The organism is Natrinema sp. HArc-T2, assembly GCF_041821085.1.
In the GTDB taxonomy this organism is placed as follows: Archaea; Halobacteriota; Halobacteria; order Halobacteriales; family Natrialbaceae; genus Natrinema.
Genome location: NZ_JBGUAZ010000006.1, coordinates 1 through 57,671, shown reverse-complemented (window position 1 = coordinate 57,671; position 57,671 = coordinate 1). Strand labels below are relative to the sequence as shown.

Below are 57,671 nucleotides of genomic sequence, written 5' to 3'. Positions count from 1 at the left end.
ACCGACATCCGGTCACGCGGACGGCGGCGGACAGGGGTGACGAATGACCGAGGGCAGCGAACCGGATGAGCCCCGCGTCACCCTCGCAGATATCGAGGACGCCCAGGCGCGCATCGCGGACGTGGTCCACCGAACCCCACTCGATACCTCGCGGACATTCGCCGAGATGAGCGGTGCAGCCGCGGTCGGGCTCAAACTCGAGAACGTCCAGCGAACCGGCTCGTTCAAGATCCGCGGGGCGTACAACAAGATGGCCCAGCTCTCGGACGCAGAACGCGAGGCGGGGGTCATCGCCTCGAGCGCGGGCAACCACGCCCAGGGCGTCGCGCTGGCCGGCGACCTGCTCGATATCGAGACGACGATCGTGGTTCCCGAGGTCACCCCCGCGGCAAAGATCGAGGCCACCCGCGGCTACGGGGCCGAGGTCGTCGTCGAGGGCGACATCTACGAGCGCTCCTACGAGTACGCCACGGAACGGGCCGCCGAGACCGGCGAGACGTTCGTCCATCCTTTCGACGACGAGGCGATCGTCGCCGGGCAAGGGACGATCGGGCTCGAACTGAGTGAGCAGTTCCCCGAAATAGACACCGTGCTGGTCGCGATCGGCGGCGGCGGGCTGATTTCAGGGATCGGGACGGTCTTGAACGCCGCCGACAGTGAGACTCGGGTTATCGGGGTCCAGCCCGAGGGGGCCGCCCACGCGAAACCGTCGCTCGAAGCCGGCGAGATCCGCGAACTCCCCGACATCGACACCGTTGCGGAGGGAATTGCGGACACGCGTATGCTCGAGACGACTTTCGCGATCGCCCGCGAGGTCGTCGACGACGTGGTGAGCGTAAGCGATCGGGAGATCGCCGCCGCGGTGGCCCTGCTGGCCGAGCGCGCGAAGACCGTCGCGGAGAGCGCCGGAGCCGCGCCGCTGGCGGCTGCGCTCTCGGACGACGTAAATCTCGAGGGAGACCACGTCGGCGTCGTGATCTCCGGCGGCAACGTGAACCTCACCGAGCACGCCGAACTGACACGAACGGGACTATGTGAACTCGAGCGCTACGCCGAGGCTCGGCTGGCGCTCGCGGGATGGCCGGCGTCCGTCGGTGACGTGGTCGAGACCGTAGAATCACGAGGTGCTGAACTGGATGTGTTCGAGCGCGCGCGTCGCACCGGCGTCGACGAGCCGAACCGGACGCCCGTGACGATCGGCCTCGAGGGCAGCGGTCCGGCGCATTTGACCGGCGTGCTCGAGGCGCTGGCGCGACTCGAGGGTGTGTCGATCGTCGAGCGGTCGATCGAGTGACCGGGTTCAGGGCATCCTTAACAGAATTCGTTTATTCGACCGGGATGGAACGATCGATACCCGTCCTCGAGCCGGGTGGAAAAACGAAAATCGAACAGCCCGTTCGTCGACCGTCAGGCTACCGTCGCGCTCGGGCTGACGGCCTCGATCGCCTCGAGAAAGAGCCCAATTCCTAATTCGATCTCGCGTTCTGTTGAGTCGAGTGGTGGGAGCAACCGGATCGTTTTCGTGCCACAGCCAAGGGTCAACAGCCCTCGCTCGAGGGCAGCTTCGACCACGGCGTCCCGTCGTTCTGCCGTATCGAACTCGACGGCGAGCATCAAGCCCTTGCCGCGGACGTCCACGACGGAGTCGGGCGCATCGTCGCGAACGCGTTCTTTTGCCTGCTTGCCGCGCCGAGTCGCGTTGTCGAGCAGGTCATGTTCCTCGATGGCCTCGAGCGTAAACGCACCCATCATCGAGCCGAGCATGTCGCCGCCGCCGAACGTCGATCCGAGCCGGTTCTTCTGGTCGGGGAAGACCTCAGAGCGGGAGATCGTCGCGCCGACGCGCAGGGCCTTCGCGCTGGCGATGACGTCCGGCTCGATCGGGTAGTGGTCGGAGGCCCAGATCTCGCCGGTTCGACCGATCCCGGCCTGAATCTCGTCGACGACCAGCGGGATGTCGTAGGTGTCGGTGACGTCCGCAACCTCCTGCATGAACGCCTCGCTGGGGAACCGGTAGCCGCCGACGCCCTGGATTGGCTCGAGCGCCAAGAACGCGATCTCGTCGGGGTCGATGTGGCCGCCTTCGGGTGCGAGCATCCCTCGGAGCTGTGAGTTGCTGTCCGCGAAGAAGCCACAGTCACAGCTGTCAGCGTTACAGCCGCGATCGGCACAGAACGGCACCATTTCAATGCCGTCGATCTGGGGGTAATGGCGCGTGTAGACCGACTTGGACTTCGTGATCGACAGCGTCCCGAGGGTGCGACCGTGGAAACTGCCTGCAAAGGCGACGCCGTACTTCGCGGGCGCGCGGTAGTCGTTCGTGATCTTCATCGCGTTTTCCATGGCCTCCGCGCCGGAGTTCGACAGGAAGACCGTATCCATCCCGTACTGGCTCGAGACCTCGGTCAGCTTTTGCATGAGGTGACTCGAGCCCGGCACCGTCGATTCCTCGGGGGTCGGGCCGGCACCAAAGTACATGTCTTGCCCGGCGATCTTCATCGGCTCGACGAGATCGAACTCACGAATTTTCTCGAGGATCGTTTCGTTATTGTAGCCGAGCGGGGCCGCACCGATGTGGCAGGTGAAATCGAGCAGGACGTTGCCGTCGACATCGGTGACGAACGGGCCGTCGGCCTCCTGGGTCACGTCCCAGACGAACTCATGTGAGTACTCGCTCGGCGCGGAGTACTCCTGGTGGAAGTTCACCCACTGCTGGGCGTTCGGACCCGGTAGCGCGTCAGCGTCGGGTTCCGCCGTGTCCCTGTCCATACACAGTTTATGTGTACCGCATACATTAAAACTTGTTATGGGTTGGCAAGGAGAACGGAGCAGCGCGGTCGGCTCAGACGACCGATTGTACGCCACTCCAACGCACCCGTGAACGGTTGCGGGTGCGCCGGAACCCACGGACAGGAGTCCGTATGAACCGTTTTGTCCGGCAGTATCAGTCGTCGTCCGACTCGACGGGGCCGCTGGGACCGGACGGCGACTCCGATTCGGTCGGTCGGCTCGAGCCGACGAGCACGGTTTCGTCCTGTAGCAGCACGCGACCGTATTCCGAGCCGAAGTCCTTGATCAGCGCGAGCATCGAGAGGAAGCAGACGAACGCGAAGGGTGTGCCGGTGATGATCGCCGCCTGCTGGAGCGTGTTGGCGCTGCCAGTGCCGCCGAGGATCATCAAGATCGCGGCGGTCATGCCGAGGACGACGCCCCAGAAGATCCGGTTGATGGTCGAGGGGCGGGCCTTGCCGCCGGTGGTCATCATCGAGACGGCCAGCGTCGAGGAGTCAGCCGACGTGACGAAGAACGTCGTCACGAGGATCATAAACGCCAGCATGAAGAGCGACCCCATGGGGAACGTCTCGAAGAGGATGAATCCGGAGATCTCCGCGCCGGCCTCGCCGGCCATCACTGCGCTGAAGTCGGCGACGCCGTTGTGCTGAGCCCAGACGGAGGTGCCGCCGACGAACGTGAACCACGGGATAGTTGCCGCGGACGTCGCGACGATCCCCGTGAACGCGACCTCACGGACCGTCCGTCCCTTGGAGATGCGGGCGATGAACAGACCCGCAAAGGGCGACCACGAGAGCGCCCACGCCCAGTAGAAGACGGTCCAGGCGTTCATCCAGTTCGTCGCCTCCGGGTTCCCTGCACCGAATGCACCGGCACCGGTAAAGAGGCTCATCGAGACGAAATCACCAACCATTCCGCCGACGGCCTGTGTGCCGAGCAGGATCAAAAACAGTGTCGGGCCGACGATGAACGTCGCGAACATGAGGACGACGAACAGCACCATGTTGAAATTCGAGAGCCGGCGGATCCCCTTGTCGACCCCCAACACCATCGAGGTCGTAAACAGCAACGTCATAAACGTCACCACGAGGAGGATGCCGATGTTCCCCATGCTGATGCCCCACTGGTAGTCCAGCCCGGTAATGAACTGGCTGCCGATGAAGCCAAGCGAGGTCGCCACGCCCCCGATCGTCGCGAAGACGGCAAGGATGTCGACGACTTTCGCGAACGGCCCGTCGAGATTCTCAGCGCCGATGATCGGTGTCAGCGCAGACGATACCCGTAGCGGGACGTTATCGTAATTGTACGCGAAGTAGCCGATCGCGATCCCCATGATGGTAAACACGGCGAGCTGAGGCAAGGCCCAGTGGAACAGCGTCTGCTGGACGGCGACGGTCATCGCTGCGGCCGATCCGCCCTCGACGCCGCCGAACAGCGGCGAGGGATTGTCGTAGTAGAACAGCGCCTCTGTCGGCCCCCAGAACACGACGCCCGCCGCGAACCCAGCGGAGTACAGCATCGCGAAAAACGACAGGAAGCTGTACTCCGGATCCTCGTCCCCCATCTTGATTCTGCCCCACGGCCCGATGATCAGGAACAGCAGGAAGACGACGATGAGGAACACGATCAACAGCAGTGCCCAGTTGAACGCGCCGAGCAGTTGATCGTTCAACGTCGAGATCCCACTCTCGACGGTACTCGGACTGATGAAGAACGCCGCGATCACCCCGACGGTCAACAATGCGCCGAACAGGAAGACCGTCGTATCGATCTCCTCGAGGAACTCGTCGACCATCCCCTTCTCAGCGCCACTCATCTCGTCTCACCTCCGAAGTCGGACGACAGCGTGATGGTTGGGTGTGAGTCAACCGCCCGTCGGCCATGCTGTGTGACGCCATACCGTGATCATCAACAGCGTATACAATAAGTGTTTCTCATACCGCGAATACATCTACAGATTGCGTTTATTGAGAAGTTGCACGCGAGGACGAGCGCACAGTACGTGCCCAGCCGACCGCCGTTTTCGAAGCACCGTAGCCGATTCACCGCGTGCCACCGGACTACGCACCGCACATCGAGACGAGTTCGTCACGGCGGGTCGTCTCGCCAGTCGACTGTCGGGCAGGCGGCGTTGCCGCCATCCTCGAGCGGCGGTCAGCGCGACGGTAATCGCGACGGTGCGCCTCGAGACCGGTCTCAGGAGAAGCTCCGCACGGAGTCATGTTGGGCCGAACTGGATTCGAGCACGCGACGCCGAATTTCGGTGGCGGCAGGCGTGTCAGTTTGTCAGTTCCTCGAGCGATCGCTCGCGAGCCGCGGCGCTTTCGGCTACACGCTCGGCGAACTCGTCGACGCTGTCTTTGATCTCCTCGCGGGTGTCTGCCGGTGAGAAGGCGTCGGACATCGTCAGCAGGCGCACGAACGCGCGCAGTTCCTCGTCGGTGAGCTGGGCGAACTCCTCGTGCTCGAGTTTGTCGACGACCGCGTCGACGTCGATCTGGCCGACCGGTTCGACGTTGAACTCGACGTTGACCATCCGGTAGTTCGAGCCGGCCAGGCGCTGTTCGGCCTTGCCGACGCCCTCCGAGAGCATGTCTTTGAACGGGGTGTGATAGCCCATCGTCCCGAGATGCAGGAACGCGAGCATGTCGGTGATCCCCTGAGTGTAGGCGTCTCGGTCCTCGTCGTCAGGGTCGAAGACCGTCTCCCGATCGCGTTCTTCCAAGTACTCGAAGAGGATGCTGAAATCGAGAATCGCGTTGCGGACCCGGCGACGGATCCGATTTCGCTTCTGTTTTTTCGAGTGGTCGGTGTAATCGGTTTTCCGGCCGAGCAGGAAATCGCGGTCGGAGGGGGTCAAGATTCCGCGCGGGCGGTCCGAGTCCGCTGCCGCCTGCAGCGACTCCGGCACGTCGTCCTGGCTCATAGGGGATACACAGAGACCGCGCGGATTAACGTTTCCCATCCACCGAACGTGGCTGACAACTCGAATCGCGTGTACCCCGGTCGCACGCGCTACGGTCGCCGCCGGGAGAGTTCGAGGGCCGTCTCCGACAGCAGCGCGACCCCGGTCTCGAGGCTCGATTCGTCGATGTCGAACGTCGGCGTGTGGTGACTCGTCGGGTGGTCGGTGCCGATGAGAACGTACGAGGTGAGACCACCGTTGTCCTGGACGCGCTGCATGAGGTAGGTCACGTCTTCGCTGACGCCGAACTCCTCGGTCGGGATTACGCGCTCGACGCCGTCGACCTCCCACGCGACGTTGCCGACGAGGTCGCGAAGTGCGGGATGGCTGTCGACGCGTGGCGATTCGCTGATCACCCGCGGCGTGACGTCACAGTCGTGCATCTCGGCGGCGGCATAGAGGACCCGCTCGAGTTCCGTGCGCATATACTCCATCAGCGCGGTCGTCTCGCCGCGGACCTCGGCCTCGATGGTGACTTCCTCGGCGATGACGTTGCTCGCAGTGCCGCCCTCGATACAGCCGACGTTGACCCGGGTCATCCCGTCGCTGTGGCGAGGAATCGCGTAGGCGTTCTGGATCGCGGTCGCCGCCGCTTGCATGGCGTTTGCGCCCTCGTTCGGCGCTTTCCCGGCGTGGGCGCTTGCGCCTTCGAACGTCGCGGTCAGATGGGCCATAGCCAGCGGTTTTTCGATCCCCGCGACGATCTCGCCGGTCGGGTGGTCGAGGCCGATGTGTAACGCGAGGAGATAGTCGACATCGTCGAGATAGCCACTTTCGGCCATCGCCTTCCCGCCGCCGGAGATCTCCTCGGCGGGCTGGAAGAACACCTTCAGCGTGCCCGAAAAGTCGCTTTTCTTGACTGCCTCGAGCGTCCCCAGCGCCATCGCGAGGTGGGCATCGTGGCCGCAGGCGTGCATGTAGCCGTCGTGTTCGGAGCGAAAGCCCTCGGCGGCCGGTCGGTGGTCGTCCTCGTTGGATTCCCGCATCGAGATCGCATCCAAGTCGACGCGCAGTCCGATACACGGCCCGTCGCCGCACTCGAGCACGCCGATCACGCCCGTGTGACCGTCGGCGGTCCGCTCCAAGATGTCCGATCGAACCCCTGCTTCGCGAGCGCGTTCGAGCCACGGCTCGAGTTCGGCTTCGGCGGGGACGGCCATGCGCTCGTCAGTCGCCAGCGCCTCGCGACCGACGGCGATCTCGTCGACGCCGAGCCGCTCGAGTTCCTCGACCACTCGAGCGGTCGTTCGGAACTCGCGCCAGCCCGGTTCGGGAAGCCGATGGAAGTCCCGCCGGAGTTGCTGGAGCCTGTTTCGAACCTCGTATGACATGGTTTCTCGGAACAAGGTCGGGGAGCTACTTAATCGTGGCCAATGATCGTATACTGTTTCCGACGTTCGGTGGACAACGTCACCGTCGAGTCCGGATTCCGTTTCGATTTGGGCGACTGGCTCGGCGGCGACGAGGGAGCTGCGAGAAGGGACTCGAGGCGTCCGTCGACCGCGATTAGCCCAGGTACGCGGTCGCATCCATCTCGACGCGAACGTCCGCCGGCAGTCTCGAGACCTCGACGCAGACGCGTGCCGGCGGGTCGGCGCCGAATCGCGCGCCGTAGGCGTCGTTGACGCGGTCGTAGTCCGCGAGATCGGTCAGATAGACGGTCACTTTGACGACGTCGGCGAGCCCGTCGCCGCCGGCGTCGTCGACGACCGCGGCGATGTTCTCGAGGACCTGCTCAGTTTGGTCTTGAATGTCGCCGTCGACGACCTCGCCCGTTTCGGGATCGACGGGGCCGTAGCCGGAGACGTACAGCGTGTCACCGGCGCGGACGCCCTGTGAGTAGGGGTTGTCGTGGCTCGGTGCGTCGTCGGTTTCGATGGGAGCGATGCCGGACATGACGTGTGGATCTCAGGCTGCCTGTTTCGCCTCGGTAGTCACGTTCTCGATCGCTTCGACGACGATGTCGAGTGCGGTCTCGGCCAGATCGTGGGTGAGCACCAGCGGCGGCAGGAGTCGGAGCACGTTGCCGTGGCGACCGGCGGTCCAGACGAGGACGCCGCGCTCGAAGCAATACTGCTGGATGGCGTCGACGAGGTCGCCGTCGGGGGTCCCGTCACTGTCGACGAATTCGGCACCGATGAACAGCCCCTTGCCGCGGACGTCGGCCAGGCGGTCGTTCCCGTCGGCGGCGTCGCGGAGCCGTTCCCGGATGTACTCGCCGAGGTCGCGGGCGTGGGCGAGTAAGTCGTGCTCCTGGATATACTCGATCGCGCGGGTGCCGGCGCGCATGCCGACGACGTGGCCGCGGTAAGTGCCGGCGTGGTCGCCCGAGCCCCACGTGTCCAGGTCCTCGTGGTACATCGTCGCCGAGAGCGGAAAGCCCACACCACCGAGAGCCTTCGCGGAGGTCATCGCGTCCGGTGCGACGCCCTCCCAGTCGCTGGCCCACCACTGCCCGGTGCGACCGAAGCCGCTCTGGATCTCGTCGAAGACGAGCACGACGTCGTTGTCGTCGGCGATGTCGCGCAGCCCCTGCAGGAACCCCTCCGGAGGGGTGACGATGCCGCCCTCGCCCTGGATCGGCTCGACGATGATCCCCGCAGGGTTGGCCAGCCCGCCGTAGGGGTCCTCGACGATGGCCTGGACCTCCTCGAGCGCGTGGTCGACCGCCGCCTCAGGGGGCTTGTCCTGCCGGAACGGATCGGGGTACGGCGCGTGGACGACGTCGGAGAGCAAGGGCGTGTAGTGGCCCTTGAACTTCTTGTTCGACGTGACGCTCATCGCGCCGCTCGTCGCGCCGTGGTAGGCCCCGCGGAAGGCGATGAGGCCGTCGCCGCCGGTGTTGTACTTGGCGAGTTTGATCGAGGCCTCGATGGCGTCGCTGCCGGTCGGGCCCCCGAAGACGACCTTGTTCTGGCCCCGTAGACCCTCGGGCGCGATATCGTCTAGCTTCTCGATCAGTTCGAGCCGGGCCTCGGTCGGGAAATCGACCGTGTGAACGAACTTGTCGGCCTGCTCGTGGACGGCCTCGAGCACGTAGGGGTTCGAGTGGCCGACGTTCAACACGCCGATCCCCGCAAAGAGGTCGATGTAGGTGTTGCCGTCGGCGTCCCGGACCGTCGCGCCTTTGCCGTCCTCGAAGGCGATCGGGATGTCCTCCGGATAGGCGACCGCGTTACTGTCGATCTCGCGTTGTTTCTCGAGTAGCGCCTGCGTTTTGGGACCCGGAACGGAGTCGACGGACGGTGCATCCGCGAAGTGGAGTTCGTCGATCGGTGGTCCTGCCGTCATAGGTGTGGGAAGGTGGAACAATCATAAATAACTTGTCCACAGTATCTATGGAGAGTATACACAGTTACTGGCTACTCGTATCGGCTCCCCACCAGCTCCCAGCGACAGTGCGACCGAGCGTAGACGGAACTGTACCGTCCATTACGTCGGCGACGGAAGGAGCATTCGAGTGAGACTCGAGTTAGCGAGGTCTCGGCTCCGACTGAACCGAGTGACACACCGATCGCACAGCCCGCGGTTCTCGCTTGCGGTGCTCGCTCCGACCCGCACACCTGTCGGGCGATCGGGTCTGTAGTGAGGGTCAGTGGTTGCTCTATGCGCTGTCGGCACCGTCACGGAACGCCTCGAGCGTCGCGTCGTCGATGCCGTCACGCGAGAAGACCGTGACGATATCGTCGGCTCGGATTTCGGTATCGCCGTGTGGCGTCAGGACGGTGTCGTCGCGCTCGATCGCGATCACGAGCGCGTCGTCGTCGAGAACGTTCCGCCCAACGGCGCGTTTCAGGGTCGTCGCTGCGATCGGCGCGCCGGGATCGACGGTTACCTCGGCGACTTCCGCGTCACCCGAGAGGCTGACGAAGTCGGTGATCGACTCACACCGGGCGTTCTCGGCGGGACCGTACGGCGCGTACGGCTGCCAGATCTCGTTCTGGACGAGAACCTCGTCTTCGATCTCGACGCCGAGATCCGACAGCGAGCGGGCGATCCGCCGGAGATCGGCTGTGTCCTCGCCGACTGCCAACACGTGGAGGTTTCGGCGACCGGTCATCAGTTCGCGGACGTTGATCACACCGGAGATGGCCCGCGTCCGGCGAGCGATCAGTTCCCGCTCGGAGACCGGCGCGTTACACATAAACAGGTTCGTCAGCCGCCCGTCCGCTCGCTCGAAGTCGACGGTTGCGTGGTAGCCGGTGAGCACACCGTGGTCTTCCAGTCGTGAAATTCGGTTCCGAATCGTTCCCGGCGACACGTTCGTTTCCTCGGCGATCGTCGGTGCTGAGATGTTCCGTGCGTCGTCCATCAGCGCATTGATGATCCGCCGATCGATCTCGTCGAGCCGATGCTCCATGTCTCGAGGTCTCGAACCCGGTGTCATACAGTGTTCCGATCTCCGTCGAACCACTATTCATATATATGATCATTTTTGCGGAACGTCAATATACCCTCACGATTATACGGATTCGACAATATAATCACGGGATTTATCATCGGTTCCGCTACAACCCCGACACAATGAACGCTCGACACCGGGTACGCGGTCCACCGATCCGACCGGAAGCGAACGCGACCCGTCTGTCACGGTCGCCGACTGAGCGGGTGTGTCGACGGGGTGGCGCCACATGAGCACTGACGAGGAACTCGCGAAGGACCTCGGGCTCCTCTCGGCGATCACGATCGGGATCGGGACGATGATCGGCGCGGGGATCTTCGTGCTCCCGGGGACGGCCGTGGCGCGAGCGGGGCCGCTCGCTGCCGCGACCTTCGTGATCGGCGGCGTGACCGCGCTGTTTACCGCCCTGTCGGCCTCGGAATTGGGGACGGCGATGCCCAAATCCGGCGGTGCCTACTTCTACGTCAATCGCGCGCTCGGTCCCCTGTTCGGCTCGATCAGCGGCTGGGCCAACTGGCTCGGATTGGCGTTTGCCTCCGCGTTCTACATGTATGGCTTCGGCGAGTACGTCAACCAGCTTGTGGGCGCGCCGGCACTCGCGCTCGGTCCCGTCACGGTCTCGGCGGCGCAAACTATCGGCCTGATCGGCGCGGCGCTGTTTATCGCCATCAACTACGTCGGTGCCAAGGAGACCGGCGGCCTCCAGATCGCCATCGTATTGACGCTGCTCGGTATCCTCGGCCTGTTCACCATCATCGGCCTGTTCAACGCCGACCTCGAGTCGCTGCGACCGATCGCGCCCGAGGGAACGACCAGTGAGGTGCTTCCGGTGACGGCCATCGTCTTCGTCTCCTATCTCGGCTTCGTCCAGATTACGTCCGTCGCCGAGGAGATCAAAGACCCTGGCCGGAACCTCCCGCTTGCCGTCATCGGCTCGGTCGTCATCGTCACGGTCGTCTACGCGCTGTTCCTCGTCGTCTTGCTGGCGGCAGTGCCGAACGAACTGGTGGCGAACAACGAAACCGCCGTCGTCGACGCCGCCGAGTTACTGTTCGGTCAGTACAGCGTCTTCGGCATCGGGCTCGGCAGGCTCGGCTGGGGACTGTTGTTACTTGGCGGACTCTTGGCGACGGCCTCGAGTGCGAACGCGTCGATCCTCTCGTCATCGCGGATCAACTTCGCGATGGGCCGCGAGAAGATCCTCTCGCCGTCGGTCAACGATATCCACGAGCGTTTTGGCACGCCGTTTAAGTCGATCCTGATCACTGGCGCGCTCATAATCGGCTTTTTGTTGTTTGGCAACCTCAAGTTGCTGTCGACGGCTGGCTCGGTGTTGCACCTGATCGTCTACGGGCTGTTGAACATCGCGCTCATCGTCATGCGCGAGGCCGAACCCGCCGAGTACGATCCCGACTTCGAGGTGCCGCTGTATCCGTTCGTCCCGATCATCGGGACGGTGTCGTCGTTCGCGCTGATCGCGTACATCGAGCCGTTCGTTATCCTGCTCTCGGCGGCGCTCGTCGTCTTCGCGGGTATCTGGTATCTGCTCTATGCTCGCCAGCGCGTCGAAAGCGCCGGCGTGTTCGTCAACTGGATCCTCGAGCGCTCCGAGGAGATGCCCGACGCCGCAGTCACCGCCGCCGACTCGGTTCGACCCGATGCCGCCAGAGCCGCCACGGGCACGGACGGCGGCGACTTCCGCGTGATGGTCCCGCTTGCAAACCCCCGCACCGAGACCGAACTCATCACCCTCGCCGGTGCCATCGCGAAACAGCGCGACGGGACGGTTCACGCGGTCCACATCGTGCAGGTGCCCGACCAGACGCCGCTCGAGCGAGGAGCCGAACAAACCGAGCGAATCGACGCCGAGTCCCAGAAGTTACTCGAGCAGGCACGGGAAGACGCCGAGACGTTCGGCGCCGCCGTCGAGACCCACACGGTGCTCTCACACCGCTCGTTCGAGGAGATCTTCGACGCCGCGCGCACCTTCGAGGCCGATCAGGTCGTCATGGGCTGGGGGCCGACCACCCACGGGCGCGCCGAGTCGCGGATCGACGAACTGACCCACGATCTGCCCTGTGACTTCCTGGTGCTCAAAGATCGCGGGTTCGACCCCGAACACATCCTGCTGCCGACCGCCGGCGGCCCGGATTCGGTCCTCGGCGCGGACGTCGTCCGCTTGCTCCGCGAGGAGTTCGACTCCCGCGTGACGCTGTTGCACGCCGTCAGCGAGGACGAGTCCCCAGAAGAGGGCGAGCGGTTCCTCGAGGAGTGGGCCATCGAGAACGGCTTGGCCGACGCCGAGTTGCTCATCGACGATCGCGATGTCGAGACCGCTATCGAAGATGCAGCCACGGACGCGACGCTGCTGGTGATTGGCGCGACCGAGACGGGGCTGCTCTCGCGGCTCGTCCGCGGCTCGCTGGTGCTCGATGTCCTCAACGACGTCGAGTGTTCGGTGTTGCTCGCCGAACGCGCCCGCACGCGGACGCTTCGCGAACGCCTGCTGGGGCTCGAAAAAGACGAGTAATCCCCGTTTTCCTTCTTTCTGTCTCTCGATGCAGACGCGAGTAGCTGTGCGAGAAACGGAGGAACTGCCTTACGCGTCGCACCCCCTACGTTCGATATGCTCCCGCCGATCGCCGACCGGTTCGTTGCGGGTGAGTCTCCTGCGGAAGCGCTCGAGCACGTCCGCCGTCTGAACGACAACGACGTGAAGGCAATCATCAACTTGCTGGGCGAGCACTACGACGATCGCAACGCCGTCGCCGCTGACGCCGCCGAATACCGACGGCTCGTCGAAGACATCGCTGGCTCGGGACTCGAGGCCTGCATCTCCGTCAAACCCTCGCAGCTGGGACTGGACCTCGGCGAGGACGTTTTTCGATCAGAGCTGACAGATATCGTCGACGCAGCGGCCGAGCGCGACGTCTTCGTCTGGATCGACATGGAGGATCACACGACGACCGACGCGACCTTGGACGCCTTCGAAACCGTCGCCCGCGAGCACGGCGGTGGCGTCGGCGTCTGCGTACAGGCGAACCTCCGCCGGACGCGAGCGGACGTCAGACGGCTCGCGGACGTACCCGGCAAGGTCCGCTTCGTCAAGGGGGCCTACGAGCCGCCGGCAGACGTCGCCTACACGGACGGGGCGCGGGTCGATCAGGAGTATCGAACCCTGCTCGAGGATGCGTTCGAACACTACGACGGCGGCATCGCGGTTGGCAGTCACGATCCGGCGATGATCGAACACGCCATGGCCCTCCACGAGCGATACGGCACCGACTTCGAGATCCAGATGCTCATGGGCGTGCGCGAAGACGCCCAGTACGACCTGACCGACGAGTACGAGGTCTGGCAGTACGTTCCCTACGGCGACCGCTGGCTGTCGTACTTCTATCGGCGGGTCGCAGAACGGAAAGAGAACCTCGGATTCGCGCTTCGGGCCGTTTTGAGTGGATAAGATTCCGCGTTGGGGATGCGGTCCCGACTCTGCCGACGACGGCCCCGTATTTCGATTTGCCGGTTGTGAACGCCGCGAGAACAACAGATAGTATAAAGGCCAACGGGTTCAACGTCTGGGACATATGACGACGACGCTCGGAACGGCGAGCGCGGGGCCCGGCGAGATAGACACGGGCCGTCTCGAGGTCGGCGAAACCCGGGACGGGAGTTCGGTTGGACTACCCGTCGCAGTGGTAAACGGAGCCTCCTCGGGGAAGACGCTCTACATGCAGGCGGCCAGCGACGGTGACGAACTCAACGGCGTCGGCGTCATCCAGCGCGTCGTCCCGCGACTGGATCCCGCCGAGCTTTCGGGGACGATCCTGATCGTTGGGATCGTCAACTACCACGCGTTTCAGGTCGCCGAACACCGCAACCCGATCGACGATACGAAGATGAACCGCGCTTACCCGGGCAACGAAACCGGCACCTCGAGCGAGCGGATCGCCGCCGCAACTTTCGACGCCGCAACCCGGGCAGATCTGATCCTCGACCTCCATCAGGGGTCGACCAGCCAGATGTTAGACGAGGTTCGCGTCCGCTGTGGGAAACGCCACCGCCTCCACGACCAGTGTCTCGAGCTGGCGAAGGCCTTCGGCTGTGGCTACGTCTTGGATCAGAAGGGACCGGATGGCCAGCTCGCCCGGACAGGCCCAGATGAGGGTATCCCGACCGTCGACCCCGAACTCGGTGGGGCCGTCGGCTGGGACGAGGAGAGCATTCAGAAGGGCGTCGAGGGCGTCTTCAACGTCCTCCGGCACTACGGCTTCCTCGAGGGTAACCAGCCCCTCGAGACCCAGACCCGTGCCAGTGGCTTCGAACAGTACGGCGCGCCCGCAGGCGGGCTAGTCACGCTGGAAAAGGAACTCGGCGACCGGGTGCGCCCCGGCGAGACGATCTTTACGGTGACGACTCCCTTCGGCGAACCGAAAGCCGAGGTGACAGCCGACAGCGGCGGAATCTTCTGGCGTGCACGACGCCTCCCGCAGGTCGCGACCGGCGAGTACGTCTGCTCGGTCGGCACCGACATCGGCCAGTACTGAGATGGCCTCTGACCTCACCTGTCCCGACTGCGGGGCCGTCTACGCGGCCGGGCCGGACGAGCCATGGCGCTGTGGCTGTGGCCACGCCCTCGAGTTTACTGAACGACCCCATCCGCAAGGCGACCCGCTGCCGTTGCACAACCTCGACACCAGCCAAGGGCTGTGGACGTTCTTCGAATTCCTCCCGATCGAACAGCACGTCACCTTCTACGAGGGGTTTACGCCGCTGGTCGATGCCCCCGAGTGGGACGCGCAGTTCAAACTCGAGTACGTGTTCCCGACGGGTTCGTTCAAAGATCGCGGCGCGACGACGACGCTCTCGCGAGCAGTCGAACTCGGCGTCGAGAAGGTCATTGAAGATTCGTCGGGCAACGCCGGCGCGTCGATCGCGACCTACGCGGCCCGTGCCGGGCTCGCGGCGGATATCTACGTCCCGGCGGACGTCAAACAGTCCAAGCTGATGGCGATCCAGCGGGCCGACGCCCGTCCAGTTCGCATCGAGGGGACCCGCGAAGACGTCACGGCGGCCTGTCTCGAGGCTGTCGAAGGTGATGCGAGCGACACCGAGACCACGACCGACGAGCGCGACGCCCCACACCAGACCGGCGAGGGCTGGTACGCCAGCCACGCCTGGAACCCCGCGTTCTACGCCGGGACAATGACCTTCGCGTTCGAGGTGGCCGCCCAACAGGGCTGGACCGTCCCCGACGCCGTCGTCCTTCCGATCGGCCACGGGACGCTCTTTCTGGGCGCCTACCGGGGCTTTTCGCTGCTCAACGAGGCCGGCATCGTCGACGGGATGCCCCGCCTACTTGGCGCACAGGCCGCCGGCTACGCCCCGATCGTCGCCGCCCTCGGCGGCGAGACGACCGATGACGACGGCGACCGGGCGACCATCGCGGACGGCATCCAGATCACCGAACCCGCACGTGGCACCCAAATCCTCGAGGCGATCGAGGCGACCGACGGCGACGCGATCGCCCTCGGCGACGATCCGATCGAGTCCACGCTGGATCGCCTCCATCGCAACGGATTCTACGTCGAGCCGACCTGTGCGGTCGCGCCGGCTGCCCTCGAGCGCTACCGCGAGCGTGGCGTCATCGACGACGCCGACGACATCGTCGTCCCGCTGACCGGCAGCGGATTGAAAACCCTATGATCCGTCAGTGCTGACGGGTTCATAGATGGTCAGCCGACCGCCGACGTTCTGTCCCGACTGCGGAAGCCGCCTCGAGTCGACAGTAGCCGACGACCGCGAGCGCATGCGCTGCCCGCATTGTGAGGCGATCGTCTGGCACAATCCCGTGCCGTGTGCCGGCGTCGCGGTCGTCGACCGCGCCCGGTCCGACCCGGCGGTGCTCTGTGTCGAACGCGGGATTCCACCAGGCGTCGGCGAGTGGACGATCCCGGGCGGTCACATCGAGACCGGCGAAGAACCGCCCGAAGCAGCTGCCCGCGAACTCGAGGAGGAGACCGGTGTCGCCGTCGATCCCGGCGATCTCGAGATCTTGGCCGCGTCAGCGATGCCGCCGCGGACGGGCAAACACGTGGTGACAGTCCATTACGTGGCCGACCGGGTCGACGCCGACGGCGAGCCGATCGCTGGCAGCGACGCGACGGACGCCCGGTTCTGGACGCCAGCGGCGTTCGACGCCTCCGGCGAGACCTTTCGACCGGTCCATTACGAGCGGTTTCGGGAGGCTGCGGCGTTGCTCGAGTGACATCGGCGACGGTTCTTCGTTCGGCTAGGTTCGGAGACAGGCGAGGACAGAAATCGACGGGGAGACAATCTTACTCTGAACGCCGCGTATTGATCTCCTCGGAGACCCGTTCGCCAGGGCGGCGGAGGGCGTCGCTTTCGACTTCGTAGACATAGCCGTGGACGGTGACCTCGTCGGGAACGAGCGGGTGGGCCTCGAGATAGTCGATTTGGGCCTGACACGCCTCGTCGATATCGTCGGTCATAGAGACCCATTCGGCGATCGAGGCGTCGCCGATCGCTAAACTGGGGAGTGCAGGATTGAGATCGACATCGTCGAGGCTCCCGCCAGCGACGGCCTCGAGCCCGTCGACGATGGCCGCATCCGGTGCGCTCATCATCCCGCAATCCGTGTGATTGACGACGATAATTTCCGTCGTGTCGAAGAAGTTCGTACTCAACGCGGCGCTCCGGATGACGTCGTCGGTCACCTTGCCGCCGGCGTTTCGAAAGATGTGGGCGTCACCCAAGGAAATGTCGAGTGCGTCTTCGACGGGAATCCGTTCGTCCATACACGCGATGACGAGGAGCTGCTTGTCGGTTGAGATGTCTTTCCGGCGGCGGCGCGCCCAGTCATCTCGCTGCTCGACGTGTTCGTCGACCCGCTCGAACACTCGTCCAGCGTCAGGCTCGGATCGATCATGTGGTCCCGCCATACATGGTATGATATACCGCACCACTGTTCACAGTTGGCGTTACGGCAACCACCGCCAGCATCTATGACGGTCGAATCCGCTAGAGGTCACGAAAATAAATGGCAGAATCATCCGACCTGTCTCCGGAACTATCCCGACTCTCGTCCTCGAGACGAAACCCGACATTCCTTTACTCGAGCCCTGAATACGGGCGGGTATGTTCCTCTCCCTACGCGCGGAAGTCGAGGACGCCCTCGAGGGGGCGCTTGCCGCACTCGACTTCCCGACGGACGACCTAGGTCTCGAAGAACCGCCGGACGACGTTGCGAGCGTCCTCGCCTCGAGCGTGGCGTTCCGGCTGGCCGGCGAGGCCGGCGCAGCGCCGCCACAGGTCGCCGGCCAGATCGCCGACGAGATCGACGCTGACGACCTGACCTACGTGTCCGAGATCCAGACGCAGGGGCCGTATCTCAACTTCCTGCCGAGCGACGCATATCTCGCCGACACCCTCGCCGACGCGACCGACGACGACTACGGCACCCTGCCGGACCGCGAGGAGTCAGTCGTCGTCGAGCACACGAGCGCGAACCCGACCGGCCCGGTCCACGTCGGTCGCGCACGGAACCCGATCATCGGCGACGCCGTCTCGAATCTCCTTGATTTCGCCGGCTACGACGTCGATCGCCACTACTACGTCAACGACGCCGGTCGACAGATGGCCGTCTTCACCTGGGCCTACGAGACCTTCGACGAGGAGGAGCTCGAGGAAGAGCCCGAGCGCGACCGTATCGAGTACGATCTCGTCCGGTACTACCGCAAGGGCAACGCCTACCTCGAGAACGCGTCCGAAAGCGAGGTCGAGCAGGCTGAAGCCGAGATCGAGTCGATCATGCAGGGCCTCGAGGCCGGCGACGACGAGGCCTACGAGCGCGTCAGCGAGGTCGTCGATCAGGTACTCGGCGGCATGACGGAGTGTCTCGCGCGCCTGCCCGCGGAATTCGACGAGTTCGTCAAGGAAACGCGGTTCATGCGCAACGGCGACACCAACGACCTCGTCGCCCGCCTGAAAGAACTCGACGAGGCGGTCTACGAGGAAGACGCCTGGCAGCTGGAACTCGAGGACCACGGGATCGACAAGAACCTCGTCTTCCTGCGCTCGGACGGCACCTCGTTGTACGCGACCCGCGACCTGGCCCACCACGAGTGGAAGTTCGACAACTACGACAGCGCCGTGACGGTGCTCGGCGAGGACCACAAACTGCAGGCCAAACAGATCCGGACGACGCTCGAGTTGCTGGACAACGACACTGACGACCTCCAGCAGGTGCTGTACTCCTACGTCAACCTCCCCGAAGGGAAGATGAGCACCCGTCGCGGGACCGGCGTCGATCTCGACGACCTGCTCGATGAGGCGATCGACCGCGCCAGACAGGAGGTCGAGGACCGACTCGACGACCGCATCCGTGACGACGATCTCGACGAGGACGACATCGAGCGCATCGCCCATCAGGTCGGGATCGGTGCGGTCCGCTACGACATCGTCTCCAAGCAGCCGACGAAGGCGATCACCTTCGAGTGGGACCGCGCGCTCGACTTCGAGGCCCAGTCCGCGCCGTACGTCCAGTACGTCCACGCACGCTGCTGTGGCATCTTGGAGGAAGCCGGAATCGACCCCGAAACGGGCATGGACGACGTCGAGACCGCCGTCGACGCCGACCTGCTCGCGACCGAGGCCGAACGCGACCTCCTCGAGACGATCGCACGCTTCCCGGCGGTCGTCGACGAGGCCGCTGACGACTTAGAGCCCCACGGGATCGCAACCTACACGCGCGAATTCGCCGACCGGTTCAACGGCTTCTACCGGGAGTGTCCGGTGCTGGCTGACGATGTCGATCCCGACGTCCGTGAGGCGCGGCTGGCGCTGGTTGCGGCCTCGAAACACGTGGTCGCGAACGCCCTGTCGATTCTGGGCGTGGCCGCACCGCGGTCGATGTAACGAGTCTGCGATCGCGACCGCTATCGGTTCTCGGTTTCGTACCCGCGGGCGATCCACGGCAGATCGTCACTGCGTTCGAAAGAACAACGTGTCAGCGCCGCTAAACCCGTCGTTACGGCGTTTCGTCGGCGGTATCGAGAACGGTCTGAACGAACTCGTTCTCGCTCATCTCGCCGTTGATGTACGCGATCGCCCACTGGACGTCGACGTAGAACTGCATCACCATCGTGCCGTCCTTCTCGAGCACCCAGGTGACGCTGTTGATTTCCGCTTTGAACGCCTCCGGGTCGGTGATCGCCGCCGAGAGGGCGTTACCGAGTGACTCGAGCTCCGTGGCCAACGTCTCGGGATCGGTCGTGGTCGTCGTCGCGACGACGTCGATCTTGTCGTCGTCTTTGTTGACATCTTCGATCGTGATCTTGTCGCTCTCGAGTTTCAGCTTATCGCGGTCGAGGCCCGGGATGTCGGCTTTGTCATCGGAGCCAGTATCGTCACCGTTGCCGTTGCCGTTACCATCAGACGACCCGTTGCCGTTACCGCTCGAGTCAGTCTCGTTACTGGAACACCCCGCAAGTACGGTTGCGAGCGCTGCGCCACTGCCGAGGAGGATCTTTCGTCGCTCCATGGACTTCCCATCGAGAACAATCATGATTAGTAATCAGTTCGTTACCGTTTCTGTCGTCACAACCGAGAGTTGCAGCCGAGTACGAACAGTAAAACTGTGCTGTAAATGGGTGACAAACGGGCGTCTTCGGCCTCGAGTCGACCCAACTGCCGGGATAACTGTATCCGCAAACTGACCGTCACGAACGGGTGGTAATCACTGCTTTCGACAGCAACGGTTGCACCGAACGACGCCTCACCGAGCGAACGGATCACTTACCGTCCGCTCTCCCCACCCGTTCGAAGGCGGGGCTCGAAACGGAGTCGGAAGTATACGGATCTGTCAGTGGGTGCCGGCGGCCCCGCGATCCGCTATAGGCTGGCCAGGACATCGGTACCGCCGCCCGTCTCAGTGGTCGGACTCGGCTTCCGTGATCGCACTCGAGACGTCGTCGTGTGCTGCCTCCCGTCCGTCGTCGCTGTCGGTCGACTCGGTGTCGCTCGAGGTGGCGACGGCCTGTGTCTGTGTCGTGGACGAGTCGTCGGCTGTCTCTCCGCTTGTGTCCGGGGCCGCACCCTCGACGCCAGTTAGCTCCGCTGCAAGCTGTCGGTAAGCGACCGAAGCGGGGCCGTCGGGTTCGTAGACGACCAGCGGCGTCCCGGCATAGACGCTCTCGCGGGCTGCGGGGTCTTCGGGGATCGCCCCGAGGAGGGAGACCTCGAGGCGGTCGGCGAGGTCGTCGTGGGAAATATCGCTGTCCGGTCGGGTGCGGGTTAGAACCAGTCCGGCAACGTCGCCACCCGATCGCTCCGTCAACTCGATCGTCTTTTTCGTGTCGTGGATCGCCGCGGGTTCGGGCGTCGAGACGAGGACGACGGCGTCAGCCAGACCCAGTGGCAAGACGGTTTCGTGACTGATGCCCGCGCCGACATCGAGGAAGACATAGTCGAACTGGGATCGGAGGTCAGCGACCACGTCACGCAGTCGTTCGGGGGACGTTTCGGCGTAATCGTCGAGGTTCGTGCCACTCGGAATGGCGACGATATTGTCCGCCAGTTGGTAGGTAGCGTCGTCGGTCGATGCAACTCCGGCTAACACGTCGTGTAGGGTGGTCGAGTCGGGGGAGAGGCTAACGAACCCGGCGAGGTTCGCCATGCCGAGATCGGTGTCGACGATGGCGACGCGCTCGCCGGCCTCCGCGAGGGCCGTCCCGAGGTTCACCGTCGTCGTCGTCTTCCCGACACCGCCCTTTCCGCTCGCGATGGCATATACCGTCTCCTGAGACATAGTCGGATACTGTTCGGTTCCTAGAACGGCACCACCTTAAATCGTGACCACACTTCCGCCGTCTCACTACACAGCCGACATGTATACGACGGTGACAGTGACCGGCACTCGGTGCCAGTCGGCAGGTGTGTCAAAGGATTCTTACCCACAGCACTGTTTTATACGGGTAATGAGCCAGGAGGGCGAGCAGGAGCAATCCGACCGGAAGAAATACGAGTTCCGGAAGGTTCTCGAAGATCTCAAAGACTTCGACGGCTCCGGAACGCAGCTCGTGACGATCTACATTCCGGAGGACAGACAGATCAGTGATGTCGTACAGCACGTCACGCAAGAACACAGCGAAGCGGCCAACATCAAGTCAAAACAGACCCGCACAGCCGTCCAAGACGCGCTGACCAGCATCAAAGACCGGCTGCGCTACTACGACACCTATCCACCGGAAAACGGCATCGTGCTGTTTTCGGGGGCCGTCGACTCCGGCGGCGGTCGCACTGACATGGTCACCAAAGTCCTGGAGAGCCCACCCCAGCCCGTCGAGTCGTTCCGCTATCACTGCGACTCCGAATTCCTCACCGAACCGCTCGAGGAGATGCTCGCCGACAAGGGCCTGTACGGCCTCATCGTCCTCGACCGCCGCGAGGCCAACGTCGGCTGGCTGAAAGGCAAACGCATCGAACCGGTCAAGTCAGCCTCCTCGCTCGTCCCCGGCAAGCAGCGCAAAGGTGGCCAGTCCGCCCAGCGATTCGCCCGCCTGCGCCTCGAGGCCATCGACAACTTCTATCAGGAGGTCGCGGGGATGGCAAACGACCTGTTCGTCCCCAAACGCCACGAACTCGACGGGATTCTCGTTGGCGGTCCCTCACCGACCAAAGACGAGTTCTTGGATGGCGATTACCTCCACCACGAGATTCAGGATAACGTCATCGGGAAGTTCGACGTCGCCTACACCGACGAGTCGGGTCTGAAGGATCTGGTCGACAACGCCGAGGACGCCTTGGCCGACGCCGAGGTGATGAAGGACAAACAGGAGATGGAAGAGTTCTTCAAGGAACTCAACGCCGGCGAACTCGCGACCTACGGCTTCGAGCAGACCCGCCGAAATCTGATGATGGGCGCGGTCGACCGTCTCCTGATCAGCGAAGACCTCCGGAAGGACGTCGTCACCTACGAGTGTCCCGAGTGTGGCAACACCGACCGCGAGGTACTCGATCGGCGCAAGTCGACGCCCGCACACACCTGTAGCGAGTGTGGCACCGAGGTCGAGGCGACCGACGAGGACCGCGAGGACGCCATTGACCACCTCATCGAGATCGCTGAACAGCGCGGCACCGAGACGAAGTTCATTTCGACCGACTTCGAGAAGGGCGAACAGCTCTACAACGCCTTCGGCGGCTTCGCTGGCATTCTGCGGTACTCGACGGGCGTCTAAGGTTGCCGGTCAACATCTCACTGACGCTCTCCACTCCCTGTGGCGCTATCCACTGAACCACCTCGTAGCATGTGGCTGGCTCCATCAGGTCCGAAATCCTGACCCAAGAACCGATCAGACTGGCCGCTTCTTGCATCTGCAGAGACAGTTTTTGATACGTGCGAGGAACCACACTACGGAGCGCGGCTCTTGACCTCCTCCCCCGTGACCGAGGGAGCATCCGCGAAGTGGAGTTTTAGAGCGCGCATTTCCGCGGCCCGAAAGGGCGCTTTCGTGTGGGGTGTTCGACGGTGGCCGCTCGGAAGTCAATCCACACCTGATCGTACGATGGCTGCGCGATTGGGTGTGACCCGTTTCAGTTATCTCCATATTTTACCGTCTCTGAGCCAGTTCGATGGCCTCGGTCATGTCACCGGTCCACGGATCCCCGTGGCCCGGTAACAGGACGACCTCGCCGAGGAAGTCGAGGCGAGTAATTGACTCTCGCGCTTGCTCGTGGTCGACGTTTAGCCACGGTGGGAGGAGTTGCGGGGTGTTGCCCTGCAACGTCTCGAAGTCGACCGTGGCAAGTGCGTCCCCACAGAAGAGCACGTCGCGGTCAGGGAGATAGAACGCCAGCTCGCCGTCCGTGTGGCCGGGGACGTGAATCGCCCGCGGGTGTCCCGGCACGTCAAGTTCGCTCCCGTCAGCGATCGGTTCAACCGCCGTTACCGGCGGAATCGAGGTGCCATCTGATCGGACGATCTCGATGAAATATCGCACGATCGCTGGCCGCCAGAGATTCTTTGCGAATCCGCCGAGCGGTGGGTCGCCGCCGTCTCGAGCCCGCTGTCTCTCCGCCGGGTGAAGCAACACCGGTACGTCAGCCTGTTCGCGCAGCCGCTCAGCGAACCCGATGTGATCGGGATGAGCGTGGGTCAATAGACACGCCTCGATATCGGCGAGCCCATAGTTCATCGCGGCGAGCCGGTCGAACAACTGCTGCCAATGGGTGGGAAACCCCGTGTCGACCACGGTGAGTGCGTCGTCCTCCTCGATGAGGTACCAGTTAACGTGGGAGGTCCCGCATCGATGGACGCCCTCAGCGATCTCGGTCTCCGCTTTGCTGGTCGCCATAGTTCGGTCCCCTCTGGTGGCGTCCGTCGCGACCCATCATTGGCTAACGCCCGCTCTCTCTGTGTCGAACGCCCCTTATTCACTTCAACCAGTGGTGTGTTAAAGGCTGTCTCTGACGGGGCGAATCTGGACAGAACCACACCACAGACGGTGAATTTCCGCCCGTGTTCGAATCTGATGCCGACTCAGGCGAAACCCAACAGGATTAACATCGCGTCGGTAAACCATCGATCATGTCACTCTCGAGCCAACACGTACTCGTCACAGGCGGTGCCGGATTCATCGGGTCGCACCTGACCGAGCGGCTGCTCGCCGACGGTGCGGACGTCACCATCGTCGACGACCTCTCGAACGGCGACCGCGATCGCATCCCCGACGGGGCCGATTTTCTCGAGGCCGACCTCACTGATCCCGACGCCCTGGACGGCCAGCTCGCCGATATCGACCTCGTTTTCCACCTCGCGGCGTCGAAACACGTCGACACCGATCGGCCACACGGCCAGTTCGACGACAACACGCGGATGACCCGGAACATTCTCGAGGCGATGGCCGACGCCGGCGTGACCGAGATCGCCTACACCTCCTCCTCGACGGTCTACGGTGAAGCGCCGCGGCCGACGCCGGAGGACTACGCGCCACTCGAGCCGATCAGCGCCTACGGCGCGAGCAAACTGGCCGACGAGGGGCTGCTCTCGGCACGGGCCCACAGCCACGACCTGACTGTCTGGAACTTCCGCTTTGCGAACGTGGTCGGCCCGCGCCTGCGCGGGGCAGTGATTCCCGACTTCATCGAGAAGTTGCTCGACGATCCTGAGCGACTGACGATTCTGGGCAACGGTCGTCAGGAGAAGTCCTATCTGCACATCGAGGACTGTCTGGATGCGATGCTCCATGTCGTCGACAACGCCGACGATGCGATGAACACCTACAACCTCGGGACGCGGACGACGACTTCGGTCGACCGGATCGCCGCGATCGTCGCCGACGAGTTGGGTGTCGATCCCGAACACGAGTACACCGGCGGCGAGCGCGGCTGGACCGGCGATGTCCCGAAGATGCGCCTCTCGATCGAGAAACTCGCGGCGCTGGGCTGGGAGCCACGTTACTCGAGCGACGAGGCGGTACGCCAGTCGACGCGCGAACTCATCGACGAACTGCGCTGAGCAGGACAGTTTCCCGATTCCGGCTAGCGAAAGTCTCCTCGAGAACGGTCAGTATGCCGGTGTGGTCGAGTTTTAGGTGGGCTTAAATATCTGTGGTCGCGAGGGTTCGTACATGACCGACGAGGGCGACGAACCGGCATCGACTGGCGCTAGTGGCTCCGACAGTCGCGGGATCACAAACGTCCTGACCCGTCGCCGACTGACGATCGCCGGGACGGCACTGGTGGTGCTCGGTCTGCTCGTCACCCTTCGTGAACTCGACGTCTCGACCGTCGCTGCCGAGATCGCGAGCGCCGATCCACGCCTGCTCGGCGCGGCGATCGCCGTCTACGTCGTCTCGTGGCCGCTTCGGGGCCGACGGTACAGCGACGTACTCGCAGCGATGGATCACCGCAGCGGTACCGTCGTTGCGACGACTGCCGTTTTCGTCAGCCAAACGGCCAACCTCGCGATACCAGCCCGAGCAGGTGATGCGGTGCGTGCCTACGTGATGAACCGTCAGCGAGCGGTGCCCTACGCTGCCGGATTCGCATCGTTGACTGTCGAACGGCTGTTCGACCTGTCGACGATCGCGGCGATCGCGGTGCTCGCGGCGGCGTGGCTCGCGATCGGCGGCGAGACCGGCCCGCTCGAGCTCGTCGCCGAGGCCGACGGTGCACGGACCGCTCTGCTGGCCGCAGCAGCCGTGAGTACGGCGACCGTCGGTGTCGGTGCCGTCGTCGTTACGTCCGCACGGGCTGACCACGGGCTCGGCGCGTGGCTCCGGGTACAGGGACGAGAGTGGCCGTGGCTCGAGGGCGTTCTCGAGGCCGCCGTCCAGTTCGCAGGTGACGTGCAGGTCGTCGCGCGCCAGCCGCGAGCGCTGGCCACGATCGGTGCCGGGAGCCTGCTGGTGTGGTCGCTCGACGTGCTCACGGCGATCCTCGTGCTCGCGGCGCTTGGCAACGAACTCGCGTTCGGGACGCTGCTCTCGGTCGGGACGCTGGCGGTCAGCGTGGGCAACCTCGCGAAGGTGTTGCCCCTCTCCCAGGGTGGCGTCGGGCTCTACGAGGCGGCGTTTACGGCGCTCGTGGTCGGACTGACGCCGGTTGGCGCGAGCGTAGCCCTGGCCGCGGCGATCGTCGATCACGCGCTCAAAAACGGCGTGACGCTGCTCGGCGGTGTGGGCGCGGGTGCCTGGCTCGGCCTGTCGCTATCGGACGCGACGGCGGGGCCGGAGGCGACGCGAGAAACCGGTAGTGTTTTAGGCGAGCCTAAAAGATAGTGGAGCAATGAGTCAGGACATCTGTGTTATCGTCCCCACGATCAGGGAATACGAGTGCATGCGCTCGTACTTCGAAAACGCCCGCGAGCACGGGTTCGACCTCTCGCGGCTCCACGTCGTCCTCGTCACCGAGGACTTCTGTGAGACCGACGCGATGGAAGCGATGCTCGCCGAGGAAGGCGTCTCCGGCGAGGTCTTCGACGGCAGTCGGCGCGAGGAGTGGTACGAAGATCACGGCGTCGCCGAGTACGGCCATGTCGTCCCGGCAGCGAGTCACGCCGAGACGAGCTTCGGGCTGCTCTACATGTGGGTCCACGACGAGTTCGACTACGGCTTCTTCATCGACGACGACACCCTGCCCCACGACGACGAGGACTTCTTCGGCACGCACATGGAGAACCTCGCCTTTGCGGGCGAGATCGAGGAAGTCGCCTCCGACGAGCAGTGGGTCAACGTTCTCTATCAGAACGCCGACGAGCACGGCCTCTATCCGCGTGGCTATCCCTACTCGGCGATGGACGAGACCGTCGAGACCGACACGACCGAGATCGAGGGCGGCTCGGTCGTCGCCTCGCAGGGCCTGTGGACCAACGTCCCCGATCTGGATGCCGTTCGCATCCTCATGGACGGCGATCTCGAGGGCCAAGCACAGACTCGGACCACAGCCGAGGACTTCGGCGACGACTTCGTCGCCGCACGCGACAACTACCTCACCGTCTGCTCGATGAACCTTGCGTTCCGCCGGGAAGTGATCCCCGCGTTCTACCAGCTCCCGATGGACGACAACGAGTGGGACGTTGGCCGGTTCGACGACATCTGGTCGGGCGTCTTCCTCAAGCGCGCCTGCGACGTGCTCGGCAAGCGCATCTACAACGGCGCGCCGCTGTGTGAGCACAACAAGGCCCCGCGCAGCACCTTCGACGACCTCAACAACGAAGTACCGGGCCTCGAGCTGAACGAACACCTCTGGCAGGTAATTGACGAGGCGGGCGCGGACGCCGACACCTATGCCGAGGTCTTCGAGGCGATGGGCCACGAACTCGCCGACGGTGACTGGTCGTCGTACAACAACGGTGCGTTCTTCAACTACGTCGGCGAATACATGCTCGAGTGGCTCGAGTGTCTGTCGACGCTCCGGTCGGAAGTCGGCCTCGAGGCCGACAGCGCACACGTCGTTGCTGACGATTGAACCGTCAACTATAAGGATTTAGGTTAGCCTAAAACAAATATGAACAACGATAGGGACGATAGCGGAACACGCGTGCTGTCTCGCAGGAGCGCGTTGCAGGCTGGGTCTGCACTCGGCGTCGCCTCGCTTGCGGGCTGTTTGGGACTGTTCGACAACGGGCAAAACGTCGAGATCCCATCGCTGTCGGAGTTTCGGGGCTCGGGTGCACTGGTCGAAGGGCGTCCCGCACCGGGTGGGACGTCCATCGAGGAGCTTCCGGATCTCTCCGGAGACCTCGCCCTCTATATCGGTGGCGGCGAGGGTGGCATCTACTACGACTTCGTGGAGATGCTCCAGAACATCTATCCTGATTTCACCGTCCACTCCAACTCCAACTCGTCGTCGTCGCTGGCCCAAACCATCGTCGAAGAGGTCGATGCCGGTGCGACGCAGGCGGACGTGTTCTGGTCGATCGACGCCAGCTCGCTCGGGTTCGTCGCGGAAAACGACGCCTACGAACCGCTCTCCGATGCAGCGACCGGGCCGGTGGGGAACAGTCAGTTCGTCGGTGACGACAGCGCGTGGGCCGGCATCGCCGGGCGTGCACGCGCCGTCCCGTACAACACGAACGAGTTGAGCGCGTCGGACATTCCGTCGACCGTCCAAGAGTTCCCCGAGACCAGTGCCCTGCAGGGAACGATGGGCTGGGCACCGACCTACGGCGCGTTCAAATCGTTCGTGACGGCCATGCGGCTGATCGAGGGCGAAGATGCGGCCCGCCAGTGGCTCGTCGACATGCAAGAGGCCGGCACCGAGCGCCGCGGCAACGAGTTCGCCGTCTCGCAGGCGGTCGCCGACGGGGCGCTGACGGCTGGGTTTGCAAACCACTACTACGCGATGCGTGTCAAAAACGGACGACCGGACGCGCCGGTCGATCTGGCCTTTACCGAAGGCGACGCCGGCGCGCTGATCAACGTCGCCGGCGCACTGAAAGTCAAGGGAACCCAGCAGGGTGAACTGGTCGACAACTTCGTCCGTCACCTGCTCTCCGCCGAGGCACAGGAGTTCTTCGCGACGGTCAGCTTTGCCTACCCGATGATCAGCGGCGTCGCTCCGGTCGGCGGGCTCCCGACGATCGACGAACTGAGTCCACCAGATATCGACCTCGCGGAGCTCTCGAATCTGGAACCGACGCTTGACCTGATGGACGACGCTGGCGTCTCAGGATGACGATCCGCGGCTTGGTCGCACGGACTGTCGGGCGCGCAACCGGCGACGACAGCGGGGCAACCGATGTCGGACTCACCCTGCTTGCTGCGGCCATCGCAGCCGTGCTGGTACTGCCGCTACTCTGGCTGGCCGTCGACGCCGTCGGACTCGGCGATCGAGCACTCGAGCTCGCCGTTGCCCCCCAGACGCTCGAGGTACTGGTGAGAAGCGTCGCGCTCGTGGCGATCGTCACCGGGGCGAGCGTCCTCGTCGGCGTTCCGCTCGCGGTGATCACGGTTCAGGGATCGATTCCGTTCCCCCGGTTCTGGACCGTCCTCGCGGCGCTGCCGCTTGCGGTGCCGAGCTATCTCGGTGCGTTCGCGTTCGTGTCGGCGTTCGGGCCGCAGGGCGAACTCGCCGATCTCCTCGCGCCGCTTGGCATCGAGTCGATTCCGTCGGTCTACGGGTTCGCTGGCGCGGCGTTCGTCCTGACGCTGTATACGTATCCGTATGTGTTTCTGACGACGCGCGCGTCGCTGCTGTCACTCGACGGCTCGCTCGTGGAGGCAGCGCGGACGCTCAACGCCGGCCGCTGGACGGCGTTTCGCCGGATCACCCTCCCGCAGATTCTCCCGGGAATCACTGCCGGGGCGTTGCTCGTTGCACTGTACGCCCTCGCGGACTTCGGCACGCCAAACATTATGCGCGTCGAGGTGTTCACGCAGTTCATTTATGCACGGTACAACGCCTTTGCCCGTGACTACGCAGCGTTGCTCTCGCTGCAGTTACTGACGGTGACGGCGATCGTCCTCGCACTCGAGTCACGGATCGGCGTCGACGAGTCGGGAGCGTACGAAAGCAGTGGCCATCGCGGGAACGCCGACCTCGAGCTCGGGAGCTGGCGATACGTGGTGTTGCTGTTGCCGGCCGCCATCGCGTTGCTGGCGATCGTCCTCCCGATCGCGATATTCGGGACGTGGCTGACGGCGGGCGGGCCGGGCTATCAGGGCGGTGGACTGACGTTCAGCTGGGAGTACGGCTTCAATTCGGCGTACGTCGCCGTGCTTGCTGCTGGCGTCTCGATCCTCGTGGCGCTGCCGATCGCGCTCGCGTCTGCGACATCGGATTCGCGGCTGGCAGCGCTGGCCGACCGCGCGCCCTATATTGGCTATGCGACGCCCGGGATCGTGCTGGCGATCGCGTTGCTCAGCTTTAGCCTCGACGTCCTGCCGGCGATCTACAAGACGGTGCCGTTGCTGGTCTTTGCGTACGTCGTTCGCTTCATGCCCCAGGCGATCGGCTCGATCAAGACCTCGACGTTGCAGGTAGACCAGGAGCTCGTTGAAGCGTCCCGGACGCTGGGGCGGTCACGGCTGGGGACGTTCAGAAAGGTGACGCTGCCGCTGATCCTGCCGGGAGTGGCAGCGGGGGCCGCGCTCGTCTTTCTCACGACGATGAAAGAACTGCCCGCGACGCTGATGCTGCGCCCGCTTGGCTTCGAGACGCTCGTGACCTACATCTGGGAGGTTGAGGAGGCCGGCCTGTACGGACAGGCAGCGGTTCCAGCGCTCGTCTTGGTCGCCATCTCGGGTCTGTCGATGGCCGTCATGCTCGCACAGGATGGCCGATGAACCCACCGTGACGACCGACCCATGAGACGACGACCGTGGCGGGCGGCGGTCGTCGCTCTCGCCCTCGCTGGCGCTCTTGCGGTCTGGCTGCTCGCGACGCGAACGTTTCCGTATCACTCGCTCAATCACGACGAGGGCGTCTATCTGCAGCAGGCAGCGATGCTGCTCGAGGGGCAACTGTTCATCCGCCCGCCCGTCGAGGAGAGTTTTCGTCCCTGGTTCTTCGTCGACGACGGTAGCCGGCTCTATCCGAAATACGCGCCCGTCCCCGCGGCCATCTTCGCGCTCGGGAAGTTCGTCGGTAGCCCTCGACTCGCGCTCGCGGGCGTCGCCGCCGCGACGATCGCGCTCGTTGCTCTGGTCGTTCGCGAGGTGTTCGACCGACAGACCGGTATCGCGGCCGCCGTGATCGTGCTCTGTTCGCCGCTCTTTGTGATCGACTCGGCTGTCTTCCTGCCGTACGCGCCGACGACGATGCTCAACTTGGCGTTTGCCTACGGCTACCTCCGGGCCGACCGAACCGGCGACTGGCGCGTTGCCGGGGCGGCCGGCGCGGCGATCGGCCTGGCCTTTTTCGCGCGACCGTACACTGCGGTGTTGTTCGCGACGCCGTTTATTGTCCACGCGTGCTGGACCCTCGTTCAGGAGCCGCGAGCCGTCCTCCCTCGACAGCTCGCGACGGCGGCGTTCGGGCTGACAGGCGTCGGGCTCGCGCTGGCCTACAACGCGACCGTGACCGGCTCGCCACTGGTGTTCCCCTACGAGGCGTTCGCGCCGCTGGACGGGCTCGGCTTCGGGCAGCGCCAGATCCTCGCCCACGAGATCGACTATACGATCGAGCTGGCGCTGCGCGCGAACGCACGAGTGCTCGCGCAGTTCGTTACCGAGTGGATCGCAGGCGGTATTCTCGGCGCAGCCGTCGCCGCCGTCGGGGTCGGCGTCACTTTCCGACGCGGACTCTCGCCTCGCGAGAGCATCCTCGCCGGACTGTTCATCACCGTCCCCGTCGGCAACGTCTTCTTCTGGGGGAATTTCAACATCCTCGGGAACCTCGAGCGCGCCGGCGATGGCCTGATCGCCACCCACGGCCCGTACTACCACTTCGATCTGCTGGTCCCGGTCGCGGCCTTTGGCGCCGTCGGCGCGCTAGCACTGGCCGCCGGGGCTCGCCGGCTGGCCGACCAGCGGCTGGCACCGCAGACCGCACGTGTGGCGCTCGTCGCAGCGCTGCTCGTGAGCGCCCTTGCGATCGGCGGGGTGACGGCGACGACCTTCGACGAGAAAATCGATCGGAACGCGGCCGTGACCGACACCTACGAGGAGGTCTACGCGCCGCTCGAGGACGGCCCGTCCGAGCGAGCGCTCGTCTTCCTCCCGACGCCGTACGGCGACTGGCTCGCCCATCCGTTCCAAGCGCTTCGTAACGATCCGGACATCGACGGCCAACGGGTGTACGCCCTCGACGAGCGGCCGTTCGCCGTCGTCGACGCGTATCCCGACCGGTCGCTGTACCGCCTCGCCTATCGCGGTGCCTGGGCACCCCATGCCGATTCGCCACAGGCGTCGCGGCTCCAGCGGGTCGAGCACGTTTCCGGCTCCGCGGTGGAGTTGAACACCACGGTCGGCGTCCCACCGACAGCCACGGGAGTCACGATGACCGTCACGACTGACGACGCCAGCGCCACCGCCGTCGCTGCGAACGTCTCGGAACGGACGCCCGCTCGGCTGACCGTCACCGACGAGGCCGTGCGCGTCCACGGGGCAACCTGGGACGGCAACGAGTCGCTCCCTATCGACGACCGGGACGACATCGTCGTGAGCGTGTTCGTCGATCAAGGGCCTGGCAGCAGTTTCAGCTACCGACTCGAGCTGCCGGTTCGCACGGAGGGAGACACCGTCCGGGCACTCACACCCAGAGTCGAACGGTGCAGTTCCATTCGGGATTGTGGCGGCGAAGCGGCGTACGTTCCCGATCAGTCCCCGGATGGCCTGTTCGTCCGGACCGAGCTCACCGTTCCGGACGCGAACGGATAGATTCGATCTACGGCTCAGCGGGGACGCGATGAACTGTCGCTACCCGTCGAAAACGAAAGACGATCGGCGACTACTGCTGTGTCGGCTCGTGGGGGAGTTCTCGAAGTCGTTCCTCGAGCGAGACTTTGACGATCGATCTAGCGATCTCGGCACCGCCTTGCAACGGATCCAGCTTCGTCTCGCCGGCACGTTCGCGGTACTCGATGGGATGTTCGCGGATGTCGTAACCTCGCATCAGCGGTCGGATCAGCAGTTCGGCCGAGAGGCCAGTGTTTTCGGTCCACTCGATCGACTCGACGACTTCGCGTCGGTAGGCGCGCATCCCAGTCGTGGTGTCGTGGACGCGAGTCCCCATCAGGAGACTCGCGAGCGCGGCGAAGGCGTGGTTGCCAAAGCGGTTGAACGCCGGCATCGCCTCGGCACCGTGGTACAGCCGATCGCCGCTGACCACGTCGTAGCCCTGGTTGATCAACTCGAGGAACTCGGGCAACTGCTCCATCGGATAGGTGTCGTCGCAATCAGTGGTGACGACGATCGGTCGATCGGGCTCCGTGATCGCCGCGTGGACGGCGACGCCGTACCCCTGTGGCTCCTGCTCGATCACCGTCGCGCCGTGCTCGCGGGCGATTTCGGGCGTCCGGTCGGACGAGCCGTCGACGCAGACGACCTCCGCCTTGCCGTCGGTAACCTCCTCGATGTCCGCGAGTACTTTGCCGATCGCTGCCTCCTCGTTGTAGGTTCCCATGACGACGCTGACGTCGTCGAAGGTGTACTCGTCCTCGTGTCTGTCCGTCATCTCGGGCTGTTCCCCGGTACTCATTGGCGGTACTCGCCGCCGGCTACATTTATAGTTTTAGGTTTGCCTAAAACAGAATGGGTCGAAAGCAATGGACACTAAAGTCGCTCGAGGACGTGTTCCGCGGCCTTCAGCGCCAGTGCCGCGATCGTTAGTGTCGGGTTCATCGCCCCGCCGGTCGGGAAGACACTGCTCGAGGCGATCCAGCAGTTCTCGAGGTCGTGGGTTCGCAGATCGGGCCCGACGACGCTCTCCGTTGGGTCGTCACCCATCCGAGTCGTCCCCATGTGGTGATACGCCGGCCCCGTGTTCTCGGGGCCGACCTGCCAGGTGATCTCCGCGCCGAGTTCGTCGAGAACCCGTTCCTGAATCTCGTTGACGCGCTCGATGGTTCGCAACGCTCGCTCACCCACGTTCCAGTGGACGTCCGGAACCGGATTGCCGTGATCGTCTGTCGTCGACGCGTCGAGCCCGATGTAGCTGTCCTCGCGGGGGAGTTGTTCGACGAGGCCGCCCATCCCGATGTGGGTACCGTACTCCGACCGGAGTCGTGCGAGCAAGTCGTCGCCCCAGTCGTCGCCGGTCAGCGCCATCCCCACTGGGGAAGGGCCAGCGTAGTTGAAAAACTCGAGTTTGAACGGGGCGTATTCCTCATCGGCCTCGTCGTAGAACTGGTGGGACTCGCTCGTGAGAAAGCCGACGTGGTTCTGCCGGGTGGGTTCGTCGAGAACGCCACCTGTGCCGGCGAACAGGTGATCCATGAAGAAGTTACCGACGAGACCGCTCGAGTTGGCCAGCCCGTCGGGATAGTGGCTCGATTCCGAAAGCAAGAGGAGGCGCGGCGTCTCGACGCCGCCACAGGCGATCACGAAGGCGTCGGCTTCCTGTCGGTGTTCCTCGTCGTCGGGCGTCGCGTAGACCGCTGCCTCGATCGCGTCGACCGTATGCTCGAGGCGCTGGACTGGCGCGCGATCGATCACCGTCGCACCCTTTCGCTCGGCGCGTTCGACGTGGACTGTCGCGTCGTACTTCGCGCCCGAGGGACAGACCGGCTGGCAGGTGCCGTAGCCAACACATGCACCGCGGCCGTCGTAGGCCTCCGAGTTGCGGGCGTTGGGCACGGAGTGCATCGCGATCTCGAGGTCATCACAGGCCTCGGCGAACAGCGAATCACTGTAGGACGATCGAAAGGCTGGCATCGGATGGGGCCGCTCGCGGGGCGGCGCGAACGGGTTGTCGTCGGCGCCTGCCACGCCGAGTTCGCGCTCCGCGGCGGCGTAGTACGGTCGCAGCTCCTGGTAGTCGATCGGCCAATCGGTTCCGACGCCGCGGACGCTGGCCGAGTTGAAGTCAGCCTCATGGAGGCGCATCACCATCCCCTGCCAGTGCAGCGTCGAGCCGCCGACACCCCTCGAGCGGGCGTGGTTCAGCGGGTAGAACCACTCCCCCGACGCCTCGTAGGCGTCGCGCTCCGGATCGCTGTCCCAGACGTCCGGCCGGTCGTAGGCCGGGCGGATCGCCCGCTCCTGTCTAGCGAGTCTATCGGCTGGGTCGAACCGCGGTCCGGCCTCGAGCACGACGACCTCGCGACCGGCGTCGGCGAGGCGATCCGCGACGAGTCCGCCCGCGGGCCCCGCGCCGATCACACAGACGTCGGCGTCCGAAACAGGAGTACGGTCGGCGTCCACGTCGGTCGCTGGCGCCGCCGACTCGGCGGGCGGTCGATCCCAGCTCACGCGTTCGGCCCCCGTTGATAGCTCTCGAGCCCGCCGGGATGCCCCTGCGGGTTCTCGATGCCGACCAGTTCCCCGCCCGTCGGTGAGGCATACAGCGCCAGCAAGAGATCGTTGACCACGTAGTAGCGGACTCGTTCGCTCGTCGTTCCGGTTGGATCCTCGTCGGCGGTGTCCACATCGAGATTCCGAAGCACCTGCTCGCGGTCCGTAACCGACAGCGCCGCAAACGGCTCGTCGTACCAGAACGTCGCGTTGTCATCCAGCTCCGTGACCGTCTCGTCCAGTCCGGCGACGTGTGTCGGGTCCTCGAGTCGGCCCTCGAGGAATGCCTCGACGAACGTCGACGTACCGGAGACTTCGCTCGGATAGACGACGTCGGCGGCCGCGACCAGCGTCTCACGGAGCCAATCGACGTCGACCGGCTCGGATCCGGGTGGGGCTACACAGCCCGACAGCGTCCCACCGACACCGAGTGCGGCCAGCGCGGCAACCGCGTCTCGCCTGGTCAGCTTCATTGGCGAGAATTAGGTAAGCCTAAACCATATATTCGTTGGAACGGAACGGTCGTCGCCGACGGGACGGGTCCCCCGTCGTGGACCGCGACGGAGGTACTCAGACCGTTTCGACCGGCTCGATCAGCGAGGGCTCATCGGTCGACGGATCGTTCACCGCCGTCGACACCGGATCGGCTCGCATCTCGGCGGTCGGATACGGCTCGAGCACGTCGTGGCCGGCCTCGCCAGTCAACCACTGCTCCTCGGCGTCAGGCTTGAGAATCACCGCCATCCGATGATGGAGGTCCGCGACGAGGTCGTTCGGCTCCGTCGTCACGATGGTAAACGTCTCGAGTGGGCCGGTATCAGTCTCACTGTCAACACCGCCACCGAAGGCGTCGAGGCCGGTCTGGGTCGTTTCCGGCTCCCAGCGCTCCCAGAGGCCGGCCATCGCGAACACCCGATCGCCCTCGAAAGTGACTCGGTAGGGCTGTTTCCCGTTCTCAGTCTCGACCCACTCGTAGAAGCCGTCCGCGGGAACGAGACACCGCCGTTGCTCGTAGGCACCTCGAAAACTCGGCTTCTCGGCGACTGACTCGGCCCGTGCGTTGATCAGCCCGCCGCTGTCGTCGTCGGCCCACGACGGCACCAGCCCCCACTCGAGCCGTCGAATCGTCTCCGGCTCGGCGTTCGTAATCACCGGCAGTGCCTGTCCCGGTGCCATGTTGTAGCGCGGGCTGAAACCCGACTCGGACCCATCCTCGCGAAATCGGGCATTGAACCGCGCCTCGAGCGTGTCGTGCTCGACAACGAGCGTGTAGCGACCACACATAGCCAACCCATCGGGTCGTGACGGCAAAGGTTGTCCGCTCGAGCCGCGTCGACGAGCGCGCACTCCGGCATAGCACACGGGCGGTATGCAGTCCCTACCGTCGTGAAACCGGACGGTACGGGCCCCGTTACCATAATCCATCCCAATGCAGTTGTCGATGGGTCATCATGGACGACCAGTACGAAATGGTGGTGTGTCAAAGCGGCAGTCTGGAACTCAGAGATCCGGATGACCCCCACTGCTGGATCGCGACCGATTCTCCCGTGGAACTCGAGCAGTAATCCAGCGCCTCCTTCGCGTACCCCTACCCTTTCCACACGTCCAACACCAGCGTCGACATTGCGCCGTGCCGGTCACAGATTGGGGCCCACAAGTTACGTATCGCTCAACAGGTGTTGAATCACAAGACAACCAGGACGGGATTTGAACCACGCGAAGACGGTCGATCTCACTCCGTTCGATCGCTGTCGTTCGAGACGGCTCCGCCGTCTCGGGATGACGGAAGGTGCCGCTTGCACCTTCCGAACCACGTCGTCTCTCGTTCAAATCCTGCGTGTGTCGTTTTTCGAATCCGAATCGCTCGCGTGGCTACGCACCGCTCGCAGGTGTTGGATTCGAAAAACGCCAGGACAGGGATTTGAACCCTGAATCCCGAAAGGGAACACGCTTTCCAGGCGTGCGCCTTACCGTTCGGCCATCCTGGCTCACGTCATCATAACCGCGTCCGTGGTTTAACCCTTACGAGATGCGGTCACTCCGTCGTGCGGTTGGCCGCCCACGCAGCGAGCCGTGGCTCGAGCACGTACGCCCCACCAGCCACGACGGATCCGACCAGCAACGCCACCGCCAGCGCCTGCGTGATCGTCACGAGCGGTTCGACGAGCAGCGTATAGCCCTGAACGGCGACCAGCACCGACAGGCAGCCGACGAGTCCCCACAGCAGGGCCGACATGGCGCGCGGATCGGACGCCAGTATTTCGGACAGCAAGTCGCTCACGGGACGCTCACCGCCTTCACTCGAGGGAGGCGACGGCTTCGATCTCGACGCCGACACCCTTCGGGAGCGCGCCGGCTTCGACGGCGCTTCTGGCCGGTGGCTCGTCGTCGAAGTAGTTGGCATAGGCCTCGTTCATCGCCTCGAAGTCGTCGATGTCCGCGAGGAACACGGTGACTTTGAGGATGTCCTCGGACGACGCATCGGCTTCGTCGAGAATGGCGTCGAGGTTGTAAAGCGCCTGTTCAGTCTGGGCCGCGATCGGCTCGTCGTCGAGCAGTTCGCCGTCGGCCGTCAGGGGGATCTGGCCGGCGGTAAAGAGCAGCGAGCCGTTACTGGTCGCCTGGCTGTAGGCACCGACTGCGGCGGGTGCGTCGTCGGTCTCGATGATACGCTTCATGGTCCCCACCTCGGCCGGTGTCGGCTTAAAACGGGGTGGAACGGAAACACGCATACGGACTCGTGTCAGTCATGTCCGGCACACCCCCGCCACGTCATGCGGGTGTGCCGGGACCCAGTGACAGCAGACCGTATCAGGCGAGCACGTCGACCACGTAGCCAGCATCCCGGAGATCGGCGAGGAACGCATCGACGTGGTCGGGGCCGCGCATCTCGAGTTCGATCTCGACTTCCGTATCACTCATCTCGACCTCGCGGGAGGTCCGATCGTGGTGGATCGCGTAGATGTTCGCCCGGTGGGCAGTGAAGATATCAAGGAGGTCCTCGAGCGCGCCTGGTCGGTCTTTCAGGACGGTCCTGATCTTCAGATAGCGACCGGTTTCGACTAGCCCGCGGACGATGACGTTGGTGAGCGTGTTGAGATCAATATTCCCACCGCAAAGGGCGGGGACGATGACCTCGTCCTCGGCGTAGTCGAACTTCTCGAAGAGGACGGCGGCAAGCGGGACCGCGCCCGCGCCCTCGACGAGGGTTTTCGAGCGCTCGAGCAAGTAGACTAGCGCGACGGCGATCTCGGGATCGGAGACGGTGACGATCTCGTCGACGTACTCCTGAATGTGGGGGAAGGTCTGTTCGCCGATGCTGCGGGTCGCGATCCCGTCGGCGATCGTATCAACCGCGTCGATCGAGACGCGTTCGCCCTTTTCGAGCGAGGGCGCTGCACTCGAGGCCCCCTCGGCCTGGACGCCGATGACACGCACGTCGGGTTGTTGCTCTTTGATCGCGGTCGCGATCCCGCTGATGAGGCCGCCGCCGCCGATGGGGACGACGACGGTTTCGACGTCGGGACAGTCGTCGAGAATCTCGAGGCCGATCGTCCCCTGGCCGGCCATCACGTACTCGTCGTCGAAGGCGTGGACGTAGGTGCGACCCTCGTCGCGTTCGATCTCGTGGGCGCGTTCGGCGGCCGCGTCGTAGTCTCTGCCGGCGAGGACGACCTCTGCGCCGTAGCTTTTGGTCGCCTTGACCTTCGAGATCGGCGCGTATTCGGGCATGACGATCTTCGAGTCGACGCCCGACCGCGTGGCTGCAAGCGCGACACCTTGGGCGTGGTTGCCCGCGCTCGCGGTGACGACACCGGCGTCCTTTTGTGCCTCCGAAAGCGTCGCGATCCGGTTTGTCGCCCCACGGATCTTGAACGCCCCCGTCCGCTGGAAGTTCTCCAGTTTGAGGTAGATCTCGGCCCCAGTCATCGCCGAATAGGTGTGTGAGTGCTCGAGGGGTGTCTGTCGAGCGGTCTCCCTGACCCGCTCGCGCGCCTCGAGAATATCCGCGAGTTCGAGCATACACCTGTCTACTCGGCGTGAGGTGTAAGGATTACTGTCGGGGAGCGGGGAGTCGGTTGGACCCACCGTCGTCCCCCAACAGGGATGTGCTACAGCAGTGTAGCACGACAGGGAATACAGGGAATGCACGGCGTGTGACGTGCGAATGGAGAAGGGGACCCAGAGTATATAAATCTCATGCACCCGCGGTGAAAGTGAAATCGCAAGACTGCGGTGGGATAGCTGGTGCGTCAGACGGAGGACAGACGTGCGTCATCCGCGATACGGTGTCCCGACACTGCCCTGTGGCGGTCGAGGTGTAACTGACGGTCATTCGTTCGAGAGCAGCGCTCACGCGGTCGATAAACCGAGAACAAAAATCAATCCGAAACCGAGACTGCGATTACCGTTCTTCGATCGGGATGAAGTCCTGATTTTCCGGGCCGGTATAGCGGGCGCGCGGGCGGATGAGACGGTTGTCCTCCTGGTACTCGAGGACGTGGGCGATCCAGCCACCGGCGCGGCTCATCGCGAAGATCGGGGTGTACATGTCGATCGGGATGCCGAGCTGGTAGTAGACCGACCCCGAGTAGAAGTCGACGTTCGGGGCGATGCCCTTCTCTGTGAGGCCCTTCTCCTCGGAGAGGTACTGTTCGATGGTGGTGGTGTACTTGTACCACTTGCTTTCGCCGTTGTTGGCGAGTTCCTCGCTGCGCTCCTGGAGGATCTTCGCGCGAGGGTCTTTGACGTTGTAGACGCGGTGGCCGAAGCCGGGGATGCGCCGTCCCTCTTCAGTGGCTTGCTCGACCCACTCGCGGTGGTCGAGGTCGCTCTCGTCGATCTCGATCAAGACCTCCATGACGTCCTGGTTTGCACCGCCGTGAAGCGGACCAGAAAGGGCGCTGATGCCGCCGGTAACGGCGCTGTAGATGTCGGCCATCGTCGAGCCGATAACCATCGACGTAAACGTCGAGGCGTTCAGGCCGTGGTCGGCGTGGAGGATGAGTGCCTGATCGAACGTCTCGGCGGCCACGTCGTCGGGCACCTCGCCGGTCAGCATGTAGAGGAAGTTTGCCGCAAGCCCGAGATCGGGGTGGGGATCGACCGGCTCCTCGCCGAGTCGGTAGCGCTCGAAGGCCGCAAGCGCGGTCGGGATCTTGGCCGTGATGCGGCGTCCCTTCCGGAGCGTCGCCTCGAGGTCGTCCGGGTCTGCGTCTGTTTCAGGTTCGGACGCCGAGAACATCGAGACCGCAGTCCGCAGCGCCGCCATCGGCTGTTCCTCGGCCGCGGCGAGCCGTTCCATCGTCGCGAGGACGTCCTCGCTGACCTCGCGTTCTTCCATGAGCGCGTCCGTAAACGGTCCGAGCTCGTCTTCGGTCGGGAGGTGACCGTTCCAGAGCAGGTACAGAACTTCCTCGTAGCTCGCACCGCGCGCGAGGTCCTCAATCGTGTAGCCGCGATAGATCAGTTGGCCCGCATCGCCGTCGATCGAGCTGAGTCCCGATTCAGCGACTAACACACCCTCGAGCCCTTTCTTGAGGTCGTCAGACATACTCAGGGATTTCGGACCCTAATGGAAAAGTATTATCGTTTGGTCGGTGTCGGATGATAGCACGCCGAATCGCTGGTTGCCATCCACTTTTCGCTCGCGAGTAAAGTACGTTTCCGAATTGTAGTGGACAAACAGTCAGTTAGAGAGCGCTATTTACCGGCACTCGTTGACAATCGGCCACATTGTGTGAGGTTCACTCAGTAATGTGTTCTGGCTGACCGGTTTCAGCGACGCCGCGAGACAGAGACGGGACAGCATCGATGAGTGTGCGCGGCGCTGTCCGCGCTACTGACTCGAGAGGGCGTCGGTCAGAGAGCGGTCCGCAGCGTCACATCGCTCGACCGGCGAGTGACCCGTCTCGACGAAGTGGTCGATCATCGCGCGGCTGAGTGCAACCGCGTCGTCCCCGTCGGCTCGATACTGCCACTCACACTCACCACAGTACGCGCTCGGCACGTCTCAGCCGTCGAACGGCAGATAAATCAACGGTGGGGTTTACACGCCGGCGTCTTATCACCCCTGTCGACCGGCCACGTGCAGGTTACAGCATTAACTACAGAGCCGGTGTACAATCCTCGATGGCCGACGCTGACGCCGACAGTCGTCCGAACGTCTTGCTCATCCTGACTGATCAGGAGCGATACGACGCCAGCGCACCTGACGGCCCGCCGGTCGAAACCCCGGGCAGCGATCGGCTCTCGAGCGAAGGGGTCCGCTTTCGGCGTGCGATGACGCCGATCAGCATCTGCTCGAGCGCGCGTGTGTCCCTGTTGACCGGACAGTTCCCCCACGGCCACGGCATGTTGAACAACTGCCACGAGCCGGATGCGCTCCAGCGGAACCCTCCCGCCGAACTGCCGACGTTCTCGGAGGAACTGGTCGCTGCTGGCTACGACCTCAGCTACACGGGGAAGTGGCACGCCGGTCGGGACCGCACGCCCGGAGACTTCGGGTTCTCGTATCTCGGCGGCAGCGACACGCATCACGACGACATCGACGAGGCGTTCCGCGAGTATCGCATGGAGCGTGGCACTCCCGTCGACGACGTCGGCCTCGAGAACGAACTCTACACCGGCGACGATCCGCGAGACGACAACAAGGGGACCTTCGTCGCCGCGACAACGCCCGTCGACATCGAGGAGACACGGGCCTACTTCCTGGCCGAGCGGACGATCGATACGATCGACGCCCACGCCGACGGCGATCGGGGCGGCCCCTTCTTTCACCGGACGGACTTCTACGGTCCCCATCATCCCTACGTCGTCCCGGAGCCCTACGCCTCGCTGTACGACCCAGACGAGATCGAGCCGCCCGACAGCTACGCCGAGACCTATGACGGCAAGCCCCGCGTCCACGAGAACTACCTCGCCTATCGCGGTGTCGACGGCTTCGACTGGGACCTGTGGGCAGAAGCGATCGCGAAGTACTGGGGCTTTATGACGCTCATCGAGCACCAACTCGAGCGCATCCTCGATGCACTCGAGACCCACGGACTGGCCGACGACACGGTCGTCGTCCACGCCTCCGACCACGGCGACTTCGCCGGTAGCCACCGCCAGTTCAACAAGGGCCCGATCATGTACGACGACACGTACCGGATTCCGCTTCAGGTGCGCTGGCCGGACGTGGCCGAGTCGGGCGCGACCAGTGATGTCCCGGTGCATCTGCACGATCTGGCAGCGACGTTCCTCGAGCTCGCCGACGTTCCCGTTCCCGACGAGTTCGATTCCCGAAGTCTCGTTCCCATCCTCGAGAACGGCGGCGAGCTACCAGCCGACTGCGACTGGGCCACGTCGACGTTCGCGCAGTACCACGGCGACGAGTTCGGCCTCTACAGCCAGCGGATGGTCCGCACGGACCGCTACAAGTACGTCTACAATGGTCCCGACATCGACGAGCTATACGATCTCGAGGCCGATCCCGCGGAGTTACAGAACCTGATCGATCATCCCGATTACGAGGACGTGCGACGAGAGATGCGAACCAGACTGGCCGACTGGATGGACGAGACCGACGATCCGAACCGCATCTGGGTGACGGACGTCCTCGAGGACGCGTCGTAACGCGATCCGAGCCAGCTGACCAACCTCGGACGGAAGCGTACGTTTACGGTTCCGAAGCAGCTACCCACGTCTATGATCGCGGACAGCGACGCACGGAGGGAGAGCCGATGACAGAGCACGAGTCGGACGAGTCACCGACCGAGCTTCGCGAGGAAGCCGCCGAACACGAGGACGTGGCCGACGCCCTCGAGGATCTCCTCGAAGAGCTCCGGGACGAGGAGCTCACGGAATCGCGACTCGAGGGGCTGTTCGACGAGGCCAGCTCGAGTAATCCGAACATCTGGAACATCGTGACCGCCTTCATCGATGTCGAAGACGGCGAGGCAGTCGTCACCGACGAGTCGAAGCTGGCACAGGGAAGCTGGGCTCCCGAGATCGTCGAGGGCTGTGATACGATGATCACGCTCGACATCGAGTACGGGATGATGCCCGACGAGTTCAAATACATCGCCGGGAAGAAGCTGAGCCAGCGGATCGAGGAATTCCGCGAGCACGCCGCCGAGGCGCGCGAAAAGGCCGACGAACTCGAGGCCGAGACGGACAGCTGAGCCAGCTCAGTCGACGACGAGCCGTTCGCGCTCGAACCGACCGCCGGCAGCTGATTCGTCCCCGTCGCGCTCGGGATCGGCCCGCCAGCGCCACGAGCCGATTTCGGGAGGCTCGAGCGAGACGATCAGATACGAGCGATTGGGCCACGTTGCCAATTGGGCGTCGGTCTCGCTCGGTCGCGGCGGGCCGCGGGGGTGGGAGTGATAGAAGCCGACGATTTCCTCGCCGTGGTCCTCGAGCCGATCGAAGATTGCCAGCTGCTGTTCGGGGTCGATCTCGTAGCGCGTTCGCGGGTTCGCGGCGACGTTGTCGGCTGGATACTGCGAGTGGACGCGGCTCGTCCCCTCGGGCTCGTACGCGCCGCCGAGGATGCCACAGATCTCGTTTGGCTGTCCCTCGTGGGCGCGCTCGCGGATCGTCTCGCCGATGGTGGACGGCAGGACGATCACGAGCGTGAGTCCGCGGTCGACGCGTCCGACGCCGACTCGAGTCCTTCAAGCTCGTCGAACGGAACCGCCACGTCCGAATTGGGCCCGTCGAACCGGTCGGGCTGGATGATCGCCGCAAGTGCCTCGAGCGTGTCCACCAGCCGCGGCCCGGGCCGATTGAGGTAGTGGTCACCGTCCATCGCCCAGACGCGTCCCTCCCTGACTGCCGTGAGCTCGTCCCAGCCGTCGCGCTCGGTGAGGTCGGTTCGGTTCCGTGCGCTCTGTGCGAGGCCGAAGCCACAGGGTGCGACGATCACGAGTTCGGGATCGTACGCCCGAATCTCGTCCCATTCGCGCGGGCGCGAGCGCTCACCGACATCGGCTAACCCGTATTCGCCGCCGGCCCAGTCGACGAGTTCGGTCGTCCAGTGGCCCGCGATCATCGCAGGATCGGTCCAGTCGAAAATCGCCACCCGCGGACGGTCCGACGCGTCGATATCGGCAGTTCGCTCGCGGATCGCGTCGATGCGGGACTCGAGGCTGGCGCGAACCTCGCGAGCGCGCGCTTCGCGGTCGACCGCGCGACCGATTCGCTCGAGGTCGTCGAGCACGTCACCGACGCTATGGGGGTCGGTCGGGACGACGTCGGGATCGGCCGAAATCCGGTCGACTGCGTCGGCGACGACGGTCTCGTCGACCGCACAGACGTCACACATCCCTTGCGTGACGATCACGTCCGGCTCGAGCTCCTCGAGCGTCTCGACATCGATCTCGTAGACGCCGGCCTCGGTCTCGGCGACGTCGAGGACTTGCTGGTCGATCTCGGCGCTCGAGGCCGACTCATTGGCGTCGATTCGCGACCGAGTAATGGCGGGAGTGGCCGCAGCACTCGGCGGGTAGTCGCACTCGTGGGAAACGCCGACCGGCTCGAGTCCCAGTGCGGCCACCATCTCGGTCGCCGACGGGAGCGTCGTGACGATTTGCATGGTTGCTGGTAGGGAGCGGGCAACCAAAAACAGCTCCGTCGGACACCTGTTCTCGCGGTCGAGTCACACGGGTGCGCACTAGTCAGTGTTCGAACAATATATGGGGCCGGTCTACCCTGGGAATGATATGGCAGTCCTCCCGCTGTTCGTCCCGAACCCCGTCGGCGGACTGGTGCTCACGATCGTGGTCACGGTCATCATCATCGCGTTCGGAACGTACGTCGGCGTGTTGATGGCCCTCCAGTCGTTTTTCGATGCCTCGGCGTGGCAGGAGGCGACGCGGCCCGACGACACCGAGGAGGAGGACTGAGTGGGCAGTCGGCTTGGTGTCGGAGCGCCACCATATCGCTCGAGTCTCGACTCGGGCCGACAGTCACTGCACGTCCGAAAGCGCCTCCTCGAGTCCCCGAACCCCCTCCTTTTCCGTCCGATCGGGATTCGCCAGCACCCGCACTGGCTGCTCGCCGATGGGGACGAAGCCCAGGTCGAGCCGGTCGGCAGTTTCGCGCAGGCCGAGGCCGGCGTCGGCGTCGCCCGCGATGACCTTCCGGGCGGGGCTCTCGTGAGCCCGCAGGCCGAGATCGTAGCCGTCGATCGCGTCAGTCAGTTCGCGTCTGGTCGTCCCCCGGTCATCCGCAAGATCGGCGATCGTTGCGTCGAGACTCGAGCGCAGTCCCGAGTCGGTCGTCCGATTGATAAAACGCAGGTCGCGATCGACCAGCTCGGCGAGTCCCTCGATCTCGTCGGGATTGCCGGCGCGGACGACCAGCCCCCACTCGCGCTCCCAGCGACCGAGTTCGGTCGTCTCGACGTCGGCCTCGAGCGGCCCTGCGGCCACGGCCACGTCGGGAACGCCCTCGCGGAGCCGTCGCAGGCCGGGTCGGGTGCCGACCGAGAGATAGCGCGGGTTTGCGAGCCCGTCGAGCACGCGCGACACGGTGGGGTCGTCCTCGCCGACGGCAAAGAGAGTCGGCGACCGGACGTCCGGCGAGAACAGCGTGACGGTGACGGGTTCGCCCGCCTCGAGATAGTCGGTTTCAGGGCCGACTTCGACGACGCCGTCGGCGTCGGCGAGGCTGGTCGTCGCGCCGCTGCCCTTGTCGACGGGGTAGACGAGCGTCTCGCCGTCGCCATCGGTAACTAAGCCGACGGGCATGAGCCGATGGCGCCCCTCCTCGTAGCGCTCCTGTCGGGCCAGCCGCCCGGTAACGGTCGCCGACGCGGGTTCCGGCAGGCCGGCGGCCTCACGGATTGCAGGCGCGACGAAGGTTCGGAAGACCATCATCGCGGAGACGGGATAGCCGGGCAGGCCGACGTACGCGGAGTCGCCGGAAGACGAGCGCCGCTCCCCTTCCGAGCCGTCCGAGTGTGGCTCGGAGACGTCCAACCGCCCGATCAGCATCGGCTTGCCGGGCTTGACGCTCACGCCGTGGAGCAGCAACTCGCCTTGCTCTTCGATGACGCGGTAGATGACGTCGACTGCGCTGGCACTGGTCGACCCCGAGGAGAGGACGAGATCGCACTCGTCTGCGGCCTCGCGGAGGAGCCGCTCCATTTCGTCCTGGTCGTCGCCGGCGTGAGGATACAGGACGGCCTCGCCACCGGCATCTTCGACCCCCGCGGCGATCGTGTAGCTGTTGACATCGTAGATCTCCCCGCGCTCGCTTTCGAGGGCCTCGCCCGGCCGGACGAGTTCGTCACCGGTCGAGACGATACCAACGCGTGGCTTGGCCTTGACCGGGACCTCGTCGACCCCCAGTGCCGACAGCAGGCCGATATCGCGGGGCGTGATCTGCGTTCCGGGCCCGAGTGCGCGCTCGCCCGCGGCGACATCCGCGCCGGCGAACATGACATTGTCACCGGGAGCAACCGAAGTGCGGATCAGCACGTCGCCCTCAGACTCCGTGCTCGCGGTTTCACCGCTCGCTCGTTCCGTCGACGTTCCGTCGACGCGATCCGTACGTTCGACCGGGACCATCGCATCGGCACCGTCCGGCATCACCGCCCCGGTCGAGATTTCGACTGCTTGCCCTTCCTCGAGCGCGACGTCCGGCTCCTCGCCGGCGTGGACCTCGCCGACGACCGCGAGCCGGGCGGGATCGGCCTCGTCAGCGCCGAACGTGTCCCGCGCCCGAAGCGCGTAGCCGTCGAGGCTCGCCCGGTCGAAGCCGGGTACGTCAAGTTCGGCGTCGAGTCGCGCGACGAGCACCCGGCCCCGCGCATCTTCGAGTGTGACGCGTTCGATGCCGGCCTCGAGGGCCAGCGAATCGATCGCCTCGCGTGCCTCTGCGGGGGTGGCGAGATCACGAAACTCCTTGCGGTTCATAGCGACACTTCGCGTGCCGGGGGTAAAAACGTCGGTCTCCCGAGTCTGAGACCCGCGTGCTGAGTCCGCTGCGTACTCAGCGCACCGTGTCTCCTGGACGCGGGCGGACCGTCGATGTGAGTTCTGGATCGTGCAACAGTCGACGCAGAGACAGTGTCTGCCTGCATCGTCTATCGACCCACAGGACTGGCGAGAACGGCAGCACCGCTGAAACGGTTGTATCAGACCCGTAAGAGCGGCGAAACGGGCTTACTGTACTGATAGTAACGGAATTCGGTGGCTGAACGGGCGGTATGGAGAATTGCAGGTACCGGATACACCTCCGCGACGTGGAGACGGCTGAGACTGATACTGTCAGAAATCAGTCAATACGAAGTTGGTCGCGTATTCGCGACCGTCTCCGGGTGAGACGGCCGCAGCAGAGCGACCGATCTTCACATAGTTCTGTCCGGCAGTATGAGCGGTGGCGTGCTCGAGTGCCGAGAGCACAGTGGCCTGCGAGAGACGGCAAGCCAGTGATCGATCGCGGAACCGCGAGGTGTACGAGTGATGTCTGATCGCATCTACAGCATCGATTCGGTGCGAATAATCGCAATTGTGTTCGTCGTTGCGATTCACACGGATCCGTTCAGGGGGCTCGGCGCGTCCGGGAACATGGTGAATTTTCTGATCGACTCGGCTGCACGGTTCGTGGTTCCGTTTTTCTTCATGGCATCGGGGTATTTTTTCGCCCGCAAAACCGCCCGTCGTGAGCTGACCGACTATTTCACCGATCGAGTGACGACGATCGCGTCGCTTTATGCGACCGGACTGCTGCTCTCCGCACCGGTTTTCCTCGCGGGAACGGCTGTGCGTGCAGGCGCCGAAAACAGGGATATCGTTCGTAGCAGTGCGCTCACCCCGCGAGTACGATCGGCTCGAGATCGCGACTCGAACTAGGCGGACCACTCGAAGCTCGGAAGGGAACACGGGGTACTGTGTCAGCGACGGATGCATTCTGACCGGACCGGCCCGACATATGAGCGCCTTTAGTGCCGGATCACGAACGGGCTCTCGTGGCTGCTCGATCGAGTAACGTCCCGAATCCCGTCCGATGGCTGCTGCTGGCGGTCGGCTACCTGCTCGCACGGATCGGCGTGATCGACCTGCGACGGGCCGAGCGGACGACAGACCTCGCCTGGCCCCGGATCGTCACGGGGATCGCGCGGATGTCCAAATCCGCGGCGGACGTCGCGATGGTCGGGATCGCGCTCGGCCCGGCGGCGATCGCCGGCGTCGGCCTCGCGACGCCGTACTGGGGTCTCGCCTTTGCGGTCGGTGGCGGTGTCGCCGGTGCGACCATCAGTCTGGTCTCCCAACGATACAGCGGCGGGACCACCGCGGGCCTCTCGTTGGCGGTGACGACGAGCGCCGTCATCGTCGCCACGATCTTGCTGCCGCTGGCCGCCCTGTACGGCGCAGGAGCGGAGCGGCTGATCGCACTCATCGGCGACGACGCCGCCGCGATCGCCTTCGGCGCGGATTACCTCCGCGTCGTCGCTCTCGGCGTTCCGATCGCAGGGCTGAACCTCATCGGCAGCCGGACGCTCGTTGGTGCCGACGACGCGTGGACGCCGATGGTCCTCCGGGCGGGCGGCGCGGTCGTCAACGTGGTGCTCAACGGGGTGTTGCTCTTCGTCCTCGAGTTGGGCGTCGTCGGCGCGGCGATCGGAACGGTCGTCGCAAACGGCCTCGTCCTGGCGGCGTTCGTGGTCGGCTTCACGGTCGGGCGACTGCCGCTGGTCGGCGCGTTCCCCGTCACGATCTGTATCGCGTGGCCGTTCGCGACGATCAGCGAAATCCGCGACGTGCTCAGCATCGGGACGCCGCTCGTGTTCACCAACGTCGCACGGCGGGCCGCCCAGTTCCCGATGCTCGCGATCGTCGCGCTCTTCGGCCCGAACGTCCTCGCCGCCTACGTCGTCGCCCGCCGCGTCCGGGACCTGATGGATACGCCCGGCTGGGGCTTTTCGCTGGCCTCGAGCAGTCTGGTCGGCCAGGAACTGGGCACCGGTGACGAAGGGGATGCCGACGCGTACGGCCACGACGTCCTCTGGTTCGGCACCGGCGTCTACCTCGTCAGCGGAGCACTCGTCCTCGTCTTCGCCGAGCAGGTCGGTCACCTGTTCGTGTCCGATCCATCGATCCTGCCGCTCGTGACTGCGTTCATCGCCGTCGCCTGTGTCAGCGTCGTCTTCCGCGGTGTCAGCGGCGGCTCGACCGGGCCGCTCCGCGCCAGCGGCGACACCCGCTGGCCGTTCTACGGGCAGGTACTCGGGCTGTATGGCTTCGCGCTGCCCGTCGCTTTCATCGGTGCTGTCTCGATCCCGGTTCCGTTCCTCAAGGCCGTGACACCGCTCGGAATCGGCGCGCTGTATGCCGCGTTGATCCTCGAGACGTTTGTCCCCGCCGCGGTCACGTACTACCGGTTCGCGACCGGCCACTGGAAGACGATCAGCCGCGCGTATCGGCCCGACTCGTCGACGGGCGACTAACTGAGACGGTCTACTGTCACTGTGTCCCAATACATCTGTGACCCGTCATGCGGGTGCGCCGGTACTGACTGACAGGAGTCCGTATAAATTGCTGTCTCGAGCGGAACGATTACAATCCCGCTGCTGGTTGCAAGTGATATGTCACGACTTGCCAATACCGATCGTGAGCGCATCGCCGCCCTCTTCGAGCGCCACCTCGAGGTCGGGCTTCACCACGGGGCACAGCTGGCCGTCTACGTCGACGGCGACCTCGTGATCGACCTCGCGGGTGGCGTAACGGGGCCCGACGGCAACGCGGAGACCCGGGAGACGCGCCACGTGCTGTTCTCGTGTACGAAACCCTACGCCGCGGTGACGCTGCATTCGCTGGTCGAGGAGGGCGCACTGGCGTACGACGATCGCGTGGTCGACCACTGGCCGGAATTCGCCGACGCGGGCACCGACAAGGCCGAGATCACCGTTCGACAGGTGCTCAGCCACACCGCAGGCCTGCAAAAGAGCAAGATCGACGATCGACCGACCGTCTGGAGCGACTGGGACGCCGTCATCGAGACGCTCGAGGAGCAAGACCCGCTCTCGCCGCCGGGTGAGGTGCCGGCCTATCACGCGCTGACGTTCGGCTGGCTGGTCGGCGAACTCGTCCGCCGTGTCTCCGGCACGCCGGTCGAACGCGCTGCTGCCGACCGCATTTTCGGGCCGCTCGGCATGGAACAGACGGGAATCGGCCTCCGAGATGACGAGGCCGACGACGTGGCGACGGTCGTCGGCTTCGAGCCGTTCGACCGCTGTCGGGACCCTGATGAGGGACTCGGCGACAACGCCGCAGTCGCGGCCCCGTTCAACGCCGAACAGGTCCACCGGGCCGTGGTCCCCGCGGCCAACGGAATCGGCACCGCACGAGACATGGCCCGCTTTTATGCCTGTCTCGCCAACGGCGGTGAACTCGGAGGGACCCGACTCCTCGAGTCCGAGACCGTCGAGCGGATGACGCGTCTCGAGGCCGAAACGGCGTCCGACGGGACGCTCGACCGCGAGGCACGGTTTGCCCTCGGCTTCTGGAAAGGCGGGACGACGATCACACCCTACGGCTCGCTCTCCCCCGAGCACGTCTTCGGCCACGCTGGCCTCGGGAGCAGCGTCGGCTGGGCCGATCCCGAAGCAAACATCGGCTTCTCGTATGTCACGAACGGGGTCCGCGACGGGTCCTACGAGCACCTCGCTCGCGTGAACGCGCTGGCTGACGCCGTTCGGCTCGCGCTGTGCTGACTTACTCGTTTGGGGAGAGATGGCCCGCAAAGGTCTGGAACAGGATCGCCTCCTCAGGAACGTAGAACGTGTCCGTGGCGAACTCGTAGACGTTCTCGGGGGTTTCGGCTTCCCAGACGATGTAGGCGAACTCGTCCTCGACGGTCTCTTGTTGCATGTCGATCGTGGCCTCCTCGTGATCGAACTCCTCGAAGAGGTCCTCGAAGAGGCCTTCGACCTCCTCGAGGCCACGGAACGTCCCCATGTTCGTCACGATCACCGACTCGTCGGTGTAGTCCTCCAGAACGGCCTCGAGGTCTTGCTCTCCGAATGCCGTCAGGTGGTGGTCGAGTACGTCGTCAGTCGTTGTCATTTGGAACCTCCAATGAGGGTTGGCAACACATGTCGACATCAAGGTTGTGGAAGAACGACCCCCTCTCGAGGGACGTTACGGATTGACTTCCCAGTTCTCGACGGCCACCGTCTCGCCGGCCGGAATCCCCTCACGGTCGTCGTCGACGACGACCCAGCCGTCGGCCAGCGCGACGCTCGAGAGCACGCCCGAACCGCTCGCCCGTGTCGGAATCGCCGTATAGTCGGGTTCGTCGCGCTCGCCGTCTGCCTCGTCGCCGTCACGGGCCTCGAGTCGCACTCGTGCGAACGTCCGCGTGCCAGGTTCGCTCGGGATCTTGCGCTCGAGGCGGGCCTGTGTCGTCGGGTGGGGATCGGGCGTCGTGCCCTCGAGCCAGCGCAGCGTCGGTCGGAGGAACTGGACGGCGTTGATGATGCACGCGACCGGATACCCCGGCAGCGCGAGCACGGGCGTGTCTTCGACGATTCCCAGACAGACCGGGTGCCCAGGTTTGAGTCCGACACCGTGGACCAGTACCTCGCCGATGTCGTCGATCACCTCCGGTAACAGGTCCCGCTCACCGACCGAGGAGCCGCCGGTCGTGACGACCACGTCCTTGGTGAGGTCGCGCTGGATGGCCACGCGCAGCGACTCGGGGTCGTCGGTGACCACGTCGCGATAGGTGGCGCGAGCGCCCCAGCGCTGGGCCAGCCGCGAGACGGTGAGGCCGTTGGTCTCGACCACCTCACCGGGATCAGGGTCGGCCTCGACCAGTTCCTCGCCGGTCGGAACGACGCCGACCGTCGGTTGCTGTGCGACCGCAACCTGCCCATAGCCAGCCGACCGCAGCAGCCCCAGATCCGACGGCCGGAGCCGGTGGCCGGCCTCGTAGAGCTGTTGGCCCTCCGTGACGTCCTCGCCGATCGGCGCGACGTTCTCGCCCTCCGCGAGGGCGTCTTCGACCTCGAGTTCGCCGAGCGATTCGCGTTCGGTGACGTGTTCGATCATGACGACGGCGTCGGCCCCCTCAGGGAGGGCACTGCCGGTGTGGACCCGTGCGGCCGTCCCCGGCTCGATGCTGTCGGCGGTGGCGTGCTCGTCGGCGGACGCGTCGGTCGGCTCGACGACTCCCAACACTTCGGGCGAGCGCCTGCTGGCCCCGAAGGTGTCCGCGGCCCGGACGGCGTAGCCGTCCATCGCCGCCCGCCTGTAGTGAGGGACGTTCCGGGCTGCCGTAACGGGCGCAGCGAGGACGCGACCGTCCGCACGCGCGACGTCGACGGTCTCGGTTCCACACGGGACGTCACCGTCCCCACGGTCTGCAACAGCCGCTCTGAGAATCTGGCGCGCCTCGTCGACCGGTGTTCGCACTTTGAACCCGGCTTCGGTGCGCTCGCGGTCCGCTCCTTCCATACGGAGACTCGAGTCGCGGGGCGGCAAAAGCGTGGGGGCCTTCGGAGGGGAAATCGCCGCGACCGCGGGGTTTTTCGTATCGGCGTTCGAACCTGTATCCATGTCAGCGCTCCGCGACGCGTTGCGGGACCTCTCCGAGGACGTCTTTTTCGATCTACTCGAGAGCGAGGACGCCTACCTGCTCGTCCTCGACGTCCCAGGAGTCACCGCCGAGTCGCTCGACCTCGCGATCGAGGACGACCGCATCTCAATCGATGCCCACCGCGACAAGGAGCCCAGCGACGACTACCAGTACATCGAGGAGAACCGCTCGCTCTTTCTCGATGTCGATCTCCCGCTGCCCGACGACGCCTCCGACGCCAACGCCGAGGCGGCGGTCGATCGGGGCGTCCTCGAGTTGGTGCTGCCGAAGCGAGGTGCCAGCGACGAGACGACGATCGAGATCGTCGACGAGGACACCTAACACGGGGTGAACGAGACTGGCCTCTCTTCGCGCATACAAGCGGTTCGTCATCGTCGCGTGGCAGTTCCTGCCGCTGTTGCTCGCCTACGCCCGTGACCGGCGGCGGTTTCTCCTGTTCGGCCGCCCCCGGCAGGCCGGTCCCGAGACGCAGCGCCACCGCGCCGAGCGGTTGCTCGAGTCGCTGTTGACGCTGGGGCCGACGTTTATCAAACTCGGGCAGTTGCTGTCGACCCGCCCTGACGTCCTTCCGCCAGCGTACATCGACACCCTCGCGTCGCTGCAAGACGCCGTGCCGCCGGCCCCCTGGCCCGAGGCAAAAGAGGTGCTCGAGGACGAACTCGGCCCCGTCGACGAGCGCTTTGCGGAATTCGATACCGAGCCGATCAGCGGTGCGAGTCTGGGACAGGTCTATCGGGCGCGACTCGATCCCGAGACCGAGCGGACGCGGGCCGATCCGCCCGACGGAGCCAGTCGCGAGGTCGCCGTCAAGATACGCCGCCCGAACATCGAACCACTCGTCAACGCCGATCTGCGGGTCATCAAGTGGTCGCTGCCCATCCTACTGTATTTCGTCGGCGAAGCGCGCGCGTTCTCGCTCGAGAACCTGGCTGAGGAGTTCTCGAAGACGATCCGCGAGGAGATGGACTACGAGCGCGAAGCCGAGATGCTCACCGAGATCCGCGCGAACTTCGCGGATGACGACCGGTTTCGCATTCCCGCCGTGATCGAGAGCCACTCCGACTCGCGCGTGCTCACGATGGAGTACGTCGGCGGGACGAAGATCAACGATCTCGATGAACTCGAGCGCAAAGAGATCGACCGAACGCAGGTCGCGGAGAACTTGGAGCGGTCGTACCTCCAGATGATCATCGACGACGGGGTGTTCCACGCCGATCCCCACCCTGGAAACCTCGCGGTGACCGACGAGGGGAAGATCGTCTTCTACGACTTCGGGATGTCGGGACGGGTCGATTCGTTCATTCAGGACAAGATCGTCGACTTCTACGTCGCCGTCGCCAACCAGGACATCGACGGCATCCTCGACGCGCTGATCGAAATCGGGACGCTATCTCCTGACGCCGACCGCGGCGTAATGTCTGAGGTGATGGAGATCGCCATCCAGGACGCCCGCGGCGAGGACGTCGAACAGTACCGGGTCAACCAGATCGTCGGCCAGATCGAAGATTCGATCTACGAGTTCCCGTTCCGGCTTCCGAAAAACCTCGCGCTCGTCCTCCGGGTCGCGACCGTCGTCGAAGGCGTCTGTGTCACCCTGGATGAGGACTTCGACTTCATCGCGACGGCGACCGACTTCCTGACCGAAGAAGGATATCGCGAAGAGACCATCCGCAATTACATCGACGAGACGGGCCAACAGCTCCGCCGCAGCGGCGAGTCGCTGACCCGACTCGCGCCCAAGACCGAGCGTGCACTCGACCGGCTCGACCGCGACGACCTCTACGTCCGCATCGGCGTCGAGGACTCGGAGAGCGTCTTCGAAAAGCTCGCCAAACGCATTATCTACGGCATGCTGTTGACGATGTCGCTGTTCTCGATGGGTGTGCTCTACGCACTCGAGGCTCCTGCCGGATCGATCGTCGCAGCAGTCTTTTCGGTGGTCATGCTGATCCAGCTCTACCGGTCGTTTCGCTCGCCCAAGTCGATCGGCGCGCGACCGCAGTTTACCCGCCAGAACCTCCGCCAGCGTCGCGGCGAGGAGTGATACGGTCTGCTGTAACGATTTACTGGTGGGACCGCAGTGTGGGTTACGGTTGCACCGGCACTGACTGACAGGAGACCGTATGACGGCGGCCAACCTTCTTTCCACACCGGGTCGAAAACCGAGTATGGACTACGAGCGGATCGCCGACCTGTCGCTGACGATCGAGACGGTCACGAGCGAGCGCCGCGAACGCGAGACCTCGAGTGACTTTACCCGTGTAACGACCGAATTCGCGCTCTCGGGACCGGGGCCGGAGACTGGGACAGTCACGGGACGTGGTGAGGACGTTACTTACGAAACCGCAGACCACGACCGACTGGCGGAGACCGGGCTCCCGGATCTCACCGGCGAGTACAGGTTCGGATCGTTTTCCGCGCGACTCAGTGAGCTCGACCTTTTCCCGGGCGGTGCGCCCGACCGCGAGGTCTTTCGCAACTACCGGCGGTGGGGCATAGAGAGCGCGGCGCTCGATCTCGCTCTGCGACAGGCCGAGACGGATGTTGCGAGCGTCCTCGAGCGATCGCTCGAGCCAGTTCGGTTCGTCGCGAGCACCCGCCTCGGCGAGCCGCCGACGACCGATCGGCTCGAGGTCCTGCACGAGCAGGTCCCCGACCTCGCATTCAAACTCGATCCAACGCCCGAGTGGGACGCCGACCTCGTCGCGGCCATCGACGAGACAGTGGGCACCGACGCGGTCCGCATTCTCGATCTGAAAGGCCAGTACGAGGGCACCGAGGTCGACGTACCGGCAGACCCCGAGTTGTACGACCTCGTTCTCGAGGCATTTCCCGACGCCGTCATCGAAGATCCGGCGTTGACCGACGAAACGCGGTCGCTGTTCGAGGATCCCGACGTTCGATCGCGCGTCTCGTGGGACGCACCGATCCACGGTCTCGAAGACGTCGAGGCGCTGCCGTGGGAGCCCGACTGGCTGAACGTCAAACCATCGCGCTTTGGCTCGCTCGAGTCGCTGCTCGAGACGATCGCGTACTGCAACGAGCGCGGGATTCAGTTGTACGGCGGCGGCCAGTTCGAACTCGGCGTGGGTCGCGGGCAGATTCAGACGCTTGCGTCGCTGTTCTATCCCGACGGCCCCAACGACGTTGCGCCACGGGCGTACAACGATCCTGCAGTCGGTGACGGGCTGCCGGCGAGTCCGCTCGAGCCGGTGGCCGACACCGTCGGGTTCAGCGGTGTGTTCGGCGTGTCCGAGACCTGATCGATCGACCGTTCCCGTGGACGTGCCGTTCATTGGTATCGGACGGTTGCCGTCCCCACTCCTCGTGGGACATGGTAGCCACTACAAATTTATAGCTACGCGATAACTTCTGAGAAGTCCGGGTTGGACTGGATGGTTGTGAGTGGTGCCGTCCAGCCTGGATGTGAGTTTTTCCCGGACATCTGTCCGGTTACAGTTACTCTATAATAGATGTGGGGTTTTACCGTCCATCGATCGTGCGACAGACGCCGTATCAGACGGGCTGCTGTCATTGGGCGCCGACACAGTCCATGATGGTCGCGGGCGGGGCAACACCGGCTGACAGGAGCCTCCTCTCTAGCGGGCGGATAGTCCTGTTAGCACACCGAATAGACCCAAGCGGCCATTCCAAACGGTTTATGACCGTCGGTTGATTACGCCGGGACATGGCGAAACAGCAGACCGAAGTTCGCGATCTCCAGGAAGGCAGCTACGTTATGATCGACGACGCGGCGTGTAAGATCAACGCCTACTCGACGGCAAAACCGGGCAAACACGGCAGTGCCAAGGCACGCGTCGAGGCAAAAGGCGTCTTCGACGGCAAGAAACGCTCGCTGTCCCAGCCCGTCGACGCGAAGATCTGGGTCCCGATCATCGAGCGCAAAAACGGGCAGGTCGTCTCGGTAGACGGCGACGACATGCAGGTCATGGACCTCGAGACCTACGAGACGATCACGATGCGCATCCCCGAGGACAAAGATGTCTCACCCGACGAGAACATCGAGTACCTCGAGATGGAAGACCAGCGAAAGATCGTCTAATGTTTCCCGGGGCGGCCGACGAACGCGAGGGGACCGACGCGGCGGCTGATGCCGACCGTGGAGATGCGAACTTCGTGGTCGTCGGTGCGCCTCTGGACGCCACGACGACCTTTCAACCGGGGACCCGATTCGGGCCCCAGCGGATCCGCACGTTTGCCGAACCGTTCGACGATTACGACCACCGGACGGACCAGCATTTCTCTGAACTGGGTGTCGTCGACCGCGGTGACGTCCGCGCGTGGGACGACGTACAGGAGTACCTCGACTACCTGACGAGTACGTTGCGCAATGCCGTCTGGAGCGACGCCGTCCCCCTGCTACTGGGGGGCGAACACACCGTCTCGCTCGCGGGCGCACGCGCAGTCGAACCCGATGTGTTCGTCTGTCTCGATGCCCACCTCGATCTGTACGGTGCCTACGACGGCAACCCGCTCTCGCATGCCGCCGTCACCCGACGGATCATCGAGGACGTCGACAGCGTCGCGGAGGCGATCATCCTCGGCGCACGCACTGGCAGCGAAGCCGAGTGGGAGCGCGCCGCGGCGGACGACGTGACCGTGGTCCCGCCCGAGGACGTGGCTGACTGGGACCCCGGCGACCGACTCGCCAATCGCGAGGTCTACCTGAGCGTCGACATCGACGCCGCCGATCCCGGCTTCGCGCCCGGCACCGGGACGACCGAGCCGTTCGGCCTCGAGCCACGCGAACTCCGCGATGTCGTCCGTGCGGTCGCACCCCTCGCCGACGGCTTCGACGTCGTCGAAGTCAACGACCGCGACGACGGACAGGCGGCCGCCTTAGCCGCCAAACTCGTCCGGGAGTTCGTCTTTTCCCACGCCGACGGCCTCGAGGCATAACCGTCGGACTCGAGGACAGCCGAGCGAGAGCGCAGACTTTTCTCACTCCGAACGAACCGACCGATATGCTCGAGACGACGCTGTGTTTCCCGCTCCGAGACGGCGGTCCCGAAACGGATCGCGAAGTGCTCCTCATCGAGAAACGCCGCGGCCTCGGCGAGGGGTGGTACAACAGTCCCGGCGGGAAGTGCGAACCCGGCGAGATGCCACGAGAGTGTGCCGTCCGCGAAACCGAAGAAGAGGTCGGCCTCGAGGTCACAGACCTCGAGAAAGCCGGCGAGCTCACCTTTCTGCTCGACGGCGACACACACTCGGTCTGTCACGTCTTCCGGACGCGCTCGTTTACCGGTGAACCGACCGCGTCCGACGAGGCCCACCCGGAATGGGTTTCCGTCGAGGACGTGCCCTACGACCGGATGTGGGACGACGATCACCTGTGGCTCCCTGGCGTGCTCGAGGGGGAAACCGTCGTCGGCGAGTTCCGATTCGAAGGCGGCGAGCCCCTGGATGAGGCCGAGTTCGTCGGGCACGACCTCGAGTGGGGCCGCTCGTTTTGATCGTTCGATCGGCAGGGATGTCGAAT

General features: G+C 64.6%; 52 protein-coding genes and 1 tRNA gene (1 of these 53 running past the window's edge). 27 read left to right on the top strand and 26 right to left on the bottom strand.

The genetic code is table 11. The annotated features are described in order from the left end of the window. Positions 1-47 carry the 3' portion of an amidohydrolase gene (locus ACERI1_RS14565; protein WP_373619096.1) on the top strand. The gene continues 1,264 nt to the left of window position 1, outside the view, so the window shows 47 of its 1,311 coding nt (coding positions 1,265-1,311); its start codon lies beyond the left edge, outside the window; it ends in the stop codon at positions 45-47. Beyond that, complete coding sequence (ilvA, locus tag ACERI1_RS14560) at positions 44-1,294, top strand: threonine ammonia-lyase (protein ID WP_373619094.1); 1,251 nt, start codon at positions 44-46, stop codon at positions 1,292-1,294. Before ACERI1_RS14565 ends, ilvA (ACERI1_RS14560) begins: the two co-directional genes overlap by 4 nt. Before the next feature lie 113 nt (positions 1,295-1,407). Here ilvA (ACERI1_RS14560) and ACERI1_RS14555 read toward each other — a convergent pair whose 3' ends face one another. The 7 genes from ACERI1_RS14555 to ACERI1_RS14525 form a co-directional block, all read right to left on the bottom strand. Continuing rightward, positions 1,408-2,769, bottom strand: a complete 1,362-nt coding sequence (locus tag ACERI1_RS14555) for an aminotransferase class III-fold pyridoxal phosphate-dependent enzyme (protein ID WP_373619092.1) — start codon at positions 2,767-2,769, stop codon at positions 1,408-1,410. A gap of 175 nt (positions 2,770-2,944) precedes the next feature. Then, positions 2,945-4,609, bottom strand: a complete 1,665-nt coding sequence (locus ACERI1_RS14550) for a BCCT family transporter (RefSeq protein WP_373619090.1) — start codon at positions 4,607-4,609, stop codon at positions 2,945-2,947. Positions 4,610-5,071: 462 nt separating this feature from the next. Continuing rightward, positions 5,072-5,719, bottom strand: coding sequence for a hypothetical protein (locus ACERI1_RS14545; RefSeq protein ID WP_373619088.1), 648 nt, complete (start codon positions 5,717-5,719; stop codon positions 5,072-5,074). 89 nt (positions 5,720-5,808) lie between these two features. Then, positions 5,809-7,089 (bottom strand): amidohydrolase, encoded by a 1,281-nt coding sequence (locus tag ACERI1_RS14540; RefSeq protein WP_373619086.1) that lies wholly within the window; start codon positions 7,087-7,089, stop codon positions 5,809-5,811. Between the two features lie 175 nt (positions 7,090-7,264). Beyond that, positions 7,265-7,654: a Rid family detoxifying hydrolase gene (locus tag ACERI1_RS14535; RefSeq protein ID WP_373619084.1), complete on the bottom strand. Its 390-nt coding sequence runs from the start codon at positions 7,652-7,654 to the stop codon at positions 7,265-7,267. Positions 7,655-7,666: 12 nt separating this feature from the next. Beyond that, complete coding sequence (locus tag ACERI1_RS14530; protein ID WP_373619083.1) at positions 7,667-9,049, bottom strand: aspartate aminotransferase family protein; 1,383 nt, start codon at positions 9,047-9,049, stop codon at positions 7,667-7,669. Positions 9,050-9,362: 313 nt separating this feature from the next. Further along, complete coding sequence (locus ACERI1_RS14525) at positions 9,363-10,118, bottom strand: winged helix-turn-helix transcriptional regulator (RefSeq protein WP_373619081.1); 756 nt, start codon at positions 10,116-10,118, stop codon at positions 9,363-9,365. Positions 10,119-10,389: 271 nt separating this feature from the next. On the opposite strand from ACERI1_RS14525, the gene ACERI1_RS14520 reads away from it, so the two are divergent. From ACERI1_RS14520 to ACERI1_RS14500, 5 genes are all read left to right on the top strand, one after another. After that, positions 10,390-12,690 carry an amino acid permease gene (locus tag ACERI1_RS14520; RefSeq protein ID WP_373619080.1) on the top strand — a complete coding sequence of 767 codons (2,301 nt, stop codon included), beginning with the start codon at positions 10,390-10,392 and terminating at the stop codon, positions 12,688-12,690. A 96-nt stretch (positions 12,691-12,786) separates the two neighbouring features. Next, positions 12,787-13,623, top strand: a complete 837-nt coding sequence (locus tag ACERI1_RS14515; RefSeq protein ID WP_373619078.1) for a proline dehydrogenase family protein — start codon at positions 12,787-12,789, stop codon at positions 13,621-13,623. Between the two features lie 124 nt (positions 13,624-13,747). Further along, entirely contained in the window at positions 13,748-14,707 is a 960-nt protein-coding gene (locus ACERI1_RS14510; RefSeq protein WP_373619076.1) for a succinylglutamate desuccinylase/aspartoacylase family protein, read from the top strand. 1 nt (position 14,708) lies between these two features. Beyond that, entirely contained in the window at positions 14,709-15,866 is a 1,158-nt protein-coding gene (locus ACERI1_RS14505) for a threonine synthase (RefSeq protein ID WP_373619074.1), read from the top strand. Between the two features lie 25 nt (positions 15,867-15,891). Then, a complete protein-coding gene (locus tag ACERI1_RS14500; RefSeq protein WP_373619071.1) occupies positions 15,892-16,428 on the top strand; it encodes an NUDIX domain-containing protein in 537 nt (178 codons plus the stop codon). Positions 16,429-16,498: 70 nt separating this feature from the next. On the opposite strand, the gene ACERI1_RS14495 is transcribed toward ACERI1_RS14500, so the two are convergent. Then, positions 16,499-17,122: a beta-class carbonic anhydrase gene (locus ACERI1_RS14495; protein ID WP_373619069.1), complete on the bottom strand. Its 624-nt coding sequence runs from the start codon at positions 17,120-17,122 to the stop codon at positions 16,499-16,501. A gap of 196 nt (positions 17,123-17,318) precedes the next feature. Here ACERI1_RS14495 and argS point away from each other — a divergent pair, with 196 nt between their 5' ends. Further along, positions 17,319-19,097 carry an arginine--tRNA ligase gene (gene argS / locus ACERI1_RS14490; protein WP_373619068.1) on the top strand — a complete coding sequence of 593 codons (1,779 nt, stop codon included), beginning with the start codon at positions 17,319-17,321 and terminating at the stop codon, positions 19,095-19,097. A 112-nt stretch (positions 19,098-19,209) separates the two neighbouring features. Here the strand turns inward: argS and ACERI1_RS14485 are convergent, their stop codons facing one another. Further along, entirely contained in the window at positions 19,210-19,722 is a 513-nt protein-coding gene (locus ACERI1_RS14485) for a hypothetical protein (protein ID WP_373619067.1), read from the bottom strand. A gap of 387 nt (positions 19,723-20,109) precedes the next feature. Beyond that, positions 20,110-20,988 (bottom strand): cell division ATPase MinD, encoded by an 879-nt coding sequence (gene minD / locus ACERI1_RS14480; protein ID WP_373619066.1) that lies wholly within the window; start codon positions 20,986-20,988, stop codon positions 20,110-20,112. A gap of 169 nt (positions 20,989-21,157) precedes the next feature. Here minD and prf1 point away from each other — a divergent pair, with 169 nt between their 5' ends. Then, positions 21,158-22,417, top strand: a complete 1,260-nt coding sequence (prf1, locus tag ACERI1_RS14475) for a peptide chain release factor aRF-1 (RefSeq protein ID WP_373619064.1) — start codon at positions 21,158-21,160, stop codon at positions 22,415-22,417. A gap of 372 nt (positions 22,418-22,789) precedes the next feature. On the opposite strand, the gene ACERI1_RS14470 is transcribed toward prf1, so the two are convergent. After that, positions 22,790-23,533, bottom strand: coding sequence for an MBL fold metallo-hydrolase (locus ACERI1_RS14470; protein WP_373619062.1), 744 nt, complete (start codon positions 23,531-23,533; stop codon positions 22,790-22,792). Positions 23,534-23,766: 233 nt separating this feature from the next. On the opposite strand from ACERI1_RS14470, the gene ACERI1_RS14465 reads away from it, so the two are divergent. The 6 genes from ACERI1_RS14465 to ACERI1_RS14440 all read left to right on the top strand — a co-directional run bounded on the left by ACERI1_RS14465 (position 23,767) and on the right by ACERI1_RS14440 (position 32,002). After that, positions 23,767-24,696 (top strand): NAD-dependent epimerase/dehydratase family protein, encoded by a 930-nt coding sequence (locus ACERI1_RS14465; protein ID WP_373619060.1) that lies wholly within the window; start codon positions 23,767-23,769, stop codon positions 24,694-24,696. Positions 24,697-24,808: 112 nt separating this feature from the next. Beyond that, the gene (locus tag ACERI1_RS14460) at positions 24,809-25,960 is read left to right on the top strand and encodes a YbhN family protein (RefSeq protein WP_373619058.1); all 1,152 of its coding nucleotides are present in this window, start codon (positions 24,809-24,811) and stop codon (positions 25,958-25,960) included. A 7-nt stretch (positions 25,961-25,967) separates the two neighbouring features. Then, complete coding sequence (locus ACERI1_RS14455) at positions 25,968-27,149, top strand: alpha-1 4-glucan-protein synthase (RefSeq protein ID WP_373619057.1); 1,182 nt, start codon at positions 25,968-25,970, stop codon at positions 27,147-27,149. A gap of 39 nt (positions 27,150-27,188) precedes the next feature. Beyond that, positions 27,189-28,358 (top strand): extracellular solute-binding protein, encoded by a 1,170-nt coding sequence (locus tag ACERI1_RS14450; RefSeq protein ID WP_373619055.1) that lies wholly within the window; start codon positions 27,189-27,191, stop codon positions 28,356-28,358. Next, the gene (locus ACERI1_RS14445) at positions 28,355-29,968 is read left to right on the top strand and encodes an ABC transporter permease (RefSeq protein ID WP_373619053.1); all 1,614 of its coding nucleotides are present in this window, start codon (positions 28,355-28,357) and stop codon (positions 29,966-29,968) included. The genes ACERI1_RS14450 and ACERI1_RS14445 overlap by 4 nt, the downstream gene beginning before the upstream one ends. A gap of 21 nt (positions 29,969-29,989) precedes the next feature. Further along, on the top strand, positions 29,990-32,002 hold the full coding sequence (locus tag ACERI1_RS14440; RefSeq protein WP_373619052.1) for an ArnT family glycosyltransferase: 2,013 nt from the start codon (positions 29,990-29,992) through the stop codon (positions 32,000-32,002). A gap of 70 nt (positions 32,003-32,072) precedes the next feature. Here ACERI1_RS14440 and ACERI1_RS14435 read toward each other — a convergent pair whose 3' ends face one another. From ACERI1_RS14435 to ACERI1_RS14390, 10 genes are all read right to left on the bottom strand, one after another. Next, positions 32,073-32,822 carry a dolichyl-phosphate hexose transferase gene (locus ACERI1_RS14435; protein WP_373619051.1) on the bottom strand — a complete coding sequence of 250 codons (750 nt, stop codon included), beginning with the start codon at positions 32,820-32,822 and terminating at the stop codon, positions 32,073-32,075. Positions 32,823-32,896: 74 nt separating this feature from the next. Further along, positions 32,897-34,534: a GMC family oxidoreductase gene (locus ACERI1_RS14430; RefSeq protein ID WP_373619049.1), complete on the bottom strand. Its 1,638-nt coding sequence runs from the start codon at positions 34,532-34,534 to the stop codon at positions 32,897-32,899. Further along, entirely contained in the window at positions 34,531-35,049 is a 519-nt protein-coding gene (locus tag ACERI1_RS14425) for a gluconate 2-dehydrogenase subunit 3 family protein (RefSeq protein WP_373619048.1), read from the bottom strand. The genes ACERI1_RS14430 and ACERI1_RS14425 overlap by 4 nt, the downstream gene beginning before the upstream one ends. A 97-nt stretch (positions 35,050-35,146) precedes the next feature. Continuing rightward, positions 35,147-35,860, bottom strand: a complete 714-nt coding sequence (locus tag ACERI1_RS14420; RefSeq protein WP_373619047.1) for an SOS response-associated peptidase — start codon at positions 35,858-35,860, stop codon at positions 35,147-35,149. A 622-nt stretch (positions 35,861-36,482) separates the two neighbouring features. Next, a tRNA-Ser gene (locus ACERI1_RS14415) sits at positions 36,483-36,564 on the bottom strand. Positions 36,565-36,611: 47 nt separating this feature from the next. Then, on the bottom strand, positions 36,612-36,812 hold the full coding sequence (locus ACERI1_RS14410; protein ID WP_373619368.1) for a hypothetical protein: 201 nt from the start codon (positions 36,810-36,812) through the stop codon (positions 36,612-36,614). A gap of 61 nt (positions 36,813-36,873) precedes the next feature. Then, the gene (locus ACERI1_RS14405) at positions 36,874-37,254 is read right to left on the bottom strand and encodes a Rid family detoxifying hydrolase (protein WP_373619046.1); all 381 of its coding nucleotides are present in this window, start codon (positions 37,252-37,254) and stop codon (positions 36,874-36,876) included. 133 nt (positions 37,255-37,387) lie between these two features. Further along, positions 37,388-38,599: a threonine ammonia-lyase gene (gene ilvA, locus ACERI1_RS14400; protein WP_373619045.1), complete on the bottom strand. Its 1,212-nt coding sequence runs from the start codon at positions 38,597-38,599 to the stop codon at positions 37,388-37,390. Between the two features lie 382 nt (positions 38,600-38,981). Continuing rightward, entirely contained in the window at positions 38,982-40,130 is a 1,149-nt protein-coding gene (gene citZ, locus ACERI1_RS14395; protein ID WP_373619043.1) for a citrate synthase, read from the bottom strand. A gap of 285 nt (positions 40,131-40,415) precedes the next feature. Then, on the bottom strand, positions 40,416-40,586 hold the full coding sequence (locus ACERI1_RS14390) for a hypothetical protein (RefSeq protein WP_373619041.1): 171 nt from the start codon (positions 40,584-40,586) through the stop codon (positions 40,416-40,418). A 122-nt stretch (positions 40,587-40,708) separates the two neighbouring features. Here ACERI1_RS14390 and ACERI1_RS14385 point away from each other — a divergent pair, with 122 nt between their 5' ends. Continuing rightward, positions 40,709-42,193, top strand: coding sequence for a sulfatase-like hydrolase/transferase (locus tag ACERI1_RS14385; protein ID WP_373619040.1), 1,485 nt, complete (start codon positions 40,709-40,711; stop codon positions 42,191-42,193). Positions 42,194-42,300: 107 nt separating this feature from the next. Next, complete coding sequence (locus ACERI1_RS14380; RefSeq protein WP_373619039.1) at positions 42,301-42,741, top strand: hypothetical protein; 441 nt, start codon at positions 42,301-42,303, stop codon at positions 42,739-42,741. A 6-nt stretch (positions 42,742-42,747) separates the two neighbouring features. Here the strand turns inward: ACERI1_RS14380 and ACERI1_RS14375 are convergent, their stop codons facing one another. Together ACERI1_RS14375 and ACERI1_RS14370 are read right to left on the bottom strand one after the other, a co-directional pair. After that, positions 42,748-43,191 (bottom strand): desampylase, encoded by a 444-nt coding sequence (locus tag ACERI1_RS14375; protein WP_373619038.1) that lies wholly within the window; start codon positions 43,189-43,191, stop codon positions 42,748-42,750. Next, complete coding sequence (locus ACERI1_RS14370; protein WP_373619036.1) at positions 43,188-44,156, bottom strand: cobalamin-binding protein; 969 nt, start codon at positions 44,154-44,156, stop codon at positions 43,188-43,190. Before ACERI1_RS14370 ends, ACERI1_RS14375 begins: the two co-directional genes overlap by 4 nt. 127 nt (positions 44,157-44,283) lie before the next feature. On the opposite strand from ACERI1_RS14370, the gene ACERI1_RS14365 reads away from it, so the two are divergent. Then, positions 44,284-44,466: a hypothetical protein gene (locus tag ACERI1_RS14365; RefSeq protein ID WP_373619034.1), complete on the top strand. Its 183-nt coding sequence runs from the start codon at positions 44,284-44,286 to the stop codon at positions 44,464-44,466. Between the two features lie 63 nt (positions 44,467-44,529). On the opposite strand, the gene ACERI1_RS14360 is transcribed toward ACERI1_RS14365, so the two are convergent. Continuing rightward, positions 44,530-46,482 (bottom strand): molybdopterin biosynthesis protein, encoded by a 1,953-nt coding sequence (locus ACERI1_RS14360; RefSeq protein WP_373619032.1) that lies wholly within the window; start codon positions 46,480-46,482, stop codon positions 44,530-44,532. A gap of 549 nt (positions 46,483-47,031) precedes the next feature. Here ACERI1_RS14360 and ACERI1_RS14355 point away from each other — a divergent pair. The 3 genes from ACERI1_RS14355 (at position 47,032) to ACERI1_RS14345 (ending at position 50,282) form a co-directional block, all read left to right on the top strand. Continuing rightward, complete coding sequence (locus tag ACERI1_RS14355) at positions 47,032-47,421, top strand: acyltransferase family protein (protein ID WP_373619031.1); 390 nt, start codon at positions 47,032-47,034, stop codon at positions 47,419-47,421. Positions 47,422-47,537: 116 nt separating this feature from the next. Further along, positions 47,538-49,016, top strand: coding sequence for an MATE family efflux transporter (locus tag ACERI1_RS14350; RefSeq protein ID WP_373619029.1), 1,479 nt, complete (start codon positions 47,538-47,540; stop codon positions 49,014-49,016). 138 nt (positions 49,017-49,154) lie between these two features. Next, positions 49,155-50,282, top strand: coding sequence for a serine hydrolase domain-containing protein (locus ACERI1_RS14345; RefSeq protein WP_373619027.1), 1,128 nt, complete (start codon positions 49,155-49,157; stop codon positions 50,280-50,282). Between the two features lies 1 nt (position 50,283). Here ACERI1_RS14345 and ACERI1_RS14340 read toward each other — a convergent pair whose 3' ends face one another. Together ACERI1_RS14340 and glp are read right to left on the bottom strand one after the other, a co-directional pair. Beyond that, positions 50,284-50,634 carry a nuclear transport factor 2 family protein gene (locus ACERI1_RS14340; protein WP_373619025.1) on the bottom strand — a complete coding sequence of 117 codons (351 nt, stop codon included), beginning with the start codon at positions 50,632-50,634 and terminating at the stop codon, positions 50,284-50,286. Between the two features lie 75 nt (positions 50,635-50,709). Continuing rightward, positions 50,710-52,026, bottom strand: coding sequence for a gephyrin-like molybdotransferase Glp (gene glp / locus ACERI1_RS14335; RefSeq protein WP_373619023.1), 1,317 nt, complete (start codon positions 52,024-52,026; stop codon positions 50,710-50,712). Between the two features lie 100 nt (positions 52,027-52,126). Between glp and ACERI1_RS14330 the strand changes: the two genes are divergently transcribed. The 6 genes from ACERI1_RS14330 to ACERI1_RS14305 all read left to right on the top strand — a co-directional run bounded on the left by ACERI1_RS14330 (position 52,127) and on the right by ACERI1_RS14305 (position 57,645). Continuing rightward, positions 52,127-52,489, top strand: a complete 363-nt coding sequence (locus tag ACERI1_RS14330) for an Hsp20/alpha crystallin family protein (RefSeq protein ID WP_373619021.1) — start codon at positions 52,127-52,129, stop codon at positions 52,487-52,489. A gap of 76 nt (positions 52,490-52,565) precedes the next feature. Further along, positions 52,566-54,212 carry an ABC1 kinase family protein gene (locus ACERI1_RS14325; protein WP_373619020.1) on the top strand — a complete coding sequence of 549 codons (1,647 nt, stop codon included), beginning with the start codon at positions 52,566-52,568 and terminating at the stop codon, positions 54,210-54,212. Between the two features lie 124 nt (positions 54,213-54,336). Beyond that, a complete protein-coding gene (locus ACERI1_RS14320; RefSeq protein ID WP_373619019.1) occupies positions 54,337-55,431 on the top strand; it encodes a hypothetical protein in 1,095 nt (364 codons plus the stop codon). Positions 55,432-55,856: 425 nt separating this feature from the next. Then, positions 55,857-56,231: a translation initiation factor IF-5A gene (locus ACERI1_RS14315; protein WP_092929911.1), complete on the top strand. Its 375-nt coding sequence runs from the start codon at positions 55,857-55,859 to the stop codon at positions 56,229-56,231. Then, the gene (gene speB / locus ACERI1_RS14310; RefSeq protein ID WP_373619017.1) at positions 56,231-57,088 is read left to right on the top strand and encodes an agmatinase; all 858 of its coding nucleotides are present in this window, start codon (positions 56,231-56,233) and stop codon (positions 57,086-57,088) included. Before ACERI1_RS14315 ends, speB begins: the two co-directional genes overlap by 1 nt. Positions 57,089-57,153: 65 nt before the next feature. Then, the gene (locus ACERI1_RS14305; RefSeq protein WP_373619016.1) at positions 57,154-57,645 is read left to right on the top strand and encodes an 8-oxo-dGTP diphosphatase; all 492 of its coding nucleotides are present in this window, start codon (positions 57,154-57,156) and stop codon (positions 57,643-57,645) included. Positions 57,646-57,671 lie beyond the last annotated feature (26 nt).

Coding starts and splice junctions, on each gene's coding strand:
- ACERI1_RS14515 (WP_373619078.1), top strand. CDS start 12,787: ATGCTCCCGCCGATCGCCGACCGGTTCGTTGCGGGTGAGTCTCCTGCG.
- ACERI1_RS14385 (WP_373619040.1), top strand. CDS start 40,709: ATGGCCGACGCTGACGCCGACAGTCGTCCGAACGTCTTGCTCATCCTG.
- ACERI1_RS14555 (WP_373619092.1), bottom strand. CDS start 2,769: ATGGACAGGGACACGGCGGAACCCGACGCTGACGCGCTACCGGGTCCG.
- ilvA (WP_373619045.1), bottom strand. CDS start 38,599: ATGCTCGAACTCGCGGATATTCTCGAGGCGCGCGAGCGGGTCAGGGAG.
- ACERI1_RS14365 (WP_373619034.1), top strand. CDS start 44,284: ATGGCAGTCCTCCCGCTGTTCGTCCCGAACCCCGTCGGCGGACTGGTG.
- ACERI1_RS14485 (WP_373619067.1), bottom strand. CDS start 19,722: ATGGAGCGACGAAAGATCCTCCTCGGCAGTGGCGCAGCGCTCGCAACC.
- ACERI1_RS14355 (WP_373619031.1), top strand. CDS start 47,032: ATGTCTGATCGCATCTACAGCATCGATTCGGTGCGAATAATCGCAATT.
- ACERI1_RS14320 (WP_373619019.1), top strand. CDS start 54,337: ATGGACTACGAGCGGATCGCCGACCTGTCGCTGACGATCGAGACGGTC.
- ACERI1_RS14435 (WP_373619051.1), bottom strand. CDS start 32,822: ATGAGTACCGGGGAACAGCCCGAGATGACGGACAGACACGAGGACGAG.
- ACERI1_RS14540 (WP_373619086.1), bottom strand. CDS start 7,089: ATGTCATACGAGGTTCGAAACAGGCTCCAGCAACTCCGGCGGGACTTC.
- ACERI1_RS14410 (WP_373619368.1), bottom strand. CDS start 36,812: ATGTCGGCCCTGCTGTGGGGACTCGTCGGCTGCCTGTCGGTGCTGGTC.
- ACERI1_RS14520 (WP_373619080.1), top strand. CDS start 10,390: ATGAGCACTGACGAGGAACTCGCGAAGGACCTCGGGCTCCTCTCGGCG.
- ACERI1_RS14535 (WP_373619084.1), bottom strand. CDS start 7,654: ATGTCCGGCATCGCTCCCATCGAAACCGACGACGCACCGAGCCACGAC.
- ACERI1_RS14345 (WP_373619027.1), top strand. CDS start 49,155: ATGTCACGACTTGCCAATACCGATCGTGAGCGCATCGCCGCCCTCTTC.
- ACERI1_RS14505 (WP_373619074.1), top strand. CDS start 14,709: ATGGCCTCTGACCTCACCTGTCCCGACTGCGGGGCCGTCTACGCGGCC.
- ACERI1_RS14550 (WP_373619090.1), bottom strand. CDS start 4,609: ATGAGTGGCGCTGAGAAGGGGATGGTCGACGAGTTCCTCGAGGAGATC.
- prf1 (WP_373619064.1), top strand. CDS start 21,158: ATGAGCCAGGAGGGCGAGCAGGAGCAATCCGACCGGAAGAAATACGAG.
- argS (WP_373619068.1), top strand. CDS start 17,319: ATGTTCCTCTCCCTACGCGCGGAAGTCGAGGACGCCCTCGAGGGGGCG.
- ACERI1_RS14470 (WP_373619062.1), bottom strand. CDS start 23,533: ATGGCGACCAGCAAAGCGGAGACCGAGATCGCTGAGGGCGTCCATCGA.
- ACERI1_RS14370 (WP_373619036.1), bottom strand. CDS start 44,156: ATGCAAATCGTCACGACGCTCCCGTCGGCGACCGAGATGGTGGCCGCA.
- citZ (WP_373619043.1), bottom strand. CDS start 40,130: ATGTCTGACGACCTCAAGAAAGGGCTCGAGGGTGTGTTAGTCGCTGAA.
- ACERI1_RS14525 (WP_373619081.1), bottom strand. CDS start 10,118: ATGGAGCATCGGCTCGACGAGATCGATCGGCGGATCATCAATGCGCTG.
- ACERI1_RS14530 (WP_373619083.1), bottom strand. CDS start 9,049: ATGACGGCAGGACCACCGATCGACGAACTCCACTTCGCGGATGCACCG.
- minD (WP_373619066.1), bottom strand. CDS start 20,988: ATGTCTCAGGAGACGGTATATGCCATCGCGAGCGGAAAGGGCGGTGTC.
- ACERI1_RS14545 (WP_373619088.1), bottom strand. CDS start 5,719: ATGAGCCAGGACGACGTGCCGGAGTCGCTGCAGGCGGCAGCGGACTCG.
- ilvA (WP_373619094.1), top strand. CDS start 44: ATGACCGAGGGCAGCGAACCGGATGAGCCCCGCGTCACCCTCGCAGAT.
- ACERI1_RS14420 (WP_373619047.1), bottom strand. CDS start 35,860: ATGTGTGGTCGCTACACGCTCGTTGTCGAGCACGACACGCTCGAGGCG.
- ACERI1_RS14340 (WP_373619025.1), bottom strand. CDS start 50,634: ATGACAACGACTGACGACGTACTCGACCACCACCTGACGGCATTCGGA.
- ACERI1_RS14445 (WP_373619053.1), top strand. CDS start 28,355: ATGACGATCCGCGGCTTGGTCGCACGGACTGTCGGGCGCGCAACCGGC.
- ACERI1_RS14495 (WP_373619069.1), bottom strand. CDS start 17,122: ATGGCGGGACCACATGATCGATCCGAGCCTGACGCTGGACGAGTGTTC.
- ACERI1_RS14455 (WP_373619057.1), top strand. CDS start 25,968: ATGAGTCAGGACATCTGTGTTATCGTCCCCACGATCAGGGAATACGAG.
- ACERI1_RS14425 (WP_373619048.1), bottom strand. CDS start 35,049: ATGAAGCTGACCAGGCGAGACGCGGTTGCCGCGCTGGCCGCACTCGGT.
- ACERI1_RS14305 (WP_373619016.1), top strand. CDS start 57,154: ATGCTCGAGACGACGCTGTGTTTCCCGCTCCGAGACGGCGGTCCCGAA.
- ACERI1_RS14405 (WP_373619046.1), bottom strand. CDS start 37,254: ATGAAGCGTATCATCGAGACCGACGACGCACCCGCCGCAGTCGGTGCC.
- ACERI1_RS14440 (WP_373619052.1), top strand. CDS start 29,990: ATGAGACGACGACCGTGGCGGGCGGCGGTCGTCGCTCTCGCCCTCGCT.
- ACERI1_RS14500 (WP_373619071.1), top strand. CDS start 15,892: ATGGTCAGCCGACCGCCGACGTTCTGTCCCGACTGCGGAAGCCGCCTC.
- ACERI1_RS14465 (WP_373619060.1), top strand. CDS start 23,767: ATGTCACTCTCGAGCCAACACGTACTCGTCACAGGCGGTGCCGGATTC.
- ACERI1_RS14380 (WP_373619039.1), top strand. CDS start 42,301: ATGACAGAGCACGAGTCGGACGAGTCACCGACCGAGCTTCGCGAGGAA.
- ACERI1_RS14460 (WP_373619058.1), top strand. CDS start 24,809: ATGACCGACGAGGGCGACGAACCGGCATCGACTGGCGCTAGTGGCTCC.
- glp (WP_373619023.1), bottom strand. CDS start 52,026: ATGGAAGGAGCGGACCGCGAGCGCACCGAAGCCGGGTTCAAAGTGCGA.
- ACERI1_RS14315 (WP_092929911.1), top strand. CDS start 55,857: ATGGCGAAACAGCAGACCGAAGTTCGCGATCTCCAGGAAGGCAGCTAC.
- ACERI1_RS14510 (WP_373619076.1), top strand. CDS start 13,748: ATGACGACGACGCTCGGAACGGCGAGCGCGGGGCCCGGCGAGATAGAC.
- ACERI1_RS14360 (WP_373619032.1), bottom strand. CDS start 46,482: ATGAACCGCAAGGAGTTTCGTGATCTCGCCACCCCCGCAGAGGCACGC.
- ACERI1_RS14330 (WP_373619021.1), top strand. CDS start 52,127: ATGTCAGCGCTCCGCGACGCGTTGCGGGACCTCTCCGAGGACGTCTTT.
- speB (WP_373619017.1), top strand. CDS start 56,231: ATGTTTCCCGGGGCGGCCGACGAACGCGAGGGGACCGACGCGGCGGCT.
- ACERI1_RS14450 (WP_373619055.1), top strand. CDS start 27,189: ATGAACAACGATAGGGACGATAGCGGAACACGCGTGCTGTCTCGCAGG.